Raw genomic sequence first — 56278 nt, forward strand, 5'->3', positions numbered from 1 at the left:
TGGTTCGCCAGACACCCCAGGTTTCACGTGCACTTCACTCCCACCTCGGCATCCTGGCTGAACCAGGTAGAGCGTTGGTTCGCTACCCTCACTGAGAAGTACATCCGTCGCGGCACGCACAGATCAACAAGACAGCTCGAACAAGCAATCCGCCAATACCTCAAACTCAACAACGCTGATCCAAAACCATTCGTCTGGGCCAAGTCTGCCCAAGACATCCTTGCAAGCGTTGAAAGATTTTGTCTGCGAATTTCTAACTCAGGACACTAGCAATGCACAGCGCGATGCCCTGGCCCGCACGATGAAGGACGACGACCTTACGGCCACGGATCTACACAAGCGTTTGGTGGCGGGGCCAGAACAAGTCGATGCCATGCTCTCCCATTTCGATCCCAGCATGCGCGGGCTCCTATCCACCGACAATAATTTGTACTTGGAATACGCCACGCCCAAAGGGAACGCATTGCGCTACGACACGGTGCCAGCGATCCTTAACCTGCTGACCGCTGAATACGCGAAGCGCTGACCCACGGCGGGGCGCGCCAATGGCGGTTTGCCGCAGCCTCTCCTTACCCACCTCGGTGCTGTTACTTGCACCGGGGTGCTTCCTGAGATCCAACGCGGGCATGCGAGACCGTCACCCTGGCGCCCGCTCCCGCAGCTGCCGTACGACAGCACTCGTCGTTGCACGTGCTTCACCGGCCACCAGCCACGCCACTGAGGCGGATCTATGGATGACGGGCCGAACCATGCAACGTAGCGGCCAGCAAGACAGCGGGGAGGGCATCCAGCAGTCCATTTGCCGTGCCTCCTATTCCGCTGCCACAATGCGGCCATGCCTGTTTCATCGACTCCCAGCATTGACCTGACAGCCCTGCGCAAGTCGTATGCGCAAATGGCGGAGGCTTTGCAGCTTTGGCAGGATCAGCCGGAGGGCTCGGTATTCAAGCCGCATTTGCGCTCGGCGGTGATCCAGTCCTTCGAGTACACCTACGAGATCGCACTGCGCATGCTGCGGCGTGTGCTGGTTGAGCGGTCTCTGGCTGCCGATCTGGTTCAGGATTTGTCTTTCAATGACCTTGTGAGGTTGGGGGCGGATGCCGGGCTGTTGCAAGACCCGCAGGCTTGGCGCCGCTGGCGTGCCATGCGCAATGCCACCAGCCACACCTACGATGAGGCCAAGGCGGCGCAAGTGGCGGCTGCCATTGGTGCGTTCAGCCACGATGCCCTGGCGTTGCTGCAAGCGCTGGAGCGGGCTGTCGCACGCGAGCAGGCAGACTCATGAGCACCGGCCCTGTTGCCTCCCTTGCGCTCAGCCCAGCCCAGCGCAGCGAAATCCGCCGCATCGTAGATGCGGCGGTGCCTGGGGCACGGGTCTGGGTGTTTGGATCGCGCGCGGCGGGTAGGGCTCGCCCTTTCTCGGACGTGGATTTGTTGCTGCAGACCCGGCAGCCGCTGGCCTGGGATGAATGGGCGGCACTGGAGGATGCGTTCGAGCAAAGCGATTTGCCCTTCAGGGTGGATGTGGTGGAGCGGCGGGGTTTGCCGCCTGATTTCCTGCAGCGGGTGGAGCGCGAGAAGGTTCTTCTTTGAGCCCGTCAAGCGCCAGTCCGAGGGGGTTTCCTCGTATGATCCGCCCTTTCCTGCGCATGCTGCCCGTAGCTCAACCGGATAGAGCAATTGCCTTCTAAGCAATAGGTCGGGGGTTCGAGTCCCTCCGGGCAGGCCACCCACATTCCGTGGCCCGCATCAGGCCACAAAGCTCCCCGACTTGCCCCCGTGCTTCTCCAGCACCTGCACGCCGGTCATCACCATGCGCTTGTCTGCGGCCTTGCACATGTCGTAGATGGTCAGCAGCGCGATCTGCACGGCGGTGAGGGCTTCCATTTCCACCCCGGTCGGGCCCACGGTTTCTGCGGTGGCTTTGCACTGCACGGCGTTGTCGGCGCGCAGCAGTTCAAATTCCACCGCTACGCGTGTCAAGGCCAACGGGTGGCACAGGGGGATCAGCTCGCTGGTTTTCTTGGCAGCCATGATGCCGGCGATGCGTGCCACCCCGAGCACATCTCCTTTCTTGGCAGTGCCTGATGCAATGAGCTCCAGGGTTGCGGGCAGCATGGTGATGCGCCCGGTCGCTACGGCAATGCGATGGGTGTGCTGCTTGGCGCCCACATCCACCATATGGGCGCGGCCTTCGGCGTCGAAATGGGTGAGGGGGGGAAAAGGCGTGGACATGGCGGGTTACAAGCAGGGCGAAACAATCAGGGAGTGAGGGCATCATACGGCGATGTACCGTAGGGTTGGACTGGGGAGTCTTGTGCGAAACTTCAAGCCAAATTGGGCTCTAGGGCAGATGGGTAAAGCGCTAGCAGCTTCTTTTTTAATAGCATTGGAAGGTCTGCTGGCGCCGAGCGTCCATGCGCAGAGCGCTTTGCCCATGCTGGGCGATGGTGCGGAGATGACGACCAGCGCCGAGCGCAAGCTGGGCGACAGCATCATTCGTGAGCTCTATCGCGATCCGGACTACATCGACGATGCGGTTCTCCATGAATATGTCGATGGACTGTTCCAGTCGCTGCGTGCGGCGGCTAAGGCGCGGGGTGAGCTGTCTCCCGAGCTGGAAGAGCGCTTTGCCTGGGAGGTGCTGTTGGGCAAGGACCGGACGGTGAATGCTTTCGCCCTCCCTGGGGGCTACTTCGGCGTGCACCTGGGGCTGATCGGCGTGGTGAGTACGCGCGACGAGCTCGCGTCGGTGCTGGCGCACGAACTCAGCCATGTCACCCAGCGCCATATTTCACGCCTGATCGCGCAGCAGGGGCGGCAGACGCCGCTGATGCTGGGCACCATGATCCTGGGCGCCCTGGCGGCCAGTCGCAGTCCCGATGCGGCCCAGGCCCTGATGGTGGGCGGGCAGGCGCTGGCCCTGCGCATGCTGCACTATTCACCCGAGCCCCGCGTGATCGAGCGCCTGATCGAAAGCGCCACCCTGCTGGGCCTGGACGACGAAGCCGCGTTCCATTTGCAGCGCTACCGGGTGGCGTACCCCAAAGACCATGCGCGCTGGCAGAAGAAGAACGGGGCGTCGGGCGAGCCGCTCATGCCTGGTCGGGCGCCGGGTGTGGTTGTGGCCCCGTCGTCGTCATAGGCACGTCTTCGTACAGGGCCTCCAGCGGCACTTGAAGGCCCACGCTGGCCCATTCGACGTGGCCGCCAGCCTCGATGGGGTGCAGCACCCAGCGCTTGCTGTCGCCATCGCGGCGAAACAAATCGAGGCTCAGGCGCTCGGGGTCGATCAGGGCGTATTCGCGCAGTGTGGGCAGCTTGCGGTAGGCAGCAAACTTGGCGCCGCGGTCGTAGGCGCTGGTGGCGGGGGACAGCACTTCCACTACCAGCACGGGGGCACTCTTGCTGTGGCTCTGCCCACGGTCGCTGTCGGCGCAGGTGACGAAGACATCGGGGTAAAAAAACGCGTTGTCTTCTTCCACGCGCAGCTTCATGTCAGAGATGAACACGCTGCAGGGGCTGCCGCGCAGGTGGTTGCGCAGGGCCATGTACACATTGCCTGCCACCGTCACATGGGCGTCTGACGCGCCCGCCATCGCAAATACCTCACCGTCGTGGTACTCGTGCTTGGTGCTTTGCTCGGCCTCCCAGGCAAGGTAGGCCTGGGCATCAAAAACCGGCTGTGGTGCGGGTAGGGACATGGCTCGCTCCGGGGTAGGTGGTCATGGTAGCAGTCTGCGCCTGGCAAGGAGCATCGTGCATCAGTCCGCCACATAACTCCCCGACTTGCCCCCGTGCTTTTGCAGCACGCGCACGTCGTGGATGGACATGCCGCGGTCGGCCGCCTTGCACATGTCGTAAATGGTGAGCAGGGCCACCTGCACGGCGGTGAGGGCCTCCATCTCCACGCCCGTGGGGCCCACGGTTTCCACCGTGGCGGTGCAGGCAATGCCGGTGGCGCCGGGGTACTGTGCACTGGCGGGGGCAAAGTCCAGCGCCACGCGGGTCAGTGCCAAGGGGTGGCACAGGGGGATGAGGTCGCTGGTCTTCTTGGCGCCCTGGATGCCGGCGATGCGCGCTACGCCGAGCACGTCGCCCTTCTTGGCGGTGCCCGACTCGACCAGCGCCAGTGTGGCGGGCTGCATCTCGATGCGGCCCGTGGCAATGGCCACGCGGTGCGTGGCCGGTTTGGCGCCGACGTCCACCATGTGGGCCTGGCCTTGGGCGTCGAAGTGGGTGAGGGGAGAGGGGGACGTTGTCATAAGGCGGGTTTACAACCGGGTGCGAAACATTCCAATGGCCGGGGCATCATACGGCCATGTGCAGATGGCCGCGATTGATGGCCGGCCCGTTCGCGCGGGTGGAGGAGTTGTGTGCAAGGTTCTCTACAAAATTGGCTCCCAGCGCCCAGCTGGAAAGCGCTGACAGCTTCTTTTTTTATAGCATTTGGCTCCCTGCAAGCACCGGCTGTGGTGGCACAGCCATCGCTGCCCACATTGGGAGACGGCCTGGAGATGACGACCAGCGCCGAGCGCAAGCTGGGCGACCGCATCATCCGCGAGCTGTACCGCGACCCGGATTACATCGATGACGCGGTGCTGAATGAGTATGTGCAGGGCTTGTTCCAGCCACTGGTGCAGGCCGCCAAGGCGCGGGGGGAATTGTCGCCCGAACTCGAGGAACGCTTTGCCTGGGAGATCTTGCTGGGCCGCGACCGTACGGTGAACGCATTTGCCCTGCCGGGCGGCTACTTTGGCGTGCACCTGGGGTTGATCGGCGTGGTGAGCACGCGCGACGAGCTCGCGTCGGTGCTGGCACACGAACTCAGCCATGTCACCCAGCGCCATATTTCACGCCTGATCGCGCAGCAGGGGCGGCAGACGCCGCTGATGCTGGGTGCGCTGATCCTCGGCGCGCTGGCTGCGAGCCGCAGCCCCGATGCGGCCCAGGCCCTGATGGTGGGTGGGCAGGCGCTGGCCGTGCAGAGCCAGCTGAACTTCTCGCGCGACATGGAGCGCGAGGCCGACCGTGTGGGCTACGGCCTGATGGCGCCCGCCGGTTTTGCGCCGCAGGGCTTCGTGGGCATGTTCGACAAGCTGCAGCAGGCCAACCGCATCAACGACAACGGCAGTTGGCCCTACCTGCGCAGCCACCCCTTGACCACGCAGCGCATCGCGGACATGCACAGCCGCATTCCGCCGGGTGCGGCGCAGCCCGCGCGGGCTACGCTGGAGCACCTGATGATGGCTGCGCGCGCGCGCGTGCTGATGCGCCCCGGTGTCGACGCTTGGCGACAGTGGGTTGCCGAGCCGCAGGACGCCGGCTTTGCCGCACGGCCCGCACCGCAGCGGGTGGCGGCCTGGTATGCGGCCACCCTCAGCGCGGTGCAGTTGGGCGACATGGCGGCTGCGCGCAAGGCGTTGCGTGCGCTGCAGTCCAGCGCAGGTACCGATGCTGCAGCGTTGCGCCAGGCGCGCCTGCTGGGTGCCGAGCTGGAGCTGGCTGCGGGCGATGCGCCCGCGGCGCTGACGTACCTGCAGGGCAGCGTCGTCACGGAAGGCAGCGGTGTGCCCAGCGCGCCCGCGCCCGCACGGCCCGAAATGCTGCTGCGCACCCAGGCCCTGCTGCGCACGGGCGTGGCAGGCGAGATGGCGGGGCCCTTGCAGACCTGGGTAGCCACGCATCCTCGGGACGCGACCGTCTGGCAAGCGCTGGCGCAGGTATGGCAACAGCAGGGGCAGTCCCTGCGCGCCGTGCGCGCCGAGGCCGAGGCACACGCCGCACGCTATGACTACGCGGCCGCGGTGGATCGTTTCAAGGCGGGGCAGGACCTTGCGCGGCGCAGCAGCGCTGCGGGGGACTACATCGAAGCGTCGATCATCGACACGCGGCTGCGTGCCGTGGAGTCACTTCTTAAGGAACAGGCCGCCGAGCGCTGATTCGATCAGCATGCCCAGCAGAGAGTAGATCAGCGAACCGATCAGCGCGGCGGTAAAGCCGTGTACCTGGAAACCGTCGCCCAGCACCGAGGCGGCGGCCCAGAACATGAGCGCGTTGATCACGAAGAGGAACAGCCCGATGGTGACGATGGTCACCGGCAGCGTCAGCACCACGAGGACCGGGCGCAGCACCACGTTGAACAGGCCAATCACAAAGGCTGCGATCAGTGCAGCGCCGAAGCTGCGCACCTCCACGCCGCTGTAGAGGTAGGCCACGCAAAGCAGGGCGGCCGCGCTCAGCAGCCATTTGAGCAGTAGTCGCATGGCGCGCAGCATAGCACCGGGCCGGCGAATGCGCCGCGCCGCATGCGGCATGAGCGCGTGTAAAAAAAGCCGGCCCATCTGCGCTTGCACGCGATGGGCCGGCTGGGCTGAACAGTGGTTTTGCCGAGTCCTGCCGTGCCGATCAGTCGGCGGCCAGCATGAACAGCAGGCCCAGGCTGGCGAGCGAGCCGGGCACCGTCCAGCGCCGTGGCGGTTTGCGCACGATGACCGGCGCGGCGGCGGGCGCTGCGTCGGTCGGGGTGTTCACCTCCTGTTCCAGTTTGGGGCGACGGGCGTCTACCACCCTGCACGCGCCATGCTCGGCCTGCAGCTGCGCCAGCAGCTCGGGCAGCGGCCCCTTGGCCAATACCGTGCTGATGGGCGCACCCTCCGCCCGCAGCCAGGGCTGCAGCTGGGCAAACAGCTTGTCCGCCCATTTGGCGCGCCAGTTCTCGCGTGCGCTATGGCTCACCCATTTGCTGATGCGGTGCGTCATGCGCGGTGCGCAGGCCACCAGCACCCAGTGGATCGTGCCCGCAGTGGCGGGGGTCGCCAGCGGCTCCAGGACTTGCCGCGCGTAGGCTGCGTCGTCCACATACACGATGACCTTGTCCATGGCGGATCTCCTGTCGGGCCTATGGGTGCGTGTGCAGGAAGGCCTGTTTCAGCCGTGCTGTGCAGGGGCCGTCTTGCCGCGCTGCGCGACGATGGCCTTGCCGACCACCAGCACCAGCAGGGCGCCGGCCACGCTGGCGGCGTACTTCAGAGTGTCGGACTGCTCCAGCTTGAACATCCACTGCCACTTGTCGGGGTTGGCCAGCGCGGGGTCAGAGACCAGCATGCCGCCGGCGATCCAGCCCAGCAGCATGCCGCCGGCGGTGATGATGACCGGGAAGCGCTCCATGAGCTTGATGACCAGTTGGCTGCCCCACACGATGATCGGGATGGAGATCAGCAGGCCCAGCACCACCAGCAGCAGCGAGTGGTCGCCCGCGTTCTGCGCGGCGCCGGCAATGGCGATCACGTTGTCCACGCTCATCACCAGGTCGGCCACGATGATGGTCTTGATGGCGGCCAGCAGCTTGTCGCTCTCGGCCACGCTGCCGTGGCCGTCCTCGTCGGGGGCCAGCAGCTTCACGCCGATCCATACCAGCAGGATGGCGCCCACCACTTTCAGGAAGGGCAGGTTCAACAGCGTCATCGCGAAGGCAATCAGGACCACGCGCAGGATGATGGCGCCCGCCGTGCCCCAGATGATGCCCTTGGTGCGCTGCGCGGGCGGCAGCTTGCGGCAGGCCAGGGCGATCACCACGGCGTTGTCACCACCGAGCAGGATGTCGATGATGATGATCTGCCCCAGTGCAACCCAGAACTCGGGTGAAGTCAGAAATTCCATAAAGTCCTCGTTATCAGTAACCGAAAGGAGGCCCGCAGCCACTGTAGGTGGCGGTGGGCGGCTCCGCAAGAGAGACACTGCACGGTGACCAGGGACTCGTCCACCCGCGTGGGTTGCGACGCGCGAAGAGGTAAGGACGGCCTTGATCAGCCCCGCAGGGCCATCAAAGGTCTTGCTCAGCCCGCGTGCGATGCGTGGCGCATGCCGGGCCCGGGCTGCCGGAAGCGGTGCGCTTCGTACTGACGACAGACCGAGAGCCTCCGCACCCCGGGGCCGATGGCCGTCAGGACTTGGAGGTCAGGAGCTACTCCCCTTCGAACCTGCGATTGGAACATGGCACGAGGGCGGCGCGCAAGCGGCAGGCGTTTTTTGCGCAAGGCGGTTTGAAGAAAATGTTGCCAGACGCGCGACGGAATATGTCTGTCATGCTATTTAAAACATAGCGAATGGCCCTGGCGGCCCCGCCGCCATGCGCATGGAACACACCGGGACGGGCGGTATCATCGGCGCGCCCTTACCCGCCATGTCCTGCATCCACATCGCCGATATCGAAGCCGCCATCAATCATTGGCGCGCCCGCGCCCCATCGCCCGATGGCGTGGGACTGGCGCCGGAAATCGAGGCGCTGGCCGAGGTGTATGGCCGCATGGTGTTTGCGCGGGCCGAGGACGTGGCGCCGCAGCAGATGCCCGCCGCGGCGCTGGCGGCGTGGCTGGCCTGGTATGAGACCACACCCGACACACCGTGCATCGCCATCTGCTCCACCAGCCAGGGGGATGAATGGTGCAAGGGCTGCGGGCGCAGCTTTGCCGAGGTGCAGCACTGGCTGGCGATGAGCCCGATGGACAAGCGCGCCGTGTGGCGGCGCATCACCCGCGAGGGCACGGCGCTGCGCTTCACGCGCTATGCCGAACGTGCGGCCGAGCGCCCCGCCGATTGCGCCGGCGGCGCTCCCGGCGCTGGTTGACCGGCTTTACGGCGGGGCGCGCGCCGGCTAAGGTGGCCGCATGCTGCGTTTGACCCAGGCCCCCGATATCGCCATGGCCACGCTGTGGCGCGACCTGCTGTGCGAAGCCGGCATGCCCGCCAGCGTGCAGCGCCAGCATCTGGGCGCGGCGGCGGGCCACCTGCCGCCAGGAGAGTGCCTGCCCGAGATCTGGCTCACGTACCCCGAACATGCAGAACGCGCCCGTGCGCTGTTGCGGGAGTTCCAGCATCTGCCGCAGCGCCAGTGGCGCTGCCACGCGTGCGGCGAGGCGATCGAGGGCGGCTTCGAGCAGTGCTGGAATTGCGGCGCCTTGATGCCGCAGTAGATTGCTATTTATTCAGGAGCTGGTGGCGCTTGTTGGTCGGGCGCTAGAGGTGTTTTTGCTCAAAACGCCACGTTACTTCCAGCGCAGCGGTTCCACATGCACGCTGCCCAGGGTGCTGCTCAGCGTGAGGCCGCCTTCCTGCACCGTCGCCTGCAGCTGCATGCTGCGCTCGGCCAGTGTCGCCAGTTGCTGGGCGGCGTCGGCGGGCAGGCGCCAGACCTGCAGCTTGTCCAGCCGCGTGAGCTTGTTCTCGATGCCCTTCCACCACACCTCGGCTGCGTGGTGAAAACAATAAACGATGACCGCATCGGATTTGCTGCAGGCCTTGGTCAGCGGCTTGTCCTCGGGCTGCCCGACCTCGATCCACAACCGCTTGCGACCCGTGAAGTCGGTCAGCGATACGTCCGGGTCCTCCGGATCGGACAGGCCCGCGCCGAACGCCAGCGTGCCATCGCCCTGGCAGGTGTCCTGCAGTTCGTGGGCCTGCAGCGCCAAGGCGGCCAGCCGCACCATCATGCGCTCGTCGGTTTCGCTGGGGTGGCGCGCCAGGGTGAGTGCATGGTCGGCGTAGTAACCGTGGTCGATGTCCGCGATTTGCAGGTTCGCCTTGAAGATGGTGGACTTGAGGGCCATGGGATGCTTTCAAAATGAGAGCTGCCCGCGCTTGACTGGCAAGCGCGGGCAGGCAAAAAGGCTCAAACCGGCTGGATCAGACGCGGCGCGCCAGCTCGGCCGCCTTGCCGGTGTAGCTGCCCGGCGTCATGGCCAGCAGGCGGTCCTTGTCGGCTTGGGGGATCTCCAGGCCGTTGATCAGCGCGTGCAGCGCCTCGGCCGTCACGGTCTTGCCGCGCGTGACTTCCTTGAGCTTCTCGTACGCGCCCTGCACGCCGTAGCGGCGCATCACGGTCTGGATGGGCTCGGCCAGCACTTCCCAGCTGGTGTTGAGGTCGTCGGCCAGGGCTTCTTCGTTCAGCTCCAGCTTGTTCAGGCCGGTCATCAGCGAGGTATAGGCCAGCGTGGCGTAGCCCAGCGCCACACCGATGTTGCGCAGCACGGTGCTGTCGGTGAGGTCGCGCTGCCAGCGGCTGATGGGCAGCTTTTCGGACAGGTGCCTGAGCAGCGCATTGGCCAGGCCCAGGTTGCCCTCGGCGTTCTCGAAGTCGATGGGATTGACTTTGTGGGGCATGGTGGACGAGCCGATCTCGCCCGCCTTGAGCTTTTGCTTGAAGTAGCCCAGGCTCACGTAGCCCCAGATGTCGCGCGAGAGGTCCACCAGGATGGTGTTGGCGCGGGCGATGGCGTCGAACAGCTCGGCCATGTAGTCGTGCGGCTCGATCTGGATGCTGTAGGGCTGGAAGGTGAGGCCCAGGCCCAGCGGCTCGGGCGTCTCCACGACCTTGCGGCTGAAGGCTTCCCAGTCGAAGTCGGGCCAGGCCGACAGGTGGGCGTTGTAGTTGCCCACGGCGCCGTTCATCTTGCCCAGGATCTTCACCGCCGCGATGCGCTCGCAGGCCGCCTGCAGGCGCACGACCACGTTGGCCAGCTCCTTGCCCACCGTGGTGGGGCTGGCGGTCTGGCCGTGGGTGCGGCTGAGCATGGGCACGTCGGCAAACTGGTGGGCCATCTCGCGCAGCTTGAGCACGATGCGGTCCAGGCCCGGCAGGATGACCTGGTCGCGGCCCGAGCGGATCTGCAGCGCATGGCTGGTGTTGTTGATGTCCTCGCTGGTGCAGGCGAAGTGCACGAACTCGGCAGCCTTCTCCAGTTCGGGGCGGGCCTCGAACTTGGACTTGATCCAGTATTCCACGGCCTTCACGTCGTGGTTGGTGGTCTTCTCGATGTCCTTGATGGCGCTCGCGTCGGCCTCGGAGAAGTTCTTCACCAGGCCCAGCAGGTAGGCGCGCGCGCCGGTGGACAGCGGCTTGAACTCCGCAAATCCCGCGTCCGACAGCGCGATGAACCAGGCCACCTCCACCTGCACGCGGCGGTGCATGTAGCCGTGCTCGCTCATGATGGGACGCAGGGCGGAGAGTTTGGCGGCGTAGCGGCCGTCTAGGGGCGACAGGGCGGTGATGGTGGACAGGCTCATGGGCCGTCATTGTAGGTGGGCGCCTGGAATGCTGAAGGGCCGCGGCCGGCCGGCGCGCCCGCCCCTAGAATCGCGCTCACCCGACCAACCCCATCCCCCCTAGGCGCTGCACACCACCATGAAACTGATCGGATCGAATACGAGCCCCTACGTGCGCAAGGTGCGCGTGGTGCTGGCCGAGAAAAAGCTGGATTACCAGTTCGTCGAGGAGAACGTGTGGGCCGACGACACGGCCATCAGCGCGTCCAACCCGCTGGGCAAGGTGCCCTGCCTGATCATGGAGGGCGGTGAGGCGGTGTTCGATTCGCGCGTGATCGTGGAATACCTGGACACGCTGTCCCCCGTGGGCAAGCTCATTCCCGCCCTGGGGCGCGAGCGCGCCGAGGTCAAGACCTGGGAGGCGCTGGCCGACGGCCTGCTGGACGCCGCCATCCTCGCGCGCCTGGAGGCCACCTGGGCCGGCCGTCAGGACGGCGAGCGCAGCCAGGCGTGGATCGACCGGCAGCTCGCCAAGGCGCGCGCCAGCCTGCAGTCCATGAGCAAGGGGCTGGGCGACAAGCCTTATTGCAGCGGCATCCACCTTACGCTGTCGGACATTGCCGTCGGCAGCGCGCTCGGGTGGCTGGAGTTCCGCTTTCCCGACATCGCCTGGCGCACGGACCACCCCAACCTGGCCCGCCTGATGGACAAGCTGATGCAGCGCCAGAGTTTCATCGACACCCAGCCGCGCTGAACCGCCGACCCACTGGACCTAAAGAAAAAGCGCGCCTTCCGTGAGGAAGTGCGCGCTTTTTGCTGCGGAATAAAAAAAGTTGCGAAGCGCCCCGAAACGAATGAAGAGAGGGAGGGAGGAGAAGCGCCCCAGGGTTGCAGCCAGGCAGGGCCTGGAAGGCTTCGCAACGTTAAAAACGGTTATCGGATCACGCCGCGATGGACTCGCGGCCACGGTTAGCTCCTAGAGTGGGGGTGATGGTAAAAAGTTCCAGATCTCACCCATAAAAAAATTAAAAAATTTTCACCAAGCCTCAACGCGACGCCGCCAGTTGCTGCTCGATGGCCTGGATCAGCGCTTTGCTGTGGGGTTCCACCGAACTTCCGTAGCTTCCCACCACCTTGCCCGAACGGCTGACCAGGTACTTGTGGAAGTTCCAGCGTGGCGTCTGCCCCGCGGACGCTGCGGCGAGCTGGCGGTACAGCGGCAGGGCTTCGCCGCCCTTCACGTGGCTCTTGGCAAACATCGGGAAGCGCACGCCAAACGTGTTTTCGCAGAACTGGGCGATCTCGGTGTTACTGCCGGTTTCTTGTGCAAAGTCGTTCGACGGAAAGCCCAGCACCACCAGCCCTTGGTCTCGGTAGCGCGCGTACAGCTCTTCCAGGCCCTGGTATTGGCCGGTGAAGCCGCAGTAGCTGGCCGTGTTGACCACCAGCAGCACCTTGCCGGCGTATTGGCACAAGGCCTGCGGCGCCTCGTCCTGCAGGCGCGGCACGGTGTGCTGCAGCAGAGCGGGGCAGGCCTGGGCATCTGCGGCCGGAGGCGCCGCAACATCCGCCGCCTGGGCGGCGGGGCCCAGCAGCGTGGCGCATAGGAGCAGCGGCAAGGTCAGGCGTGGCATGGTGCAGGGATGGCGGAGATGGCAAAAGCCCGTACACGCTATCATTGCACCATGTTCGCAGGCGGCGAAAAAGCTTTTGGCTATCGACCATGCTGAAAGCATGGGTTTCACCTTGTTGCGATCTGACCGCCCTCGGTGCCGCGTAATTGCTATTAAAAATATAGCTTCTAGCGCTTGCTGTCAAAGCGCTGGAGCCCTAAAACATGCTAGGGCCTGTTCACACTATTTTTGCCAGTGCGAATGGCGTGAAAACCGCGCCAATCTAGGCGCGTGACGACGCCAAGGCCGGGGCCTTGGCTAGGAGGGCAACGACGAATGGCGCGGTTTTCACTCCGTTCCCTCCGGGTTGCGATCAAAAAGGGCCATTCGCGGCGTTGCCAAGCCTCGCTGGGGTAGCACCCCAGCTTCGTTTGGCGCCTTGCGCCTGGCCCTTTTTGATCGCAACGCATCTGGCAAAAATAGTGTGAACAGGCCCTAGACCCTAGCTGGGTGCCCGCGCCTCGCCTGCCTGCGCCTCGCGCGCATGGGGACGACGCAGTACCCGGTGGCGCAGCCATTGCTCGAAGTCGTCCACATAGGTGAACACCGCCGGCACCACCAGCAGGCTGAGCACCGTGGAGGTGATGAGGCCGCCGATCACGGCCACGGCCATGGGGGAGCGGAAGCTCATGTCCGCGCCGCCCAGCGCCAGGGCAATGGGCATCATGCCGGCGCCCATGGCCAGCGTGGTCATGATGATGGGGCGCGCGCGCTTGTGGCAGGCGTCCAGCAGCGCGTCCATGCGGCTCATGCCGTGGCGCCGCGCCACGATGGCGTATTCCACGAGCAGGATGGAGTTCTTCGTGGCGATGCCCATGAGCATGATGAGCCCGATGAGCGACGGCATGGAGAAGCTCTTGCCGGCCAGCAGCAGCGCGACGAACGCCCCGCCCAGCGACAGCGGCAGCGCCGCGAGGATGGTGACCGGCTGCAGGAAGTCCTTGAACAGCAGCACCAGCACGATATAGATGCACACCACGCCGGTGAGCATGGCCAGGCCGAAGCTGGCGAACAGCTCGCCCATCATCTCGGCGTCGCCCACGTCGATCAGGCGCACGCTGGCGGGCAGGCCCCGTACGGCGGGCAGCTGGCGCACGGCCTCGGTGACCTCGCCCAGGCCGCGCTCGCCCAACTCGATCTCGAAGTTCACGTTGCGCGAGCGGTCGTAGCGGCTGATGACCGCGGGGCCGCCGGCCAGCGACAGCTCGGCCACCTCGCCCAGGCGCACCGGGCCGTGCGCGCCGGGCAGCGTGAGGCGCTCCAGCACCGACAGGTCTTCGCGCGCAGCATCCTCCAGGCGCACGACGATGGGCACCTGCCGCTGCGCCAGGTTGAGCTTGGGCAGGTACTGGTCGTAGTCGCCCACGGTGGCCACGCGCAGCGTCTCTGCGATGGCGCTGCTGGTGACCCCCAGGTCGGCGGCGCGGGCGAAGTCGGGGCGCACGGCGATCTCCGGGCGCACCAGGCTGGCCGTGGAGCTCACGCCGCCGATGCCCGCGATGGTGCGGATGTCCCGCTCCACCGCGCGGGCGGCGGCCGCGAGCGCCTGCGGGTCTTCGCTGGCCAGCGCCAGGATGTACTTGTCGTTGGAGCCGCCCAGGCCCACCTTCACGCGCACGCCGGGCAGCTCTTGCATGGCGGCGCGCAGGCGCTGCTCGATCTCCTGCTTGCGCGGGCGCTCGCCCCGCGGCGTCATGCGCAGCGTGAGCGTGGCCTTGCGCGGGTCGCCCGCGCCCGCGCCGGCGAACGGGTCGGCCCCGGCCGAGCCCCCGCCGATCGTGGTGTAGATGCTCTCCACATGGCCCACGCCCATGGCGCGCTCGGTGGCCAGGGCCACCACGGCGCGCGTGTCGGCCAGCTTCGCGCCGGGCGGCAGCTCCAGCGTGACCTGGGTCTGGGCGTTGTCGTCCGCCGGGATGAAACCCGAGGGCAGCAGCGGGATCAGCGCCAGGGAACCGACGAAGAACAGCAGCGCGCCCAGCAGCGTGAGGACGCGGTGCTTCAGGCACCAGTGCGAGGCACGCATGTACGCGGCCAGCCAGCGCGGCTCCTTCTCGTGGCCCACCATGGGCTTCATGATGTAGGCGGCCATCATCGGCGTGAGCAGGCGCGCCACGACCAGCGAGGCGAACACCGCCAGCGCCGCCGTCCAGCCGAACTGTTTGAAGAACCTCCCGGCGATGCCGCTCATGAACGCGGTGGGCAGGAACACGGCGATCAGCGTGAAGGTGGTGGCGATCACGGCCAGGCCGATCTCGTCGGCTGCCTCCATGGCCGCCTGGTACGGCGTCTTGCCCATGCGCAGGTGGCGCACGATGTTCTCCACCTCCACGATGGCATCGTCCACCAGGATGCCCACCACCAGCGACAGCGCCAGCAGCGTGATGATGTTGATGGAAAAGCCCAGCAGGTGCATGCCGATGAAGGCCGGTATCACCGACAGCGGCAGCGCCACGGCGGACACGATGGTGGCGCGCCAGTCGCGCAGGAACAGCCACACCACCACCACCGCGAGGATGGCGCCCTCGTACAGCAGCTTCATCGAGCTGTCGTACTCGTCCTGCGCGATGTCCACGAAATCCACCGTGCGCGTGAGCTGCAGGTGCGGGTGCTCGGCCATCAACTGGTCCAGCGCGCGCTGCACGCCCGCGCCCACCTCCACCTCGCTGGCGCCGCGGCTGCGCGAGACCTCGAAGCCGATGACCGGTTTGTCGCCCAGCAGCGCGGCGGTGCGCGGCTCGGCCACGGTGTCGGTCACGGTGGCCACCTGGTCCAGGCGGACATGGCGACCGCCGGACAGCGCGATCTCCAGCGCCGCGATCTCCTGCGCCGTCTGCACCGTGGCCAGCGTGCGCAGCGGCTGCTCGGCCCCGCCCAGCTCGGCGCGGCCGCCAGCGCTTTCCACCTGCACCTGGCGCAGCTGGCGCGAGACTTCGGCCGCGGTGGCGCCCAGCGCCTGCAGCTTGAGCGGGTCCAGCGCCACGCGCACCTCGCGCGCCACGCCGCCCACGCGGTTGACCGCGCCCACGCCGGGCACGGCCAGCAGCCGGCGCGTGAGGGTGTCGTCCACGAACCAGGACAGCGCCTCGTCGTCCAGCTGGTTCGAGGCGATGGCGAACGCCAGAATGGGCTGGCTGGACAGTTCCAGCTTGGTGATGATGGGGTCGCGCAGGTCCGCGGGCAGATCGGAGCGCACGCGCGAGACGGCCGAGCGCACGTCGTCCACCGCCTCCTGCACGGGTTTTTCGAGCTGGAACTCGGCCGCGATGGTGGCTGTGCCGTCGGTCAGCGTGGAGGTGATGTGCTTGAGCCCCTGGGTGGTGGCGATGGCGTTCTCGATCTTGCGCGCCACGTCGCTCTCCAGCTGCCCCGGCGCCGCGCCGGGCAGGGAGGCCGTGACCATGACCACGGGCAGGTCCATGTCGGGAAAGTTCTGCACCTTCATGGACCGGAAGGCCAGCAGTCCGGCCAGCGTGAGCAGCACGAACAGCATGGCCGCCGGGATGGGGTTGCGGATCGACCAGGCGGAGAGGTTCATGGTCGCTCCTTATTTGCTAGCTGCTTGCGCTTGAGGGGCTGGCGCTACAGCCTCTTTTGGTGCTGAATCTGCGGCAGGAGCAGCCTGCACGCGCACCAGGTCGCCGTCGTTCAGGAAGGCGCCGCCGCGCGCCACGATGCGCGCCTGGGGCGCCAGGCCCGAGGTGATGGCCACGCGCTCGCCGCTGCGCGCACCGGTCTGCACGCGGTGCATGGCCACGCGCGAGTCCGTGCCTACCTCGAACACGTGCGAGAAGCCGTCGCGCACCACCACGGCCGACAGGGGCACCAGCAGCGCGTCGCGCTCGCCCAGCAGGAACTCGCCGCGCGCGAACATGCCCGCCCTTATCTCGGGGTGCGCCGGCAGGTCCACGTACACCAGCGCATTGCGCGTCTGCGGGTCCACCGTCGGGGCCAGCATGCGCACCGTGCCTTCCACCTGCGCGCCGCTGGCGGCCGTCACCACCGCCTTGGCACCGGGACGGATGCGGGGCAGCTCGCTGGACGTGACCTCCGCGCGCCACTCCAGCCGGCCCTTGCGCACCATGCGAAACAGCTCGGTGCCCGCACCCACCACCGCGCCCACGGTGGCCGTGCGCGCGGAGATCACGCCACTGTCGGGCGCCAATACCTGGGTGTGTTTCAGGCGCAGCTGCTGGGCGTTGAGCGCCGCCTGTGCCGCCGCCACGCGGGCCTGCGCGGTCTGCGCGCCGGTGGCGTATTGCTGGATCTGCTGCTGGCTCAGCGCACCCGAGGCGCTCAGGGTGTTGGCGCGGTCGGCGTTGGCCTGCGCCTCGGCCTGGGCGGCGCGGGCCTCCAGCAGGCTGGCGCGGGCCTGGGCCACGTCGGCCTCGATGGTCTGGGCGCGAAGGTGGCCAGCACCTGGCCGGCGCGCACCGTGTCGCCCACGTTCACGCGCACGTCGGTCAGCCGCAGGCCGCTCACCTCGGCGCCAATGCTGGCCTCCTGCCACGCGGCCACGTTGCCGTTGGCCGGCAGCCGCTGGGTCACGTTGCCGCGCTGCGGCTGGGTGGTGGCCACGGTGAGGGCGGGACGCGGCCCCTCGGCCTGTGCGGAGTCCTCGGCATGGGTGGGGCCGCTGCCCAGCAGGACGGCGGTGGTCGCGGCAAGCCCCAGCAAAGCCAGGGCGATCAGGGTGCGGGTCGGTGTCAGGCGCGGCATGGCGGTCGAAAAGGAATTAGTGCGAAGAAGAAGGGGGGGTGGTGGCCGCCTGCGTGGAGGTCTGGGCCGCCGGCGCGTCGGCCTCGGGCGTCCAGCCGCCGCCGGCCGCGCGGTACAGCGCCACCCAGGCGGCCATGCGCTCTTGCTCCAGCGCGACCACGGCGGTGTCCGAGGCGAGGGCGGTGCGGCGGGCATCCTCCAGCTCCACCAGGCTCGCCAGGCCAGCGCGCCAGCGTTCCTGCGTGGCGGTGAAGGAGCGGCGGTAGTCCTCGGCGGCGCGCCGGGTGTCGGTGCTGCGGCGCGCGGTGCTGTCCTGCCGCGCCAGGGCCTGCTCCACCTCGCTCACGGCCTGGCGCACCTGCGCGCGGTAGGCCTGCGCGGCGCTGTCGTAGCGCGCACGGGCGGCATCCACCTGCGCGGCGCGGCGACCGCCGTCGAACAGCGGCAGCGTGACGGCCAGCGGGCCGATGGACCAGCTGTTGCTGGTGGCTTGCACCCCCGCGGCGCGCACCAACCCGCGGCCAATGGTGCCGCTGAGCGTGAGGCGCGGGTAGCGCTGCGCCTGGGCGTCGCCCACCTCGGCACTGGCGGCCGCCACCTCGCGCTCGGCGGCGTAGACGTCGGGCCGCTGCGCCAGCGTCTGCGCGGGCAGGCCGTCGATGCTGAACAACTGCTCGGGCGGGTGCAGCGGCGGCGCGGCAGCCAGCTGCGAGCGCAGCAGGGGCTCGTCGCGCCCGGTGAGGGCGACCAGTGTCTTGACGATCACCTCGCACTGCAGGCGCTGCTGCTCGGCGCGCACCGCGCTGTCGGCCTGGCTGGCCGTGGCCAGCGCGGCAGTGGCGGGGGCGGTGAAGCCGGCGCGTTCGCTCTCGCGCGTGAGGCGGGCCGTTTCGCCGCGCGAGCGCGCATCCGCCTGCGCCACTTGCAACTGGCGCGCGCAGTGGTGCCAATTGCTGTACTGCAGAGCCGTCTCGGCCGCCACGGAAACGCGGGCCTCGTGCCACTGCGCCTGCGCACCGGCCAGGCGCTCGCGCGCGGCGTCCGCCACGGCGGCGTTGCGGCCGAACAGGTCGATCTCCCAGCCGGCCTGCAGCCCCGCCTGCGCGGTGGTGGCCACGCCGCGCACCTGCTCGTTGAAGCCGCGGCTGGCGCTGGCCTGCGCGTCCAGGCTGGGCAACAGCGCCGCGCGTGCGGCCGTCTGCTGCGCGCGGGCCTGTGCCAGACGGGCGCCGGCCTCGGCCACCGTGGGACTGAGGGCCTGTGCGTCCACGATCAGCGCGCCCAGCAGCGGGTCGCTGTGGCGCTGCCACCAGTCGGCCAGATCGGCCACGCTGCCTTGGTGGGGCAGCGGTGCGTGCCAGGCGGCGGGTGCGGGTGCCTGCACGGCCGCGGGCGGGCGTTGCACGGCGCAGGCGGCCAGTGCCAGGGGCAGGGTGGAAAGCGCAAGGCGCTGGAGGACGGGGCGCTTCATGGTGCGGTAGACCTGCGGGCGGTGCGCCGGCGGGGGGTGGAAGAGGTCGAAGGGGAGGGCGAGGCCGGGGCCGAAGGGGCGGCAGGCTGAGAGCGCGTGCGCCGGCGCCGCTCGGTGGCCACCATGGCCATGGCGTAGTCGGCCAGGCGTTCCGCCCACTGGTCCACGGCCGCCGGGGATGCGAGCAGCTGTGGCTGCATGGCGCACACCACTTCCTGATGGCTCCACAGCTGAAAGGCCAGTCCGGTGACGGTGAGCGTGAGGCGGTGCAGGTCGTCGTCGGCCTGCGGCAGCCCCAGGTGCCGGCACAGCAGCGCGGCCATGGCCTCGTTGGGTGCGCGCACGTCTTTTTCCAGCTCGATCTGCCACTGCGCCGTGGGCTCCAGCATTTCACGGATGTGCAGCCGCACCACCTGGCGTGCCATCTCGCCGTCGTGCAGCGGCCCCAGCGCGCCCTGGTAGAAGCAGTGCAGCGCGGCGCGCAGGGACAGGCCGGGGCGCATGAAGTCGGGCACCAGCGATTGCAGCGAGCCGAAGGGCGCGGAAAACAGCGCCGCGTACAGCGCGGCCTTGTCGCCGAAGTAGTAGCTCACCGAGGCCACGTTGACCTGGGCCTCGGCGGCGATCGCGCGGATCGAGGTCTTGGCGTAGCCCTGTTCGGAAAACAGTTTGAGCGCCGCCATCAGCAGCCGGGTGCGCGCCGGCGGCGGGCTGTCGCCGGGGGCGCCGGGGCGGGGGGGCGAGAGGGGGCGGGCCTCGTCATCGCGGCGCATTAGACCGCGATGAATCAAACGTTTGTTTGATTTTTACGGGGCGCTACATCTGCGCACGAATGGAAATTCCATGTATCAAAAGTGCCCCTTGCGCTTTATGGGTAAGCGCTAATAGCTATGAAAAATATAGCTAAATGCCGTAGCCGACTCAGCCGAACACGGCGCGCCACAGCGCGCGCACGGCGCCTTGCTCGGCGGCCAACGTCTCGGGCGGCACGCGGGTGGGCTCTTCGTTGAGCCGCGCGCGGTGCTGCACGTGGCGCAGCGTGCGGTAGGCGTCGGCGGCGGCGCGGCCCACGCCCGCAGGCAACAGGCCAGCGGCCTCGGCGCGCTGCAGCAGCGCGATGTTGCCCACGTTGCCCTGCAGCTCGGGGTGCGCCGCGGAGTGCGCCAGCACCAGGTACTGCACGGCGAACTCGGCATCCACCATGCCGCCGGGGCTGTGCTTCACGTCGAACTGGTCCGCAGGCGCCGGGTGGGCGCTGCGCACGCGCTCGCGCATGGCGACGATCTCGCTGCGCAGCGCGGCGGCATCCCGCGGCGCGGTGATCACGGCCTGGCGCACGGCGTCGAAGCGCGCGTGCAGGCCTTCGCTGCCCATCACGAAACGCGCGCGCGTCATGGCCTGGTGCTCCCAGGTCCAGGCGGTGTTGCTGCCGCGCTGCTGCTGGTAGTCGGCATAGGCCTGGAAGCTGGTCACCAGCAGGCCCGAATTGCCGTTGGGCCGCAGGGCGGTGTCGATCTCGAACAGGTCGCCCTCGCCGGTCTTCACGGTGAGCCAGTTGATGAGCTTGCGCGCGAAGGCGGCGTAGACCTCGGGGGCACGCTCGTCGTCGTCGTCGAACACGAAGACGATGTCCAGGTCGCTGCCGTAGCCCAGTTCCTTGCCCCCCAGCTTGCCGTAGCCAATGATGGCGAACTGCGGCTGCTCACGGTGGCGGTTGCGCAGCCGGCCCCAGCACCACTCGGCCGTGACGCGCAGCACGCTGTCGGCCAGCGCGGACAGGTCGTCCGCCACCTGCTCCACGGTGATGCGCCGCTCCACGTCGCGCGCCAGCGTGCGGAAGGTCTCGGCATGGTGGGCGCGGCGCAGCAGGTCGAGCAGGTTCTCGTCGTCGTCCTCTCCCGTGGACTGCAGCGCGGCCAGGCGCAGTCCCAGTTCGCGTTCGAAGTCGGCGGGCACGAAGCGCTCGGACAGCAGGGCGTCGCCCGCCAGCTCGTCGATCACCCCGGGGTGCTGCATCATGTAGCGCGCGGGCCACCTGGCGGCGCCCAGCAGGTGCAGCAGATGCTCGTGCACCGAGGGGCGCTCCAGCAGCAGCGCCAGGTAGCTCTCGCGGCGCAGCAGTGGCTCCAGCCAGCCCACCAGGCGCACGGCGGCGTCCTCGTTGACCTGGCCCTCGGCCAGCCAGCGCCCGGTGCGTTGCACGATGCGAAACAGCCGCGCGCGCGCCTCATCGCGCAGGCCCTGCACGCGCGGATGGGTGCGCCACTCGGCCACGCGCTCGCGCACCTTGGCGGGCAGTTGCTCCAGCAGCGCCTCCAGGTCGGGGGCGGGCGACGCAGCCGCTGCGGCGCGCGGGCCGCCGCATCCGCCATTGCTGCATTGCTTGTGGCCCGTGCCGCCGAGCAGGATGTCGAACTCCTGGGCCACCAGTTCGCGGTGCGTGTCCAGCGCGCGCAGGAAGTCGCAGCAGTTCAGGCCCAGGGTGCGTGCGATCCAGGCCAGATCATCGTCGCGCGTGGGCAGCACATGGGTCTGCTGGTCGTCCAGGTACTGGATGCGGTGCTCCACGCGGCGCAGGAAGGTATAGGCGGCCGCCAGCTGCTCGGCCGTCTCCTGCGGCATGAGGCCGGCACGGGCCAGGCGTTCCAGGGCCTCCAGCGTGGGACGGCAGCGCAGTTCGGGGAACTGGCCGCCGCGCACCACCTGCAGCAGTTGCACGGTGAACTCGATCTCGCGGATGCCGCCGCGCGAGAGCTTCACGTCATTGGCGCGCTCGGGGTGGCCGGCGCTGCGCTTGGCGGCATGGTCGCGGATCTGGCGGTGCAGCGAACGCAGTGCATCGAACACGCTGTAGTCCAGGTAGCGGCGGAAGACGAAGGGCAGCACCACGCCGCGCAGCGCCTGCACGTTCGGCATGCCCAGGCAGTCCAGCGGCGCCACCACGCGGCTCTTGAGCCAGGCAAAGCGTTCCCATTCGCGGCCATGCACCAGCAGGTATTCCTCCAGCGACGCCAGCGACACGGCCGGTGGCCCCGAGTTGCCGTGCGGGCGCAGGGCCAGGTCCACGCGGAACACGAATCCGTGCTCGGTGGTGTCGCCCACCAGGCTGTAGATGGCCTTGACCGCGCGGGCGAAGTATTCATGGTTGGAGAGCTTGCCGCGCCCGTCGGGCTGGCCGGCGGTTTCGCCCTCGTGTTCGTAGACGTAGATCAGGTCGATGTCGCTGGAGACGTTCAGCTCGCGCGCGCCGAGCTTGCCCATGCCCACGATCCACAGCTGCACGGGCTGGCCCTGGGGCCCCAGCGGCGCGCCGTGGCGGGTGTCCAGCTCGGCGCGGGCGTGCCGGCAGGCGCGGTCCAGTGCCAACTCGGCCAGCCGGGTCACGGCCAGGGTGATGTCGGACAGCGGCGCGGCCTGGTCGCAATCCAGTGTGATCAGCCGCTCCATCACCAGTTGGCGCAGGATGCGCAGCGCCGCGCCCAGGTCGTGGCCGCGCGCCAGCAGGGCGTCGCAGGCCTGGGCCATGGTCTCGCGGGTGGGCGCGCCCGGGGGCAGCAGCGCCAGCTCGGCCTGGTAACGGCGGTGCAGGCGCTGGTGGAAGCGCGAATATTCCGACGGCGGGCTGCCGGCGGTCACGGGATCAGTCGAAGGCATCTGCATGGCAAGGGCTGCTCGGTGCGCTCGCGGGCCACGCCGGGGCGCGGCCGTACATAACGACACCGTGGGGTGCTGAACCCTCAGGGGATGTGCGGGTCATAATTCCTGCCATCGTTTCGCCCGCCATGACAGAGTCTCCGCCCCATCCCTCCCGCCTTCTCAAACTCGTGGCGGGGTGTGCGCGATGGGGATTGGTCGCCTTGGTGACCTTCTGGTTGCTGCTGGCGGCCGCCTGGGGGGGGCTGCATGGCTGGATTGTGCCGCGTATCGGCGACTTCCGTCCGCAGCTGGAACAGCAGGCCCAACGGGCACTGGGGGTACCTGTGCGCATCCATTCCATCAGCGCGCGCAGCGAAGGGCTGATCCCCTCGGTGGAGCTGAAGGACGTGGCCCTGCTGGACGCCCAGGGGCGCGAGGCGCTGCGCCTGCCGCGCGTGGTGGTGGCGCTGTCGCCGCGCTCGCTGCTGCGCTTTGGGTTCGAGCAGATCTATATCGAAGGCCCCGAGCTGGACATGCGCCGTGAGCGCGACGGGCGCATCGTCATCGCGGGCCTGGCCTTCCGCGACAGCGCCGAGGGCGACAGTGCGGCGGCCGACTGGCTGTTCTCCCAGGCCGAGGTGGCGATTCGCGGCGGCACGCTGCGCTGGACCGACGAGCTGCGTGGCGCCGAGCCGCTGGCGCTCACCGAGGTGAGTGTGGTGCTGCGCAACAGCGCGCGCCGCCACCAGGTGCGCCTGGACGCCACGCCACCCGCCGATTGGGGCGCACCCTTCACCTTGCGCGGCCAGTTCCGCCAGCCGTTGCTGTCCACGCACAGCGGCGACTGGCAGCGCTGGAGCGGCGAGCTGTTCGCCCACTTCCCGCGCGTGGACGTGTCGCGCCTGCACCGGCACGCCGATCTGGAGGGGCTGCAGGTCGCGCAGGGCCGGGGCGCCGTGCGCGCGTGGGTGGATGTGCAGCGCGGCCAGATCGGCGGCGGCACGGTGGACATGGCACTCGACGAGGTCAACGCTACCCTGGGCAAGAACCTGCGCCCACTGGCGCTGCGCACGGTGACGGGGCGGGTGGGCGGTCGCTGGCTGGACCACGGCTTTGAGCTGTCCACCCAGAATCTGCAGTTCGTGGCCGACGATGGCTTGCGCTGGCCCGGCGGCAATCTGGCGCTGCGCCACAGCGGACAGGGCCAGGCAGGCCGAGAGCGTGGCGAACTGCAGGCAGACCGGCTGGACCTGGCCGCCCTGGCGCAGATCGCGAGCCGGCTGCCCCTGGGCGACACCGTGCACGGCGCGGTGCGCGACTATGCGCCGCGCGGTCTGGTGGAGCAGTTGCGGGCCGAATGGCAAGGGCCGCTGGCGCAGCCGCAGAAGTACCAGGTTCGCGGCAAGGTCGCAGGGTTGGCGCTGGCGGCGGACGACGCCGTGCCTACCGTCGCCGGCCTCAGTGGTGCGCAGGTGTCTTTCGATCTCACCCAGGCGGGGGGGCAGGCCGAGTTGGCCATGGCCGACGGGACTCTGCGCCTGCCCGGCGTGTTTGAAGAGCCCGTAGTGCCCGTGCAGCGGCTGGAAGCGGGGGTGCGCTGGCAGATCGAGGGCGAGCGCATCGCGGTCCAGACCAGCCAGCTGCGCTTTGCCAATGCGGACGCCCAGGGCGAGGCGCGGCTGAGCTGGCACACGGGCGACCCTGCGGCGTCGCCTGCGCGCGCGCGCTTTCCGGGGGTGCTGGACCTTTCGGGCACGCTGTCGCGGGCCGATGGCACGCGCGTGCATCGCTACCTGCCGCTCACCGTGCCAGCGGAGTCGCGGCACTATGTGCGCGACGCCATCCTTGCGGGGACCGCCAGCCAGGTGCAGTTCCGCGTGAAGGGCGACCTGCACGACTTTCCCTATGGCCATGTTCCGCGCGAGGGCGAATTCCACATCGCAGCGCGTGTCAAGGACGTGACGTACGGCTATGTGCCACCGGCGCTGTTGCACGCGGGCGACCGGCCCTGGCCGGCTCTCACGGCACTGTCGGGGGAGCTGGTGTTTGACCGCGCGGGCATGGAAGTGCGCAACGCCACGGGGCGCTTTGCCGGGTATCCCGCGCTGCGGGTGCAGAAAGTGAACGCGAAGATCGCGGACCTGCAGCACACCGAAGTGGTGGTCGGGGCCGACGTGCGCGGCCCGCTGCCCGACATGCTGGCGCTGGTGAGCGCCTCGCCCATCTCCCGGCTTACGCAGGGGGCGCTGGACCGGGCCGCCGCCACCGGCGTGGCCGAACTGCAGCTGGGCCTGACGCTGCCCATCAGCCACATCGACCAGTCCACCGTGCGCGGCAGCGTCACCCTGGCGGGCAACGACGTGCACTTTGTGCCCGAGGCGCCCCTGGTGAACGCGGCCCGGGGCGTGGTGCAGTTCAGCCAGAGCGGTTTCACGCTGGTTGGCGTGCAGGGGCGCGCCCTGGGGGGCGAGGTACGGCTGGAAGGCGGCATGAATGCGGCGCCGGCGGGGGCTGGAGAGTCCTCGGTGCGCGTGCGTGCGCGCGGCACAGCCACCGCCCAGGGTCTGCGCGAGGCACAGCAGCTGGGCCTGGTGTCGCGGCTGGTGCGCGGCGCCAGTGGCAGCGCCGCCTACACGGTGGCCGTGGGGGTGCGGCGGGGAGTGGCCGAACTGCAGGTGGCCAGCGACCTCGTCGGTCTTTCGCTGACGGCGCCCGCGCCACTGGGCAAGGCAGCGCAGGCCCCGTTGCCCGTGCGCTTCGAGAACCGCTTGACGCCCGAGGCCGCAGCCTCGGATACCGCGCCCTTGCAGGACGAATTGACGCTGGAGTTGGGCGACGTGGGCAGGCTCAACTACCTGCGCGCACTGGACGGGCCGCAGGCGCGCGTGCTGCGCGGCGCGCTCGCCATCGGCGTGCCGCCGGCGCAGATGCCCGCGCCTCCCGCCCAGGGTGTCGCGGCACACGCCGTGTTGGGTGCGCTGGACGTGGATGCGTGGACGGCGCTGTTGCAGGAGCCCTCGGCACCGTCGGCACAGGCACAGGCACAGGCACAGGCAGTAGTGCCGGCACCCGCGCCCTCCGGAGAGGCGCTGACCACTGATTACCTGCCCACCAGCCTGGCCGTGCGTACCGCCACTCTCACGTTGCATGGGCGCACGCTGCACGACGTGGTGGTGGGCGCGTCGCGGCAGGGCGCCGTGTGGCGTGCCAACGTGGATGCCGATGAGCTGGACGGGTACCTGGAGTACCGCCCTGCCGGCGCGTCCGCGCCGCGTGCCGATGCGGCCCAGGGTCTGCTGCACGCCCGGCTGGCGCGGCTGGCCATTCCGCAGATGGCCGAGACGCAGGTCAACGCGCTGCTCGATGCGCGCGAACCGGGCACGCTGCCGGCGCTGGACATCGTGGTGGAGGATTTCGAGTTGCGCGGACGGCGCCTGGGGCGCATCGAGATCGAGGCGCGCAACCGCGGCACGGAGGGCGGCCAGCGCGAGTGGCGCCTGTCCAAGTTCAATCTGACCGCCCCCGAGGCCGTGCTGACCTCGCAGGGCCACTGGGCGCTGGTGGGCAGCGGGGCGCAGGCGCAACGGCGCACGGTGATGGACTTCGAGCTGGACATCCGCGATTGCGGCGCCTTGCTGGCACGCTTTGGCATGGACGGCGTGGTGCGCCACGGCAAGGGACGCATCGGGGGCCAGGTGGGTTGGCTGGGCTCGCCGTTGTCACCCGACTACCGCACCATGAGCGGCCAGATGAACGTGAACGTGGAGGCAGGCCAGTTCCTCCAGGCCGACCCGGGACTGGCCAAGCTGCTGAGCGTGTTGAGCCTGCAATCCCTGCCGCGGCGCTTCGCGCTGGACTTCCGCGACGTGTTCAGCGAAGGCTTCGCATTCGACTTCGTGCGTGGCGACATGCGCATCGAGAACGGTGTGGCCACCACCAACAATCTGCAGATGAAGGGCGTGAATGCCGCCGTGCTCATGGAAGGCAGCGCCGACATCGAACGCGAGACGCAGGACCTGCACGTGGTGGTCGTGCCCGAAATCAACGCCATGACGGCTTCCCTCGTGGCCACGGCGATCAACCCCGTCATTGGCCTGGGCAGTTTCCTCGCGCAGGTTTTCCTGCGCGGCCCGCTGATCCAGGCCGCCACGCAGGAATTCCGCATCGACGGCACCTGGTCAGAACCGCGTGTGGAGCGCATCCAGCGCCGCAAAAGCGCTGCGCCGGAAGGCGCAGCGAGCCCTGCCGTTCCACCGGCATCAGGAGACAAACCATGAAAGTCGCAGCCTTGCAAATGGTCTCGGGCGTCGCGCTGCAGACCAACCTGGCGCAGGCGCGCCATCTGCTGGAGCAGGCCGCGCAGGCGGGCGCGGAGCTGGCGGTGCTGCCCGAGTATTTCTGCGCCATGGGCCTGGCCGATGCGGACAAGCTGGCGCTGCGCGAAACCATGGGCGACGGCGTGGTCCAGCGGTTTCTGGCGCAAGCGGCGCGCGAGCTGGGCCTGTGGGTGGTGGGCGGCACGCTGCCGCTGGTGTGCGACAGCGAAGAGCGCGTGCACAACACCACGCTGGTGTTCTCGCCCGCGGGCGACTGCGTGGCGCGTTACGACAAGATCCACCTGTTCCGCTTCGACAACGGCACTGAATGCTTCGATGAGGCGCGCGTGATCCAGGCCGGGCGCGAGAGCGTGCGCTTTGCCCTGCCGGCGCGGGATGGCAACGTGTGGCGCGTGGGGTTGTCGGTGTGCTACGACCTGCGCTTCCCCGAGCTGTACCGCCAGCACGCGCGCGCGGGTGCCGACCTGCTGCTGGTGCCCAGCGCCTTCACCTACACCACCGGCCGGGCCCACTGGGAGGTGCTGCTGCGTGCGCGCGCCGTGGAGAACCTGGCCTATGTGCTGGCGCCGGCGCAGGGCGGAACGCACGAGAACGGCCGGCGCACCTGGGGCCACAGCATGCTGGTGGACCCCTGGGGCAGCGTGCTGGCCCAGCAGCCCGAGGGCGCGGGCGTGGTCCTGGGTACGCTGGATGCGGCGCATCTGCGCCAGGTGCGCCGCCAGCTGCCGGCGCTTGAGCATTGCGTGCTCTGATGGGCGGCACCGTGGAGCGCGGCGGACCGGCGGGCGGACGGGACAGGGGTGCTGCGGGCCCGCAGCAGGGCCCGCAGTCGCTGCTGCCCCCTTCGGCGCCAGAAGACGGGCTCCAGGACAAGGTACCCCGCCGGTGGCGCCGCTGGGTGGGTGCGTGGCGGCGCTGGTCCCTGTGGACGCTGCTGGTGGCTCTGGTGGCGGGCATGCTGGTCACCCAGGTATGGCTGGCTGGCCGCTACGAGGCCAGCCAGGTGCAAAGCCGCCTGGAACGTGACACTGCCGACGCCGTGGCCGACATCCGCAACGCCTTCGCGCACAACCTGCAGAACCTGCAGGCGCTGCAGGCGGGCGACCCCGACCTGGCCGCGTGGGAGGCGCGCGCTGCCGAGCTGCTGAGCACGCGCCGCGAGCTGGTGCGCATCGAATGGCGGGACACGCAGCTGCTGCTGCGCGCACATGCGGAGTCGCCCTATCGCCCCCTGCCGTGGGACGCCACCACGCGCAGCGGCACGCATTCGGAGACCATGCTGGCCTGTACCAACGCCCGGCGCATCACCGGCCCGTCGTACTCCAGCAGCTATTTCCAGCCCCTGCCCGACGGCATGGGCGCCGAGATGATGGAGGTCTGCCTGCCGTTGATCCAGGACGGACGCGTGCGCGGCTTCCTGGTGGCGACCTACGCGCTGCAGACCGTGCTGCAGGACTTGGTGGCGCCCAGCCTGCAGCGCACCCAGGAGGTGTCGTTCACCGAGGCCGACGGCACGCGGCTGGCGCTGGTGGGCGCGCTGCGCCGCGGCTCGCGCATGTTCACGGCGCAGCAGCTGTTCGACCTGCCGGGCAACACCCTGGTGCTGCGCATGGACGGCTGGCACGCCGCGCCCAGCGTGTTTCCCAACGTCCTCACGGCCCTGGTCACGGCCATGTCGATCGCGCTGGTGTCGGTGCTGGTGGTGCTGGTGCGCGACAACCGGCGCCGCCTGCGCGCCGAGCGCGACCTGGGCGACGCGCTGGCTTTTCGCAAGGCGATGGAGGACTCGCTGGTCACGGGGCTGCGTGCGCGCGACCTCAACGGCCGCATCACCTATGTGAACCCGGCGTTCTGCGACATGGTGGGCTTTCCCGCATCCGAGCTGGTGGGCCAGACGTCGCCGCTGCCCTACTGGCCGCCCGAGCACGCGCAGGAATATGCGGAGCGGCAGGTGGTGCGCATGTCGGGCCGGCTCGACCCGCCGCGCGAAGGGTACGAATCCACCTTCATGCGCAGGGACGGAACGCGCTTTCCCGTCATGATCTACGAAGCGCCGTTGATCAACGCACAGGGCCTGCACACGGGGTGGATGGGCTCGTTTCTCGACGTGAGCGAGCAGCGGCGCGTGGAGGAGCTGTCGCGCACCTCGCAGGAGCGCCTGCAGGCCACGGCACGCCTGGCCACGGTGGGGGAGATGGCATCGCTGCTGAGCCATGAACTGAACCAGCCGCTGGCGGCCATCTCCAGCTATGCCAACGGCTCGCTCAACCTGCTGGAGCCGGCGCCGGGCGCCGAGTTGCCGTCGCCCCAGGACCTGCAGGACGTGCGCGTGGGCGTGCAGCGCATTGCAGCGCAGGCCGAGCGCGCGGGTCGCGTGATCAAGAGCGTGCACGACTTCGTGCGGCGCCGCGACCAGACCAGCGAGCCGGTCACCGCGCAGGACCTGTTCGACGCGGTGCTGCCCATCATCCGGCTGCAGGCGCGCAAGCTGGGCGTGCGCGTGGTGCTGTCGATCGAGGACGGCCTGCCGCCCGCGCTGTGCGACCGCACCATGGTCGAGCAGGTGCTGTTGAACCTCACGCGCAACGCCATGCAGTCCATGGACGACCCGCAGATCCATCCGCGCATCCTCGATCTGCGGGTGCGGCGCGCGGCCTCCAATGCGTCCAACAGCTGGCTGGAGTTCTCGGTGGCCGACATGGGCATGGGCATTCCCGAGGACGTGGCCGAGCGCCTGTTCACGCCGTTCTACACCACGCGCGTCGAGGGCATGGGCCTGGGGCTGAGCCTGTGCCGCACCGTGGTGGAGCAGCATGGGGGCTTTCTGGACCATGCGGCGCGTGAGCCGCGTGGTACGGTATTCACTTTCACCCTGCCCGCATTTCAGAAAGCCGACCCCTGATGGAACCCGCCTCCAACGCCACTGTGTACATCGTGGACGACGACGCCGAGGTGCGCGAGGCGCTGGCTTGGCTGCTGCGCTCGCGCCGTGTGCTCAGCGAGGCGTTCGCCAGCGCCGAAGCGTTCGAGACCATGCTGGCCGAGCGCACCGCCAGCGGCCTCATGCAGCGCCAGCCCTGCTGCCTGCTGCTGGACGTGCGCATGCCGGGCGGCATGAGCGGCCTGGCGCTGTTCGACAAGATGGTGGAGCGCGGCGACACCGCGGGCATGCCGGTGATCTTCCTCACGGGCCACGCCGACGTGCCCACCGCCGTGGCCACGGTCAAGCGCGGCGCGTTCGACTTCTGCGAGAAGCCGTTTTCCGACAATCAGCTCGTGGACCGCATTCAAGCAGCGCTGGAGCTGTCGGCCCGGCACATCGAGGCCTGCCGCGCGCGCCACGAACTGCAGGACCGGCTGGCCGACCTGACCGACCGCGAGCGCGATGTGATGCGGTTGGTGGTCGAAGGCCTGCCCAACAAGCTCATCGCCGATCAGCTCGACATCAGCGTGCGCACGGTGGAGGTGCACCGCGCGCGCGTGTTCGACAAGATGCAGGTCAAGTCGGCGGTGGAGCTTGCCAACCTGCTGCGCGCCGCGCCACCGGCGTAAAAAAAGACGCGGGCCCTTGCGGGCGCGCGTCGTCTTCGTCTTCACATCGTCGGCGGGCAGGATTGCCGCGCCGACGGCCCGCCGCAGATCAGCCGCGGCCCTGGCGCTCACCCACATAAATCTCCACGCGGCGGTTGCGGGCGCGCCCGTCGGAGGTGTCGTTGGAGGCCACAGGTTCACGCGAGCCACGGCCTTCCACGTGGATGCGGTTGCCGTTCACGCCACGCGCCGTGAGGTAGTTGCGCGTGCTCTCGGCGCGGTCCAGCGACAGCGGGTTGTTGATCGCATCGCTGCCGGTGGAGTCGGTGTGGCCGACGATGCGCACCTCGGTGTTCGGATTGTTGCGCAGGCCCTCGGCAAAGCGGTCCAGAATGGGGCGGAAGTTGGGCTGGATGTCCGAACGGTTGGTGGCGAACGAGATATCGCTCGGGATGTCCAGCTTGAGCTGGTTGTCCGGCGTCTGCGTCACCGTCACACCGGTGCCCTGGGTGGCAGCCTGCATGTCCTGCTTTTGGCGCTCCATGTGCTGGGACCAGATGTAGGTGCCCAGGGCGCCCACGCCCGCGCCGATCACGGCGCCCTGCGCCGCATGACCGCCCGTCATGGCGCCGATGGCTGCGCCGCCCAGCGCACCCACGCCGGCGCCGGTGGCGGTGCGGCGCTGGGTGTCGGTCATGTTGGCACAGCCTGTGGCCAGCATGACCACCGCGAGACTGCCGATGAGGAGAGGTTTGCGCATGAGAGAACTCCTTTGTTGTTGCTCGGTCGGCTCGCAGCCCTCCAGCGGGCGGCTGGGCCAGTGCGAGCAGCGTAGCAATCCAGCGGAGCCTCGTCTGTAGGACGCGGCGCAACGCGCGTGCGCGGCCTGGGGCCGATCGGCCTGCGTTCGATGGGCCGCGCAGATGCCAGGCCACAACCCGAGAACGACCTCAGCCGTTGCGCGGGGCGTCGTCCCGTGAGGGGGGCTCGCTGGGGGCCGCTGGCGGCTCGCCGCCCTTGCGGCCGCTGAACATGGTCCACCAGACAATGCCCACGAGGAGCACCAGTGCAAGCAATGCTTCAAGCAAAATCAGCCCCATGAATCTTCGTCTCCTGCGCCTGGTGGTATCGGCGCTGATTGTAGGAACGCTGGCCGCGTGCTCCACCCGTCCTCCGGCGCCCGTGACGCCCAGCGTGCCGTCCGTGCAGCCACCCGCCGCGCCCACTGTACCGGTGCCTGTGCCGGGCACGCTCACGCAGTCCAAGAGCCGCTGGGTGCCCGTGGGCTGGGGCGAGTTGCCGGGGTTTGAGGGCGATGCGCTGCACGAGGCCTGGAACGCCTGGCTGCGCAGCTGCGAGCGCCCCGCGCCGGCGTTCGCGCCGCTGTGCGGCGATGTGCGCCGCCTGAGCATCGCGTCGCCCGAGGAGCAGCGCGGCTGGATGATGCAGCGCCTGCAGCCCTACCGCGTCGAGTCGCTGGACGGAGCGGCCGACGGCCTGCTCACGGGCTACTTTGAGCCCTATCTGGACGCCGCGCGCCAACCGGGCAACGGCTTCAGCGTGCCTTTGTATGCACCCCCGGCCGATCTGGCGGCGCGCAAGCCCTGGTACACGCGCCAGCAGATCGACACCCTGCCGCAGGCCCAGGCGGCGCTGGCCGGCCGCGCGATCGCCTGGGTGCGCGACCCGGTGGAAGCCATGGTGCTGCACATCCAGGGCTCGGGCCGGCTGCGCGTGCAGGAGGCGGACGGCAGCGTGCGCCTGGTGCGCCTGGCCTTCGCGGGCACCAACGACCAGCCGTACAAGAGCGTGGGCAAGTGGCTGCTGGACCAGGGCCTGGTGCGCGACGCCACCTGGCCCGGCATCACCGCCTGGGTGCGGGCCAATCCGCAGCGCGTGAACGAGATGCTGTGGTCCAACCCGCGCTACGTGTTCTTTCGCGAGGAGCCGCTGGACGCGCTGGACGCCGCCTTCGGGCCCAAGGGCGCGCAGGGCGTGCCGCTCACGCCGGGGCGCTCGATCGCCGTGGACCGCCAGAGCATCCCCTACGGCACGCCGGTGTGGCTGGCCTCCAGCGGCCCCACGGCGCAGTTGTCGCGCCTGGTGCTGGCGCAGGACACGGGCAGCGCCATCCTGGGCGCGGTGCGCGCGGATTACTTCACCGGCTGGGGCCCCGAGGCGGGCGAGATTGCCGGGCGCCTGAAGCAGGGCCTGCGCCTATGGGCGTTGTGGCCGCGGTAGCGCTATTGATTTGGAAGCTGTTCGCGCTTGATTTGTGCTGCTTTCAATACAAATTAATGCTGAAATGCCCGTAAAACAAGCGTTACAAGCTATCAATATGGTAGTGATTCATTCGCCCTCGACCACGTAGCGCGACACCACGGGCGGCGAGTCGCCCACGTGGAAGGCAAAGCGCCGGTCGCGCAGCGCCACGTCGGAGGCGGTGACGCGGTCAAAGCGCCGCAGGTGCTCTGTCCAGGATTCGTCCACCACGCGCTCCACGTAGCGGCGCGGGTCGGCGATGTCATGCTGCAGCTCCCAGCTCAAGGCGCCCTGGCGCAGGCGCGCGCGGCGGCTTTCCTGCATCACGGCGCGAAATTCCGCCGCCCGCGCGGGGTTGATGAAGTATTCGATGCTGACCACCAGCCGCAGGCCGGCGGCGGGCGGGCTGTCGGCCCGCGGTGCCTGGAAGGCGCGCGAGGCGCTCAGGTCCTCCTCGCCATGGCGGTTGCTCACCAGGCGCTGTACCAGCGCCATCACCAGCACCCCGGTGAGTGCCGCCAATGCCAGGCTCATGTGCACGCTGGAGAGTGCGGCGACCTGCCCCCACAGCGCCGCGCCCACGGCCGTGGCGCCCATGATGGACATCTGGTAGATGGACATGCCGCGCGCGCGCACCCAGTTGGGCAGCGCCAGCTGTGCGGCCACCGTGAGCGAATTGGCGGTGGTGATCCACGCCGCCCCGCCCACCAGCATGGCCGGCACCGCCACGTACACGTTGGGCGCAATGGCGACCACGGCCGTGGCCAGCGCCTGCAGCAGCGTGCCGCGCGCCACCAGCTGGTCCAGCGACATCATCTGGCGCAGGCGCGGCAGGAACATGGCAGCGCTCACGGCGCCCGCGCCCATGGAGGCCAGCAGCAGCGTGAAGGTGCCCGCGCCGCCGCCCTGCAGGTCGCGCGCCACCAACGGCAGCAGCGCCAGCAGCGCCGTGGCATGCAGGAAGAAGATCGAGATGCGCCACAGCACGGCGCGCATCGGGGGCGACTCGCGCACGAACTGCAGACCCACGCGCATGGCACTGGTCAGGCGCTCGCGCCCCAGCGGGTTGGGCATGGGCTGGCGCCGCCAGCGCATGATGGTGAAACCCGCCACCAGCGACAGCACGGCATTCAGCACGAACACCCAGGCGCTGCCCGCGCTGGCGATGATGGCGCCGGCCACCAGCGGGCCAATGATGCGCGAGGCGTTCATGGCCACGCCATTGAGCGCCAGCGCCGCGGGCAACTGTTGGCGGTTCACCAGCTCCGGCACGATGGCCGCAAACACCGGCCAGCGCATCGCCAGCCCGATGCCGTTGGCGAAGGTCAGCGCCAGCAGCAGGTAGGGGTTGAGCCCGCCCCAGAGGATGGCCACGCACAGCACCACCGCCACGGCCGCCACCCAGAACTGCGTGACCATGAAATAGCGCCGCCGGTCCAGGATGTCGGCCAGCGCGCCGCTGGGCAGGCCCAGCAGGAACACGGGCAGCGTCGAGGCCGTCTGCACCAGCGCCACCAGGGCAGGCGAATCGGTCAGCGTGGTCATCAGCCAGGCGGTGGCCACGTCGTTCATCCACATGCAGGTGTTGGCCGCCAGCCAGGTGAGCCACAGCATGCGGAACACCGGCACCGACAGCGGCGCGAAGGGCGACTGCGGCGCACGCTGCGCCGCGCTGTGCTGCAACTCGGCTGTGGCGGCGGCCTCGGCGGTGTGGGCGGCGGCGGAGGCCGCGTCGGGGCCTGGAGGTGTGGGTGGTGAACTCAGCGGTCCGCTGTCTTGGAGGGGCTGGGGCGGCATGTGTGGCCATTGTGACGGGAATGCGGCGCGCTTGCTGCGCCGGGGCCGCAATCCCGGCGGGTGCGAAACGGTGTTCAGCCTCTGTTGGAATTGCCGTTGCCGTTGCCCCCGGCATTCCCATTGCCGTTGCCCCCGGCATTCCCGTTGCCGTTGCCGTTGCCTCCGGCATTCCCGTTGCCGTTGCCGTTGCCTCCGGCATTCCCGTTCCCGTTGCCGTTGGTGTTTGCGGGAGGAGGCAACGCGGATGGAGGGTCAACTACAGCCCTTTGCCGCACGCGTATCCGCTGCGCGACCAGCACGCCGTTGGCAGACATCCGGCCCGCCACTTCCAGCGTTGCGCCGTTGCGGATGTCATCAGCCCGCCCCCCGGTTATTTGCGCGCCCGAGGCATCGATATCCGTGCCTTGCAGCGCAAAGGATTGTGCAGAGGCGAAGTTCGTCACCACACCTTCCAGCACGACGGGCGCGTCTGCCTGGCGTGAGAGGCTGTGCGCTGGCCGCAGCACGCGGGCCACGAGCACGTTGCCGGACGGTGCCTGGGCTGCATGCACATACAGCGGCATGCCGTTGTCCAGCATGCCCGCCTCCAGACCGTTCAAAAAGGCAGCCTGCGCATACTGGATCTGCATCGTGCCCAACTGGAACCGGCGGGCCACCGTATCGAGGGCCTGCACGCTGCCCCACAGCACGGGCTGTACCGAGGGGAGCGTGGCGGTGGTCAGCTGCAGCCGGGTCGCGCGCATCAGCCCACTGCTGGTGGGCAACGCATGTACCTGCACGATCTGGCCGACTTGCAAGGCGGCCAAGCCGGACAGCCCGTCGAGCACGGTCTCGTCATCGACATATACCCGCGCACCCATTACCTCGATGCGCCCCAGCGCCGCGTCCACGGCATCCACCGCCCCCCGTAGCTCCGGTATCGACAGTACGTGCGCGGCCGTACCCGTGCTGAATCCGGTATCGAGGGTGCCGTTCACTTGCACGGTCATGCCAGGTTTCAGGCTGCTCTGGTCGCTCTTCAGGCCTTGCTGACCATTGGCGTCTTCCTGCGAGACGCCTTCCACTTCCACCTGGGCGTGGCTGATATCGAAGCGCACGCCGTTCACAACCATGTACGACCCGCTGGGTGATTCGCCGAGACTGTCGACGCTGCCAATGGCCACGGAAGACATGGCGATGCCGGTGCCGCCCGAGCCCACGCCGTCGCCGCCTCCACAGGCTGCGAGCACCAGCCCCAGCGTGGTCATCAGCGCGTATATCCCAGTCCTCATGTTTTTTTCCTGCGCCTTGCAGAGCCTGCACGGGTGGTCGGCTTCACGTCCGGCGGCTCGTCCTCATGGTAGACATACACCCCTACGCGCATGCGTGCAGTTCCCATGCCTGCCGCAGAGGCATGGGCTTGGGTCATTTCCCGTACCAGGCGGTAATGCACGGAATCCCAATGTTCCCGTGCCAACTGGTGGATGCGTTCGCACTCCGACACGGTCAAGCCCGAGGCATAGACGGAGCGTTCCAGCATCCGGGGCTGCTGCCCCAAGGTATTGCTGACGGCGGCCAGCAGATGGTCCCGCACATTGTCCCCGGTGAAGGCCAGCATGTCCCGCAGGCTGGTGGCCGGGATGAAGCCGTCGCCCACCAGTTCCACCTCGCCTTCGCCGTCGCCCGTCAGCCCCCTGACCAGATTCAGGCGCTGAAGCTCCTCCAGCAGGGTTCTGTGGTGCACATCGCCGCGGGTGGCGAGACGCGCCACCAGTTCAAAGGAGGGGCCATGGCCGGTGTCCACAATAGGAAGGCGGCGCCGGCTGGGCTCCTCGGCGGCCAGCTGCAACCAGGCCGTGAAAGCCTTGGCGGCCGACGCCCCTTCGGTGGCAGGCAAAGGATCGCGTACTTGGCGCACTCTGGCGGTCACGTCCTTGCGATTGAGACCGGTGGTGACCGAGATCTGGCTCAGGTTGGGGTCGGGAATGCCTTGGCTGCGCCAGAGGTGGCGCGCCTCCTCCAGCAGCAGGTCCCTCAGGATTTCTTCGAGTTGGGCGTGCTTCAGTCCCATCGCCAACGCCAGCCTGACCGCGGGGCGAAGGATTCGTACCAGCGCGGACTGCGTCCATTTCAGGCGGTCTTGCATGGGAAGGTGAAAGGGCGAGAGGCCCGTCGCTCAAGTGTGACTGCTCATGCAGCCAGCGGTGCGTAAAAAAATGCGAGTGTGCCATCTGCCTGACACCACGAGAAGGACCGCCAGGCGCGATGGCCGTTGGCGTCATGTTCCCTGAACGCGCTGGAGTCTGACCTCGCTGGAACAACGCCGCCCCGATGCGCGGCCGGCTTCAGCGGGTTGCTGGGATCGTGGCGCCCGGGCACCGGTTGCAATGAAAATGCGGTCAAACCCTTATGGGGAAATAGGCGCCAGCTACTGAATTAGGAGTGACCCTACGCTGCGGCGCCACGCGCCACGCGCCACGGGCCGCACCGGGCCCAGGTGCGCCAACGGCAGCGCGCCGCCTGCCTTGACCTCGCCCAGCGAGAAGCTGGTGTGCATGTCCTTCACGTTGGGCAGGTTCAGCAGCACGGTGCGTGCGAACTGCGAGAAGCTGTCCAGGTCGCGCGCCACCACCTGCAGCTCGAAGGTGCCGGTGCCGCTGATGTAGTGGCATGAGACCACCTCGGGGATCTGGGCGATGGCCTGCTCCATGGCCAGCGTCAGGTCGCCGGTGTTGCGCTCGGCGTCCAGGCGCACGAACGCCAGTACGCCCAGGCCGATCTTGTGGCGGTCGATTTCCGCGTGATAGCCGCGGATGTAGCCCGCTTCCTCCAGGGCGCGTACGCGCCGCCAGCACGGTGCAGCGGACAGGCCTACGCGTTGCGCCAGCTCGGCGTTGGTCAGGCGCGCCTCGGCCTGCAGCTCGCGCAGGATGGCGATGTCGTATTTGTCCAAGGTTTCCATTTTTGGATTGTTTTAAGAAAGAAGCTTTCGCGCATCAGGGTAAACGCGGCAAATAAAGCAAACACATATCGGTGTCTCGCGCATACACTGCGCAGATCGGGTGGCGCCCACACGGCACCGTCCCGCACGCCGCGCCCAACAGAGGCGGCGGATCACAGAACCCACGGAGACAAGACATGAATGCCCCGCTGCCCGAACACGTCCGCCGCGCGCTGGAGACGGTCACCCTTGAGGACAAATACACGCTGGGCCACGGCCGCGCTTTCATGAGTGGGGTGCAGGCCCTCGTGCGCCTGCCCATGCTGCAGCGCCAGCGCGATGCAGCCGTGGGCCTGAATACCGCGGGCTTCGTGAGCGGCTACCGTGGCTCGCCCCTGGGCGGTTACGACCAGGCCCTGTGGGGCGCCCGCAAGCACCTGGCGGAGCACCACGTGGTCTTCCAGCCCGGCGTGAACGAGGAGCTGGCCGCCACCGCCGTCTGGGGCACGCAGCAACTGGACATCTACCCCCAGTCCAAGAAGTACGACGGCGTGTTTGGCATCTGGTACGGCAAGGGCCCGGGCGTGGACCGTTGCTCCGACGTGTTCAAGCATGCCAACATGGCCGGCACGGCGCGGCATGGCGGCGTGATCGCCGTGGCGGGCGACGACCACATCAGCAAGAGCAGCACGGCGGCACACCAGAGCGACCACATCTTCAAGGCCTGCGGCCTGCCGGTGTTCTTCCCCAGCAGCGTGCAGGACATTCTGGACATGGGGCTGCACGCCTTTGCCCTGAGCCGCTTCTCGGGCCTGTGGTCCGGACTCAAGACCATCCAGGAGGTGGTGGAGTCGTCCAGCAGCATCTCCGTGGACCCCGACCGCGTGAAGATCGTCATGCCCGAGGACTTCACCATGCCGCCCGGCGGCCTGCACATCCGCTGGCCCGATGCGCCGCTGGAGCAGGAGGCGCGCCTCATGGACTACAAGTGGTACGCGGCACTGGCGTACATCCGCGCCAACAAGCTCAACTACAACGTGATCCAGGGCCCGCAGGACCGCTTCGGCATCATCGCCAGCGGCAAGGCGTACAACGACACGCGCCAGGCACTGGTGGACCTGGGCCTGGACGACGACACCTGCCGTCAGCTGGGCATCCGCGTGCACAAGGTCAACGTGGTGTGGCCGCTCGAAGCCACCATCACGCGCGACTTCGCCCAAGGGCTGCAGGAGATCCTGGTGGTGGAGGAAAAACGCCAGGTCATCGAATACCAGATCAAGGAAGAGCTCTACAACTGGCGCGCCGACGTGCGTCCCAACGTGCTGGGCAAGTTCGACGAGATCGAGGGTGACAACTCCGGCGGCGAATGGAGCATGCCCAATCCCAGCCAGAACTGGCTGCTGCGGCCCAAGGCCGACCTGACGCCGGCCATCATCGCCAAGGCGATCGCCAAACGCCTGAAGAAGCTGGGCGTGCCCGAGGACATCGTGGCGCGCATGGACGCGCGCATCTCCGTGGTGGAGGCGCGCGAGCGCGGCCTGCTGGAGGTGAAGACCGACACCGGCGAGCGCATGCCGTGGTTCTGCAGCGGCTGCCCGCACAACACCAGCACCCGCGTGCCCGAGGGCTCGCGCGCCGTGGCCGGCATTGGTTGCCACTACATGGCCAACTGGATGCCCGACCGCGCCACGAGCACCTTCACGCAGATGGGCGGGGAGGGCGTGACCTGGGTGGGCCAGGCGCCGTTCACCAAGGACAAGCACGTGTTCGCCAACCTGGGCGACGGCACCTACTTCCACAGCGGCCTGCTGGCGATCCGCCAGAGCATCGCCTCGGGCGCCAACATCACCTACAAGATCCTCTACAACGACGCCGTGGCCATGACCGGCGGCCAGCAGGTGGGCGAGCGCCCCGAAGGGCACTCGGTGGCGCAGATCGCCCACAGCCTGCGCGCCGAGGGCGTGGTCCGGCTGGTGGTGGTGACGGACGAGCCCGAGAAGTACCACGGCCGCACGCACCCGGCCAACGCCGCGCGCGTCGGCCACCCCGAGCTGCTCAACGACCTGCCGCCGGGCATTGAGGTCTTCCACCGCGACGAGCTGGACCGCATCCAGCATGAGTTCCGCGAGATCGCAGGCTGCACGGCCATCATCTATGACCAGACCTGCGCGACCGAGAAGCGCCGCCGCAGGAAGCGCGGCCTGCTGGCCACACCCGCCAAGACCGTGGTCATCAACGAGCTGGTGTGCGAGGGCTGCGGCGATTGCTCGGTGCAGTCCAACTGCCTGTCGGTGGAGCCGGTGGAGACCGAGTTCGGCCGCAAGCGCCGCATCAACCAGAGCACCTGCAACAAGGACTATTCCTGCGTGAAGGGCTTCTGCCCGAGCTTCGTCACCGTCGAGGGCGGCCAGCTCAAGAAGCCCAAGAAAGAGAAGAAGGGCGACCTGTCCACGATGGCGCCCATCCCCGAGCCGGTGCTGCCGGCGGCCGAAGCCGCGTGGGGCATCGTCGTGGCTGGTGTGGGCGGCACGGGCGTGATCACCATCGGGTCCCTGCTGGGCATGGCCGCGCACCTGGAGGGCAAGGGCGTCATCACGCAGGACGCGGCGGGCCTGGCGCAAAAGGGTGGCTCCACCTGGAGCCATGTGCAGATCGCCAACCGCCCCGAGGCCATCCACACCACCAAGGTGGACACGGCCAAGGCGGACCTGGTGATCGGCTGCGACCCCATCGTTGCCGCGAACAAGGCCACGCTGGCCGCCATGCAGCCGGGGCGCACATTCGTGGCCCTCAACAGCCACGGCACGCCGGCCGCGGCCTTTGTGCACAACCCCAATTGGCAGTTCCCGGCTGACGGCTGCGAGGCCGCCATCGCACAGGCCGTGGGCGCCGAGTTGCTGGGTGTGTTCGACGCCGAGCAGGTGGCCAGCCAGTTGCTGGGTGACAGCATCTACACCAACCCGCTGATGCTGGGCTATGCGTGGCAAAAGGGCCGCGTGCCGCTGTCCCACGCCGCGCTCATGCGCGCCATGGAGCTCAATGGCGTACAGGTGGAGAACAACAAGGCCGCCTTCGAATGGGGACGCCGCTGCGCGCACAACCTGGCCGAGGTGCAGGCGCTGTTCCAGGCCGCGCAGGTGATCCAGTTCGTGAAGAAGCCCGGCTTGGCCGAGATGGTCGCCAAGCGTGTGGACTTCCTCACGGGCTACCAGAACGCCGCCTATGCGGCCGAGTACCAGGCCTTCGTGGACAAGGTGCGCGCGGCCGAGGATTCACTGGGCCAGGGCACGCGCCTCACTGAGGCGGTGGCGCGCTACCTGTTCAAGCTGATGGCCTACAAGGACGAGTACGAAGTGGCGCGGCTGCACACCGACAAGGCGTTCACCGACAAGATCGCCGCGATGTACGAAGGCGACTACAAGCTGGTGCACCACCTGGCGCCCCCGCTGCTGGCCAAGCACAACGACAAGGGTGAGTTGGTCAAGCAAAGCTACGGGCCCTGGGTGCGCAAGGCCTTCGGCGTGCTGGCTCGCATGAAGGGACTGCGCGGTACGGCGCTCGATGTCTTCGGTCGGACCGAGGAGCGCAAGACCGAGCGCGCGCTGATCCGCGAATACCGCGCCTGCATCGAGGAACTGCTGAAGGGCCTGACGGCCGAGCGTCTGGCGCTGGCGGTGGAGATCGCGCGTATCCCTGAGGACATCCGCGGCTACGGCCATGTGAAGGAGCGCCACCTGCAGGCCGCGCGCAAGAAGTGGTTCGCGCTCATGGACCGCTGGCGCGCCCCACACGCGGGTGCGCCCCGCCAAGTGGCCTGAGACGGTGGGCGGGCCTGTCATGCCCGCCTATTCCTTCCCCGCCTATTCCTTCCCCGCCTATTCCTTCTGACCCCGCCCGTCGCCGCCTGCCCCTGCCCCAGGGCAGCGCGGTCGTTCACGCGTTCTGAGGAATGGGCATGCCGGCCGCACTGGACGGGCCTTCTTGCCCGGCCGGCGGGTCGGCCAGCTGCACGCGGCTGACCGGCACCGCCAGCCGCATGCCCAGCGCCTGCAGCCGGCCCAGCAACGCCAGGTTGATGCGCTGCTGCAGGTCCATGTAGAGGTTGTAGTCCGGGTTTTTGACGATGTAGACCACTTCGTAATCGAGCGAGCTGGCGCCAAATCCCTTGAAATGCGCGCGGTCGAAGCGCAGTTGCGGTTCGGCCTCGATGATGTCGCGCACCGCTTGTGCCAGGGCCTGCGCCTGCTCGGGCGAGGTGTCCTGCGCCACGCCAAAGCCAAACACGATGCGGCGCTCGCGCATGTGGCGATAGTTGTTGATGGTCTGCTTGAGCAACTCGGTGTTGCTCATCACCACCTGTTCCCCGCTCAGGGCGCGGATGCGCGTGGTCTTCACGCCCACCTGCTGCACGGTGCCTGCGATGGCGCCCACGACGATGAAGTCGCCCACCTCGAAGGGCTTGTCCACCGCGATCGCCATGGAGGCGAATAGATCGCCCAGCACGCTTTGCACCGCCAGCGCCACCGCAATGCCGCCCACGCCCAGGCTGGCCACGAAGGCGGTGATGTTCACCCCCAGGTTCGAGAGGATGGCCAGCAGCACCGTGGCCCACACCAGCGTGCGCAGCCCCCAGGACATGAGCGTGGCCGAGGCGCTGATCTGCCCCGTGCCCGCGGCGCCATGGTGGCGCCGGTAGCGCTCGACCCCCAGACTGATGGCGCGCGTGCCCCACAGCCCCAGCTGCACCGCCACGGCCAGGAACCAGAGCTGGCTCACACGGTCATGCCAACGCCCGGGCAGGTCCAGCATGCCGGTGCCCACCAGCAGTGCCGCCAGCAGGATGAGCAGACGGCTGGTTCCGGCGAGCACCTGCGCCAGCAGGCTTGCCGCGCCGGCATCGCCGCCGCCGGATTTGCGGTCGGCATGCGCGACGGCCCAGCGCAGCAGCAGCGTGAGCGCCAGGTAGATGCCCATGGCCGTGGCCGCCGCCGCCAATACCTCGGCAGCGGACATGCCCCAGAACCACTCTGTCTCCAGCCAGGCGGATACCGATGCGAAATCCATGGAAAGCGTTTCCTTTCTTGACACGGGGGGTGGGAGGGAAGGGGCCGCGGCGCGGCGCCGGCCGCTGCGGGCGGCACACAGGCATGCTACGAAGCCCTGCCAGGCGCCGGCGTAGGCCCAGGCCGACGATGGGCGCGTCGCATCCGATGCATTAACCGCCCCTGGTCCGGGGCTTTATGCTATATATGTGATAGCTGTTGGCGCTCATTGGACGGGCGTTGCAAGGTGTTTTGATACTGAATCTCGGAGGGCGCCCGCAGCCCGCCGGCCGCCGGTGCGCGCAGCCCTGGCCGGCAGCCCCCCGCATACAATGGCCGGCTCACCGCCCGCAGGCCCTGGCGCCTCCCGGCGGAGCCCCTTTGCACCTATTACTACCAGTGGAGTCCTTCCCGTGTTGATTTCTTCTGCCTTTGCACAGACCGCCCCCGCCGCAGCCGCCGAGGCCGGCCTGATGGGATCGCTCACCAGCATGCTGCCGCTGGTGCTGATGTTCGTGGTGCTGTACTTCATCATGATCCGTCCCCAGATGAAGCGCCAGAAAGAGCACCGCGCCATGATCGACGCGCTGGCCAAGGGCGACGAAGTGGCCACGGCCGGCGGCTTGCTGGGCAAGGTGGCGGGCCTGAGCGAAGGCTACCTGCAACTGGAGATTGCGCCTGGCGTGCAGGTGCAGGTGCAGCGCAGCGCCGTGGCCCAGGTGCTGCCCAAGGGCACGGTCAAGTAAACCGTCCCAGCTGTAGGCCCACGGGCCTTGTTATGAGGGCAGTGCTGCGCCGCATCCCGCGGCCGCTGCCCCGCATGGATTGAAGAGCGCGATCATGAACCGTTATCCGGTCTGGAAGTACGCGATCCTGGTGATCGTGTTGCTCATTGGGGCCCTGTATACCCTGCCCAACTTCTTTGGCGAGGCGCCCGCGGTGCAGGTGTCGTCGGCCAAGGCCACGCTGAAGGTCGACGCCGCGGTCCAGCAGCGCGTCGAGGACGCGCTGAAAGCCGCCAACGTGGCCTCGGACTCCATCGTGTTCGACGGCAACTCGGTGCGCGCGCGCTTTGACACGCCGGACAACCAGCTCAAGGCCAAGGACGCGATCGAGAAGGCCCTGATCCCCGACCCGAGCGATCCTTCCTACATCGTGGCGCTGAACCTCGTGTCGCGCTCGCCCGACTGGCTCACCGCGCTGCATGCACGGCCCATGTACCTCGGCCTGGACCTGCGCGGCGGCGTGCACTTCATGCTGCAGGTGGACATGCAGGCGGCGATCACGAAGAAGATCGAGTCGTACGCAGGCGACCTGCGCAGCGCGCTGCGCGAGAAGAACATCCGGCACGGCGGCATCGGCCGCGAAGGGCAGGCCGTGGACATCCGCGTGCGCGACGAGGCCACGCTCACGGCGGCACGCAACCTGATCGCCGACCAGTTCCCGGACCTGGCGGTCGTGAGCAGCGCCGACGGCGACGGTATGCGCCTGCGCGCCACCATCAAGCCCGAGGCCCTGCGCAAGGTGCAAGAGCAGGCCTTGAAGCAGAACATGGTCACGCTGCACAACCGTATCAACGAACTGGGCGTGGCCGAGCCCGTGATCCAGCAGCAGGGCCTGGACCGCATCGTGGTGCAGCTGCCCGGCGTGCAGGACACGGCCAAGGCCAAGGACATCCTGGGCCGCACCGCCACGCTGGAAGTGCGCATGGTGGACGAGGGCACCGAGGCGCGCGCCGCCGAAATGGGTACGGGCCCCGTGCCGTTCGGTGCCGAGAAATACCTGGACCGCAACGGCCAGGCCGTGATCGTGAAGAAGCAGGTCGTGCTGACCGGCGAGAACCTCACCGACGCGCAGCCAGGATTCGACGGCCAGACCCAGGAGCCCACCGTGAACCTCACGCTGGACGCCAAGGGCTCGCGCATCTTCAAGGACATCACGCGCGAGAACGTGGGCAAGCGCATGGCCATCGTGCTGTTCGAAAAGGGTAAGGGCGAGGTGGTGACCGCGCCCGTGATCCGCAGCGAGATTGGCGGTGGTCGCGTGCAGATCTCCGGCCGCATGACCACGGCCGAGGCCAACGACACCGCACTGCTGCTGCGCGCCGGCTCGCTGGCCGCGCCCATGGAGATCATCGAGGAATACACCATCGGCCCGAGCCTGGGTGCCGACAACATCGAACGGGGTATCCAGTCGGTGGTCTGGGGCATGGTGGCCATCGCGGCCTTCATGTGCGTGTACTACAGGCTGTTCGGCGTGTTCTCCACGATCGCGCTGGGCGTGAACGTGCTGCTGCTGATCGCCATCCTGTCGATGCTGCAGGCCACGCTGACCCTGCCCGGCATCGCCGCCATGGCCCTGGCGCTGGGCGTGGCCATCGACTCCAACGTGCTGATCAACGAGCGCATCCGCGAGGAACTGCGCGCTGGCGTGGCCCCGCAGGCGGCGATCGCCACGGGCTACGAGCGCGCCTGGGCCACCATCCTGGACTCCAACGTCACCACGCTGATTGCGGGCCTGGCGCTGCTGGCCTTCGGCACGGGGCCGGTGCGCGGCTTTGCCGTGGTGCACTGCATCGGCATCCTGACCAGCATGTTCTCGGCGGTGTTCTTCTCGCGTGGCCTGGTCAACCTCTGGTATGGCCGCAAGAAGAAGCTCAAGAGCGTGTCCATCGGCCAGGTGTGGAAGCCCGAGGGCGATGAGCACCGCTCGGTGGCTGCCCGCGGCAACAGCAACTAAGAAAGGGGAAAACCATGGAGTTTTTCCGCATCAAAAAAGACATCCCGTTCATGAAGTACGCGTTGGTGCTCAACGCGGTGTCTTTCATCACTTTCGCGCTGGCGGTGTTCTTCCTGGTCACGCGGGGCCTGCACCTGTCGGTGGAGTTCACGGGTGGCACCGTCATGGAGGTGGCCTACACGCAGACGGCCGACATCGGCAAGGTGCGCGACACCGTCGCGGGCCTGGGCTATGCCGACGTGGTGGTGCAGAACTTCGGCACCTCGCGCGACGTGATGATCCGCCTGCCCGTGCAAAAGGGCGTCACCTCGGCCCAGCAAAGCGAGCAGGTGCTGAGCGCGCTGAAGGCGCAGGACCCCGAGGTCACGCTGCGGCGCACCGAGTTCGTGGGCCCGCAGGTGGGCGAAGAACTGGTGCACGGCGGCCTGATGGCGCTGGGCATGGTGGTGCTGGGCATTGTGATCTACCTGGCCTTCCGCTTCGAGTGGAAGTTCGGCGTGGCAGCGGTGATCGCCAACCTGCACGACGTGGTCATCATTCTGGGCTTCTTTGCGTTCTTCCAATGGGAGTTCTCGCTGTCGGTGCTGGCCGGCGTGCTGGCCGTGCTGGGCTATTCGGTGAACGAGTCGGTGGTGATCTTCGACCGTATCCGCGAGGCCTTCCGCAAGTTCCGCAAGCTCAACACGCATGAGGTGATCGACCACGCCATCACCTCCACCATGAGCCGCACCATCATCACCCATGCCTCCACCGAGGCCATGGTGCTGTCCATGTTCTTCTTCGGGGGCCCCAGCCTGCACTACTTCGCACTGGCGCTGACCATCGGCATCCTGTTCGGCATCTACTCGTCGGTGTTCGTTGCCGCGGCCATCGCCATGTGGCTGGGCGTCAAGCGCGAAGACCTGGTCAAGGCGCCGACCCGCAAGGAAGGCGACCCGGCCGACCCGAACTCCGGCGCCGTGGTCTGACGATGCGCGTGCGCAGCCGCCTTGTCCGCGTGCCGATGCAAAGGCCGGGGCGCGACAGCGGCTGGGGCTAATATCGGAGCCCTATGGATTTTTCGCCCACTTCCACTGCCCACCGACGGCTGGCCCACCTGGCCCGCCAGCGTTTCGTGGAGGGGCTGTGCGCCGGCTTGCCGGCGCTGGACAAAACAGTCCATGACTTCCTGACCGAGTTGATGGGGCAGACCGCCACGCAGCGCGACATGCAGTTGCGGCGCGATGCCTGGATGGGCCATCAGGCCCACCGCAAGACCTGGGTGGAACATCTGGGCCGGGCTTGGCGGGAAAGCCTGGCGCCCCCGCCCGTCACGGGGCGCGGCACCCTCAACGCGTCCAAGGCGTTCGATGGGCTTGAACTGCTGGGCGACGACGTGCTGGAGAACAAGATCATCGCCTCGCGGATGGCGCTGACCCTCACCGAGCATGTGGCCGCTCCTTTCGATTCCGCGCGGCAGCGCACACAGCATCTGGAAGGCCGTGAGCTGGCCGGCACCGATATCCTGCGCCCCGAAACCCTGTGCCTGCATCTGGTCGAGCAGTGGTTGGAGGTGGGCCTGCAGCGCGACCATTTGCAGATGGTGATCGACCCGCTGCAGCGCGAACTGGCGGCGCTGGCGCTGGCGCAGTACCAGGCCCTTGTGAAGCTGTACGACGAACAGGGCGTCGTGGCGCAGGACGACCTGCGCGCCCGCGTGCGCCGCGCGGCCGCCGGCCCCAACACCGGCAGCCCCGCCGAGCCGCCGCCCGCGTCCGGTCCCGTGGGGCTGGCCTCGCAGGCATTGCAGCAGTCGCGCGCCGCGCTGGGGCGGCCCACGGAATTTGCCCCCACGCGACATGCGGCGTCGGCCTTCATGCCTCCGCCCCCCGGCATGCGCGGGCAGCCGGCGATGGCCGGCATGGGCAGCCCGCTGGTGCGCGCGCGCCAGCGCGCCCAGGGCGTGATGGTGCAGCTGCGGCGCTTGCTCACGCAGCCCACCACGGGCTACGACATGGTCAAGGCACCCCCCGCGTCCGCGGCGCTGGCCCATGCGCTGGCGGCGCACCGCGTCTCGGCCGACAGCTACTACAGCGACGTGGCCACGCTGGTCGAGGACTACAGCCCACAGGCCGTGGTCCGCGTGGCGAGCGCCGTGCGCGAGCGGTCCGTGGAGTTCAAGAAGAAGGCCAGCACCGCCAGCGAGAAGGCCATCATCGAGGTGGTGGCGCTGATGTTCCAGAGCATCCTGAGTGAAGACCGCATCCCGCCCTCGGTGCGCGTGTGGTTTGCACGCCTGCAGGTGCCGGTGCTGCGCGTGGCGCTGGCCGAGCCCGAGTTCTTCAGCAACCTCACGCACCCCGCGCGCCAGCTCATCGACCGCATGGGCGCCTGCGTGCTGGGCTTTGACGCCAGCTCCATCAACGGCAGCGCGCTGGAGGCCGAGATCCGCCGCATCGTGCAGGTGATCGAGCAGTACCCCGAGACCGGCCAGCGCGTGTTCCAGCTGGTGCATGACGAGTTCGAGAAATTCCTCGCCAAATTCCTCACCGAGAAGCAGGGCACCTCGCGCATCGTCAGCGTGGCCCAGCAGGTGGAGCAGCGCGAGACGCTGGCGATCCAGTACACCATCGAGCTGCGCGCGCTGCTCAAGGACATGCCGGTGCGCGACGAGATCCGCGAGTTCTTGTTCAAGACATGGGCCGAGGTGCTGGCGATGTCGGCCGTGCGCGACGGGGCCCAGCATGCCAGTACCGCGGCCTTCAAGCGCGCCGCGGCCGACCTGGTGTGGGCGGCGGGCGCCAAGCCCAACCGCGCCGACCGTGCGCTGGTCATCCAGAACCTGCCGGCGCTGCTGCAGAGCCTGCGCCAGGGGCTGGCGCTGATCGGCGTGGCGGGGCCCGAGCAGGACGCACAGATCAAGGGAATCACCGACACGCTGGCCGACGCTTTCCTCTCCAAGACGGCCTCGATCCCGCAGGCGCACATCGATGCCATGGCCAAACGCCTGGCGAACCTGGAGGACTACATCGGCGACGAGGCGCTGGGCGACATGCCGCTGAGTGCGGACAACATCGAGTTGCTGCTGGGCATCGACGCCTCGTCCATCCACGTCATCGCCGACAATGGCGCGCCTGTGCAGGACGACATGGTGGCCTGGGCGCAGCAGCTGCCGCTGGGCACCTGGTTCACGCTGGACCACAACGGCGCGTCCACGCAGGTGCAATACGCCTGGCACAGCCAGCGCAAGCAGCTGCACCTGTTTGCCACGCGCGATGGCGGCAGCTACCTCATCCAGCTGCGCCGGCTGGGGGCCTACCTGCAGGCGGGTCTGCTGGTAGCGCAGGAGGAGGAGAGCCTCACGCTGCGCGCCACGCGCGATGCGCTCACCAAGCTGGACGCCAACCCGGAGCGCCTGCTGGGTTGAGCGGTCGCGCCGCGGCCCAACGCGCACAACGGGGGCCGGCTGCGCACAGCCGCGCCGCGGGCCTCAAGCCTCTGGCATGTCCGCGGCGGCGCTGAAGCCATCGCGCGTATTGCGCGGCCTGGCATTGCACGACGGCGCGGCGTTGCGGGGTGCGACCGGTGGCGGACTGCGCGTCGACAGCTGCTATGGATGAAATAGCTTTGACGCTGGACAGAAGCGCGCCAAGCCCCGTTCTATTCCCATTCATCACCACCCCGCACCACGCGGCGCACCACGTCGGCGGCGAAGCCACGCGTGGCCAGAAAGCGCATCTGGCGCGCACGCTCCTGCGGCGTGTCGGCGGGCTGGTCGCCAAAGCGCTGGCGCCACACGGCCCGGGCGCGCTGCAGTTCGGTGCCCGCCAGCTGGGCGGCGGTGCTGCGCACCAAATCCTCGTCCAGCCCCTTGCGCCGCAGCTCCTGCAGCACGCGCTGGGTGCCGAAGCGCTCCGCGCGGCGGTGCACCACGGACTCGGCCACGCGCTCTGCATTGATGAAGTCGCGCGCCTGCAGCTCGTCCAGCAGCGCCGGCAGATCGTCGCCCTCCTGCACGTGGCGCGCCAGCTTGGCCTGCAGTTCGCTGCGCGAATGCTCGCGCTGGGCAAGCAGGCGCAGCGCACGGCCCTTGAGGGAGAGGGCGGTGAATCCCATGAATGCTATTGAAAAAAGAGCTTCCAGCGCTTGATGGTCAAGCGCTGGAGGCAGATTTCGTTCAAAAACCCCGGTGCGTGGTTACGCCTCGATCTCGCCCGTCTTGTCGGCCTTCTTGCCGCGCGCAGGCTTGTCTTCGGGCAGATCGGCCGCCGGGCTCGCGTGGCCCGTGGGCAGCAGTGCGATGCCCAGGCTTTCGCGCACCTTGTTCTCGATCTCCACGGCCAGGCCAGGGTTCTCGCGCAGGAACTCGCGGGCGTTGTCGCGGCCCTGGCCGATCTTTTCGCCGTTGTAGGCATACCAGGCGCCACTCTTTTCCAGGATGCGCGCGTTCACGCCCATGTCGATGATCTCGCCCTCGCGCGAGATGCCCTCGCCGAACAGGATGTCGAATTCGGCCGTCTTGAACGGGGGCGAGACCTTGTTCTTCACCACCTTCACCTTGGTCTCGTTGCCGATCGCCTCGTCGCCCTTCTTGATGGTGCCGGTGCGGCGGATGTCCAGGCGTACCGAGGCGTAGAACTTCAGCGCATTGCCGCCGGTGGTGGTCTCGGGGCTGCCGAACATCACGCCGATCTTCATGCGGATCTGGTTGATGAAGATGACCATGCAGTTGGTCTTCTTGATGGTGGCGGTGAGCTTGCGCAGTGCCTGGCTCATCAGGCGTGCCTGCAGGCCGGGCAGGGCGTCGCCCATCTCGCCCTCGATTTCGGCCTTGGGCGTGAGGGCGGCGACCGAGTCCACCACGATCAGGTCCACGGCACCCGAGCGCACCAGGCTGTCCACGATTTCCAGCGCCTGCTCGCCCGTGTCCGGCTGGCTGATGAGCAGGTCGGTGAGCTGAACGCCGAGCTTGCTGGCGTACTGCACATCCAGCGCATGCTCGGCATCCACGAAAGCGCACTGGCCGCCTTGCTTCTGCATCTCGGCGATGACCTGCAGCGTGAGCGTGGTCTTGCCCGAGCTTTCCGGTCCGTAGATCTCGATCACGCGGCCGCGCGGCAGGCCGCCCACGCCCAGGGCGATGTCCAGGCCCAGCGAGCCGGTGGAGACCACCTGGATGTCCTCAATGGCCTCGCCCTCGCCCAGGCGCATGATGGTGCCCTTGCCAAACTGCTTTTCGATCTGCGCGAGGGCGGCTTGCAGGGCCTTGGCCTTTTCGCTGTTGACGGCGGTTGCGTTGCCTTTGACGGTGGCGTCCATGGAATGCTCCTTCGGGTCGGGGTCGCGGTGAAATCGTGTGCCTGCCTGGAAACTGTTTCCAATGACAGGCTGGATGCTTGAACAGTAGTTTATGGGCGGTTGATGCGTTATCCAATCAATTTTTGGTCAGTTTGGCTGACAATATGCGGATGACCGCTCCCCCCAGCCTCGACGACCGCTGGCGCCAGACCCACCTGGGCCGCCTGCTGGGCCATGCCATGCGGCGCTTCGATGCGCGCGTGCTGCAGCTCATGGCGCGCGACGTGCAGGTGCCGCTGGCGCTGTCCAACCTCGCGGCGCGCGACCAGGTGAGCGCCGCGCACATCCACATCACGCGGCATCTGTCGCTGCAGGGGGACCGCCTCACCGACCTGGCCGAGCGCGCGGGCATGGCCAAGCAGTCCATGGCCGCGCTGGTGGAGCAGTGCGCGGCCTGGGGCCTGGTCACGCGCGAGCCCGATCCGCGCGATGCGCGTGCGCGCCTGGTGCGCTTCACGCCCACGGGACTGGCGTGGCTGCAGGCGTTTCGCGCGGCGGTGGCGCAGGCCGAGGGCGAGTTCCGCGCCGAGGTGGGGCAGGACGTGGCCACGGTGGTCGCGCTGGGCCTGGAGGCCTATGCCGGCGGCGAGGGCACGGCGGCCTAAAATTCAGGCAGAGCGCAGGCCGGCGCACGACAACCAGGAGAGACACCCCATGCGCATCCTCATTGCCGAAGACGACCAGGTGCTTGCCGACGGGCTGCTGCGCACGCTGCGCGGCTCGGGCGCCGTGGTGGACCATGTGGCCAGCGGCACCGAGGTCGATACCGCGCTCCTGACCAACAACGAGTTCGACCTGCTGATCCTCGACCTGGGCCTGCCCAAGATGCACGGCCTGGAGGTGCTCAAGCGCCTGCGCGGGCGCGGCTCGGCGCTGCCGGTGCTGATCCTCACGGCGGCCGACAGCGTGGACGAGCGCGTGAAGGGCCTGGACCTGGGCGCCGACGACTACATGGCCAAGCCGTTCGCGCTGTCGGAGCTGGAGGCGCGCGTGCGTGCGCTCACGCGCCGCGGCATGGGCGGCACCAGCAGCGCCATCCGCCACGGGCCCCTGGTGTACGACCAGGCGGGCCGCGTGGCCACCATCGACGGCAAGATGGTGGAGCTGTCCGCGCGCGAGCTGGGCCTGCTGGAGGTGCTGCTGCAGCGCGCCGGCCGCCTGGTGAGCAAGGAGCAGCTGGTGGAGCGCCTGTGCGAGTGGGGCGAGGAGGTGAGCAACAACGCCATCGAGGTCTACATCCACCGCCTGCGCAAGAAGATCGAGCGCGGGCCGATCCGCATCGCCACCGTGCGCGGCCTGGGCTACTGCCTGGAAAAGATCCCCGGCTGACGGGATCCGTGGATGCTCTGTTATTGATAGCTGCTTGCGCTTGATGCATAAGCGCTCGCGGCCAAAAACACCCACCACCTTGAAAATCTTCCAGCGCGAGCAGCGCTCCCTCTTCGGCGAAATCCTGGACTGGATGCTCACGCCGCTGCTGCTGCTGTGGCCGGTGAGCCTGGCGCTGACCTGGCTGGTGGCCCAGGGCCTGGCCAACAAGCCCTTCGACCGCGCGCTGGAGTACAACGCCCATGCGTTGGCGCAGCTCGTCACGGTGCACGACGGCAAGGTGCTGTTCAACCTGCCCCAGCCCGCCAGCGAGATCCTGCGCGCCGACGAGTCCGACATCGTCTATTACCAGGTGCTCTCGCCCACGGGCGACTACCTCTCGGGCGAGCGCGACCTGCCGCGCCCGCCGCCCGAGGAGCAGGCGTTCTCCGGCGAGGTGCGGCTGCGCGACGCCGAGCTGCGCGGCATCGACATCCGCGTGGCCTACATCTGGGTGCGCGTGCCGCTGCCCGATGCGCCCGCCGCGCTGGTGCAGGTGGCCGAGACACGCGCCAAGCGCAGCGTGCTGGCCACCGAGATCATCAAGGGCGTGATGCTGCCGCAGTTCGTCATCCTGCCGCTGGCGGTGCTGCTGGTCTGGCTGGCGCTGGCGCGCGGCATCAAGCCGCTGCACCAGCTGGAGGAGCGCATCCGCGCGCGCAAGCCCGACGACCTCTCGCCGCTGGACCACAAGGCCGTGCCGATGGAAGTGGCGCCGCTGGTGGATTCGGTGAACGACCTGCTGCGGCGCCTGTCGGAATCCATGGCCACGCAAAAGCGCTTCCTGGCCGACGCCGCGCACCAGCTCAAGACCCCCCTGGCCGGGCTGCGCATGCAGGCCGACCTGGCGCAGCGCGAGGGCACCAGCACCGAGGAGCTCAAGCAGTCGCTCAAGCAGATCGGGCGTTCGTCCATCCGCGCCACGCACACCGTCAACCAGTTGCTGGCGCTGGCGCGGGCCGAGGGCGGCAGCGCCGTGGTGCAGCGCCAGCCGCTGGACCTGGCGCGGCTGGTGATCGAGGTGGTGCGCGACAGCGTGCCGCGCGCCATGGACAAGCACATCGACCTGGGCTACGACGGCGTCGAGCCCGGCACCAATGGCGTGTGGATGGACGGCAACCCCACGCTGCTGAAGGAACTGGTGCGCAACCTGGTGGACAACGCCATCAACTACACCCCGTCCAGCGCGCAGCAGCCCGGCGTGATCACCGCGCGCGTGCTGCCCGACCCGTTCAGCCATGTGCTGCTGCTGCAGGTGGAGGACTCGGGCCCCGGCGTGCCCGAGGCTGAGCGCGAACTGGTCTTCCAGCCCTTCTACCGCGCTCTGGGGACGGACGCCGACGGCTCCGGCCTGGGCCTGCCCATCGTGCGCGAGATCGCGCGCCAGCACGGCGCAGAGGTGGAGCTGGAGGACGTGCGCCCCGGCGCGGCCATGCCCGGCGCGCGCTTCAGCGTGCGTTTCGCGGCACGCGAATCGGGGCCATAGCGCTGCCGCTGTCCGATGCTATCGATTAAATAGCTGCTCGCGCTTGATGGGCAAGCGCTGGAGGTCATTTTGATGTGGATTCAAGCAGCCGGTGCGGCCGTGCCCGCCGCGGGGTCCGCCAGCGCCAGCAGCCAGTCGCGAAAGCGCACCAGCGTGGCCAGCTGCGCACGCGACTCGGGGTAGCACAGCCAGTAGCCCAGGTCGCTCGTGTAGCCGCCGCCGGGCAGCGGCTCGGTGACGGTGCCGGCGGCAATCTCGTCCTGCACCAGGCAGCGCGGCACCAGGGCCAGGCCCATGCCCACCGACACCGCGCGGATGATGGTCTGGAACTGGTCGAACTGCGGGCCGGCCAGCGGGTCCAGGCCGTTCACGCCGTGCGCCTCGGCCCAGTGCTGCCAGGCGCCGGGCACGCTCACGTGGCGCAGCAGCGTGTGGCGTGCCACGTCCTGCGGGCTGTGCAGGGGCGGCGCGCCGGCCAGCCCGGCGCGCGGGCCGATCAGGGCCACGTCGTTGCCCGTCAGGTAGTGCGCGCGTGCGCCCGGCCAATGCCCGTCGCCGAACAGGATGGAGCAGTCCAGCTCGGGGTCGGCAAAGTCGTAGCCGTGCACGTAGGGCACGAAGTGCAGCGTGATCTGCGGGTGCTGCGCACGCAGCTGCGGCAGGCGCGGAATCAGCCACTTGGCGGCCAGCGTGGGCAGCACCGACAGGTGCAGCGCGCCGCCCTCGTCGCCGCTGGTGATCAGCTCCAGCGTGGCCGCCTCCAGGCGGGCGAGCAGGGCGCTCACGGCCTTTTCGTAGCGCTCACCGGCGGGCGTGAGCGACAGGCGCTTGCGGCTGCGCTCGAACAGCGCAACGCCCACCCAGCGCTCCAGCTCCTGCACCTGCTTGCTCACCGCGCTCTGGGTGAGGTGCAGTGCCTCGGCCGCGCGCGAGATGCCCCCGAAGCGGGCCACGGTACAGAACGCCCGCAGCAGATGCAGCGGCGGGTGAAGGCGGCGCAGGATCATGGGATTTGCCGATCAAAACATTCCACAATGGAATGATAACAGGCACAGCTATTGCTTTTCCGTCCGCACCCCTTCGTTTATCTTTCGTGCACCATCAAAGGATTGAGTCCATGCAACGTCGCAAACTGATTGCCGCGCTGGCGGTTACCTCTGTAGTTTCTGGAATGACCTTCGCCCAGGACAACAGCCGTCCCCTGCGCATCGTCGTGCCCTTCCCGCCGGGCGGCGCCACCGACATTGCCGGCCGCTCGCTGCAGGAACCCCTGCAGCGCCTGCTGGGCCAGCCGGTGGTGATCGAGAACAAGGCCGGCGCGGGCGGCTCCATCGGCATGGCCGAGGTGGCGCGCGCCACCGACGGGCTGACCTTCGGCGTGGCCACGCTGTCCACCCACGGCGTGAACCCGGCCGTGCTGGGCAAGCTGCCCTACGACCCCATCAAGGACTTCGTCGGCGTGACCGAGATCGTCAAGGCGCCCGGCATCATCGTGGTCAACCCCAAGGTGCTGCCCGTCAAGGACTTCGCCGACCTCGTGAAGCACCTGAAGGCCCATCCCGGCAAGGTGGAATACGCGACGCCGGGCAACGGCACCATCGGCCACATGTGGGGCGAGCTGTTCAAGAGCGCCACGGGCACCAGCATGGTGCACATCCCCTACCGCGGTGCGGGTCCGGCCACCAACGACGTGCTGGGCGGCCAGGTGCCGGTGTACTTCGACCAAGTGGCCTCGTCGCTGCCGCACGTGAAGGCCGGCAAGCTCAAGGCCCTGGCCGTGTCCTGGCACGAACGCCTGGCCGTGCTGCCCGACGTGCCCACCTATGCCGAGCTGGGGTACAAGCAGGCCAACGATGCGTCGTGGTTCGGCCTGGTGGCGCCTAAATCCACCCCCGCGGCCCAGGTGCAGCGCGTGCAGCAGGCCGTGGCCCAGGCCCTCAAGGAGCCGGCGGTGCGCGATCGCCTGGCGGCCCAGGGGCTGTATGCGTCGGGCACCACGCCCGCCGAGTTCTCCGCGCAGATCGCGCGTGAAATTGACAAGATGAAACAGGTGGCAGCCTATGCCAAGATCAAACTGGATTGATTTCCACGGAGTGTGCCTATGCAAGCAGTGCTGAAACTGATCCACAGCCAGTACCTGCAGGCCGAGCCCGGCGCAGCCGGCGCCCCTGCGGCGCCGCCCGCTGCGTCACCCGCGCGCATGGTCTCCCGCATCGCGGGGCGCACGCCCCTGGTGCTGGATTCGCCGCACAGCGGCACCGTCTACCCCGCCGACTTCCGCGCTGCGCTGGACCTGCCCGTGCTGCGCCGTGCGGAGGACACCCACGTCGAAAAGCTCTACGCCTTCGCGCCCGGGCTGGGCGTGGGCTGGGTGGAGGCGCACTTCCCGCGCATCTACCTGGACGCCAACCGCGACACCACCGAACTGGACGCCACCCTGCTGGACGCGCCCTGGCCCGACCCGGTCACCGCCGACCCCGTGGTACTGCAGAAGGTGCGCCTGGGCAAGGGGCTGATCTGGAAGTTCACCGACGAGGGCGAGCCCATCTACGACCGCCCGCTGGGCGTGGACGAGGTGCGTGCACGCATCGATCGCTGCTGGCGGCCCTACCACGCGGCGGTGGCGGCCGAGATCGACGCCGCCCACGCGCGCCATGGCTACAGCATCCACCTCAACTGCCACTCCATGCCCGCCGTGGCCGCCAGCCACGCCACGCTCTACCCGGGCCTGCACCATGCCGACTTCGTGGTGGGCGACCGCGACGGGGCCACCGCCAGCCCGGCGCTGTCGCAGCAGATCTGCGCATTCCTGCGCGAACGCGGCTACAGCGTGGACTACAACCATCCCTACAAGGGTGTGGAACTGGTGCGCCGCTACGGCAACCCGGCGCAGCATCGCCACAGCATCCAGGTGGAG

General features: G+C 68.5%; 46 protein-coding genes, 1 tRNA gene and 2 pseudogenes (1 of these 49 cut by a window edge). 25 read left to right on the plus strand and 24 right to left on the minus strand.

Annotated elements, in window-relative coordinates; translation table 11 throughout:
- The 5 genes and pseudogenes from BV908_RS13025 to BV908_RS13045 form a co-directional block, all read left to right on the plus strand.
- Positions 1-270, plus strand: a pseudogene (locus BV908_RS13025) (IS630 family transposase); the annotation flags it as partial.
- Positions 221-526, plus strand: coding sequence for a hypothetical protein (locus BV908_RS13030; RefSeq protein ID WP_172751390.1), 306 nt, complete (start codon positions 221-223; stop codon positions 524-526). The pseudogene BV908_RS13025 and the gene BV908_RS13030, both read left to right, overlap by 50 nt.
- Before the next feature lie 309 nt (positions 527-835).
- A complete protein-coding gene (locus BV908_RS13035; RefSeq protein WP_011807119.1) occupies positions 836-1285 on the plus strand; it encodes an HI0074 family nucleotidyltransferase substrate-binding subunit in 450 nt (149 codons plus the stop codon).
- Positions 1282-1593 carry a nucleotidyltransferase domain-containing protein gene (locus BV908_RS13040; protein ID WP_011807118.1) on the plus strand — a complete coding sequence of 104 codons (312 nt, stop codon included), beginning with the start codon at positions 1282-1284 and terminating at the stop codon, positions 1591-1593. Before BV908_RS13035 ends, BV908_RS13040 begins: the two co-directional genes overlap by 4 nt.
- A 59-nt stretch (positions 1594-1652) precedes the next feature.
- Positions 1653-1729, plus strand: a tRNA-Arg gene (locus BV908_RS13045).
- 20 nt (positions 1730-1749) lie between these two features.
- On the opposite strand, the gene moaC (BV908_RS13050) is transcribed toward BV908_RS13045, so the two are convergent.
- Positions 1750-2235 carry a cyclic pyranopterin monophosphate synthase MoaC gene (gene moaC / locus BV908_RS13050; RefSeq protein WP_047349400.1) on the minus strand — a complete coding sequence of 162 codons (486 nt, stop codon included), beginning with the start codon at positions 2233-2235 and terminating at the stop codon, positions 1750-1752.
- A gap of 118 nt (positions 2236-2353) precedes the next feature.
- On the opposite strand from moaC (BV908_RS13050), the gene BV908_RS13055 reads away from it, so the two are divergent.
- Positions 2354-3145, plus strand: coding sequence for a Wzy polymerase domain-containing protein (locus tag BV908_RS13055; RefSeq protein ID WP_103738373.1), 792 nt, complete (start codon positions 2354-2356; stop codon positions 3143-3145).
- Here the strand turns inward: BV908_RS13055 and BV908_RS13060 are convergent.
- A complete protein-coding gene (locus BV908_RS13060) occupies positions 3096-3704 on the minus strand; it encodes a Uma2 family endonuclease (RefSeq protein WP_103738374.1) in 609 nt (202 codons plus the stop codon). The genes BV908_RS13055 and BV908_RS13060 overlap by 50 nt on opposite strands.
- Before the next feature lie 60 nt (positions 3705-3764).
- A complete protein-coding gene (gene moaC / locus BV908_RS13065) occupies positions 3765-4265 on the minus strand; it encodes a cyclic pyranopterin monophosphate synthase MoaC (RefSeq protein ID WP_103738375.1) in 501 nt (166 codons plus the stop codon).
- A gap of 111 nt (positions 4266-4376) precedes the next feature.
- Between moaC (BV908_RS13065) and BV908_RS13070 the strand changes: the two genes are divergently transcribed.
- Positions 4377-5942, plus strand: a complete 1566-nt coding sequence (locus BV908_RS13070) for a M48 family metalloprotease (protein WP_103738376.1) — start codon at positions 4377-4379, stop codon at positions 5940-5942.
- On the opposite strand, the gene BV908_RS13075 is transcribed toward BV908_RS13070, so the two are convergent.
- The 3 genes from BV908_RS13075 to BV908_RS13085 form a co-directional block, all read right to left on the minus strand.
- Positions 5910-6266, minus strand: a complete 357-nt coding sequence (locus BV908_RS13075; RefSeq protein ID WP_041836445.1) for a phage holin family protein — start codon at positions 6264-6266, stop codon at positions 5910-5912. The genes BV908_RS13070 and BV908_RS13075 overlap by 33 nt on opposite strands.
- Positions 6267-6408: 142 nt before the next feature.
- Positions 6409-6882, minus strand: coding sequence for a hypothetical protein (locus tag BV908_RS13080; protein WP_103738377.1), 474 nt, complete (start codon positions 6880-6882; stop codon positions 6409-6411).
- 48 nt (positions 6883-6930) lie between these two features.
- Positions 6931-7662: a TerC family protein gene (locus BV908_RS13085; RefSeq protein ID WP_011807113.1), complete on the minus strand. Its 732-nt coding sequence runs from the start codon at positions 7660-7662 to the stop codon at positions 6931-6933.
- Positions 7663-8185: 523 nt separating this feature from the next.
- On the opposite strand from BV908_RS13085, the gene BV908_RS13090 reads away from it, so the two are divergent.
- Positions 8186-8629 (plus strand): DUF3717 domain-containing protein, encoded by a 444-nt coding sequence (locus tag BV908_RS13090; RefSeq protein WP_103738417.1) that lies wholly within the window; start codon positions 8186-8188, stop codon positions 8627-8629.
- A gap of 40 nt (positions 8630-8669) precedes the next feature.
- Complete coding sequence (locus BV908_RS13095; protein ID WP_011807111.1) at positions 8670-8975, plus strand: DUF2007 domain-containing protein; 306 nt, start codon at positions 8670-8672, stop codon at positions 8973-8975.
- Positions 8976-9047: 72 nt separating this feature from the next.
- On the opposite strand, the gene BV908_RS13100 is transcribed toward BV908_RS13095, so the two are convergent.
- Complete coding sequence (locus tag BV908_RS13100; protein WP_011807110.1) at positions 9048-9608, minus strand: YaeQ family protein; 561 nt, start codon at positions 9606-9608, stop codon at positions 9048-9050.
- Between the two features lie 76 nt (positions 9609-9684).
- A complete protein-coding gene (purB, locus tag BV908_RS13105) occupies positions 9685-11064 on the minus strand; it encodes an adenylosuccinate lyase (protein WP_088888083.1) in 1380 nt (459 codons plus the stop codon).
- Positions 11065-11182: 118 nt separating this feature from the next.
- Here purB and BV908_RS13110 point away from each other — a divergent pair, with 118 nt between their 5' ends.
- The gene (locus tag BV908_RS13110; protein ID WP_011807108.1) at positions 11183-11797 is read left to right on the plus strand and encodes a glutathione S-transferase N-terminal domain-containing protein; all 615 of its coding nucleotides are present in this window, start codon (positions 11183-11185) and stop codon (positions 11795-11797) included.
- 292 nt (positions 11798-12089) lie between these two features.
- Here the strand turns inward: BV908_RS13110 and BV908_RS13115 are convergent, their stop codons facing one another.
- The 6 genes and pseudogenes from BV908_RS13115 to glnE all read right to left on the minus strand — a co-directional run bounded on the left by BV908_RS13115 (position 12090) and on the right by glnE (position 22566).
- Positions 12090-12677, minus strand: coding sequence for a glutathione peroxidase (locus BV908_RS13115; RefSeq protein ID WP_103738378.1), 588 nt, complete (start codon positions 12675-12677; stop codon positions 12090-12092).
- 481 nt (positions 12678-13158) lie between these two features.
- Complete coding sequence (locus BV908_RS13125) at positions 13159-16254, minus strand: efflux RND transporter permease subunit (protein ID WP_015914591.1); 3096 nt, start codon at positions 16252-16254, stop codon at positions 13159-13161.
- Positions 16255-16263: 9 nt separating this feature from the next.
- Positions 16264-17435 (minus strand): annotated as a pseudogene (locus tag BV908_RS13130) (efflux RND transporter periplasmic adaptor subunit).
- Positions 17436-17451: 16 nt separating this feature from the next.
- Positions 17452-18906 (minus strand): efflux transporter outer membrane subunit, encoded by a 1455-nt coding sequence (locus tag BV908_RS13135; RefSeq protein ID WP_103738380.1) that lies wholly within the window; start codon positions 18904-18906, stop codon positions 17452-17454.
- The gene (locus BV908_RS13140) at positions 18903-19679 is read right to left on the minus strand and encodes a CerR family C-terminal domain-containing protein (RefSeq protein WP_011807103.1); all 777 of its coding nucleotides are present in this window, start codon (positions 19677-19679) and stop codon (positions 18903-18905) included. Before BV908_RS13140 ends, BV908_RS13135 begins: the two co-directional genes overlap by 4 nt.
- Before the next feature lie 148 nt (positions 19680-19827).
- Entirely contained in the window at positions 19828-22566 is a 2739-nt protein-coding gene (gene glnE, locus BV908_RS13145) for a bifunctional [glutamate--ammonia ligase]-adenylyl-L-tyrosine phosphorylase/[glutamate--ammonia-ligase] adenylyltransferase (RefSeq protein WP_103738381.1), read from the minus strand.
- A 122-nt stretch (positions 22567-22688) separates the two neighbouring features.
- On the opposite strand from glnE, the gene BV908_RS13150 reads away from it, so the two are divergent.
- The 4 genes from BV908_RS13150 to BV908_RS13165 are packed head-to-tail and all read left to right on the plus strand — an operon-like array spanning position 22689 to position 30431.
- Complete coding sequence (locus BV908_RS13150) at positions 22689-26819, plus strand: YhdP family protein (protein WP_103738382.1); 4131 nt, start codon at positions 22689-22691, stop codon at positions 26817-26819.
- Entirely contained in the window at positions 26816-27631 is an 816-nt protein-coding gene (locus tag BV908_RS13155; protein WP_103738383.1) for a carbon-nitrogen hydrolase family protein, read from the plus strand. The genes BV908_RS13150 and BV908_RS13155 overlap by 4 nt, the downstream gene beginning before the upstream one ends.
- Positions 27631-29781, plus strand: a complete 2151-nt coding sequence (locus BV908_RS13160) for an ATP-binding protein (protein WP_103738384.1) — start codon at positions 27631-27633, stop codon at positions 29779-29781. Before BV908_RS13155 ends, BV908_RS13160 begins: the two co-directional genes overlap by 1 nt.
- Positions 29781-30431, plus strand: a complete 651-nt coding sequence (locus BV908_RS13165) for a response regulator (protein WP_011807098.1) — start codon at positions 29781-29783, stop codon at positions 30429-30431. The genes BV908_RS13160 and BV908_RS13165 overlap by 1 nt, the downstream gene beginning before the upstream one ends.
- Before the next feature lie 88 nt (positions 30432-30519).
- On the opposite strand, the gene BV908_RS13170 is transcribed toward BV908_RS13165, so the two are convergent.
- Complete coding sequence (locus BV908_RS13170; protein WP_011807097.1) at positions 30520-31170, minus strand: OmpA family protein; 651 nt, start codon at positions 31168-31170, stop codon at positions 30520-30522.
- 190 nt (positions 31171-31360) lie between these two features.
- Complete coding sequence (locus BV908_RS22460) at positions 31361-31510, minus strand: hypothetical protein (protein ID WP_172751391.1); 150 nt, start codon at positions 31508-31510, stop codon at positions 31361-31363.
- Between BV908_RS22460 and BV908_RS13175 the strand changes: the two genes are divergently transcribed.
- Entirely contained in the window at positions 31443-32651 is a 1209-nt protein-coding gene (locus tag BV908_RS13175; RefSeq protein ID WP_162844526.1) for an MltA domain-containing protein, read from the plus strand. The genes BV908_RS22460 and BV908_RS13175 overlap by 68 nt on opposite strands.
- Positions 32652-32759: 108 nt before the next feature.
- On the opposite strand, the gene BV908_RS13180 is transcribed toward BV908_RS13175, so the two are convergent.
- The 4 genes from BV908_RS13180 to BV908_RS13195 form a co-directional block, all read right to left on the minus strand.
- Positions 32760-34469, minus strand: a complete 1710-nt coding sequence (locus tag BV908_RS13180) for an MFS transporter (protein ID WP_103738386.1) — start codon at positions 34467-34469, stop codon at positions 32760-32762.
- A gap of 74 nt (positions 34470-34543) precedes the next feature.
- Positions 34544-35716: a DUF5666 domain-containing protein gene (locus BV908_RS13185; RefSeq protein WP_246867508.1), complete on the minus strand. Its 1173-nt coding sequence runs from the start codon at positions 35714-35716 to the stop codon at positions 34544-34546.
- Positions 35717-35736: 20 nt separating this feature from the next.
- On the minus strand, positions 35737-36594 hold the full coding sequence (locus tag BV908_RS13190) for a DUF6502 family protein (RefSeq protein ID WP_103738388.1): 858 nt from the start codon (positions 36592-36594) through the stop codon (positions 35737-35739).
- Between the two features lie 282 nt (positions 36595-36876).
- The gene (locus BV908_RS13195) at positions 36877-37410 is read right to left on the minus strand and encodes an Lrp/AsnC family transcriptional regulator (protein ID WP_103738389.1); all 534 of its coding nucleotides are present in this window, start codon (positions 37408-37410) and stop codon (positions 36877-36879) included.
- Positions 37411-37586: 176 nt separating this feature from the next.
- On the opposite strand from BV908_RS13195, the gene BV908_RS13200 reads away from it, so the two are divergent.
- Entirely contained in the window at positions 37587-41207 is a 3621-nt protein-coding gene (locus tag BV908_RS13200) for an indolepyruvate ferredoxin oxidoreductase family protein (protein WP_103738390.1), read from the plus strand.
- 115 nt (positions 41208-41322) lie between these two features.
- On the opposite strand, the gene BV908_RS13205 is transcribed toward BV908_RS13200, so the two are convergent.
- Positions 41323-42453 (minus strand): mechanosensitive ion channel family protein, encoded by a 1131-nt coding sequence (locus BV908_RS13205; protein ID WP_103738391.1) that lies wholly within the window; start codon positions 42451-42453, stop codon positions 41323-41325.
- 391 nt (positions 42454-42844) lie between these two features.
- On the opposite strand from BV908_RS13205, the gene yajC reads away from it, so the two are divergent.
- From yajC to BV908_RS13225, 4 genes are all read left to right on the plus strand, one after another.
- Positions 42845-43177 carry a preprotein translocase subunit YajC gene (yajC, locus tag BV908_RS13210; protein WP_015914577.1) on the plus strand — a complete coding sequence of 111 codons (333 nt, stop codon included), beginning with the start codon at positions 42845-42847 and terminating at the stop codon, positions 43175-43177.
- Positions 43178-43271: 94 nt separating this feature from the next.
- On the plus strand, positions 43272-45170 hold the full coding sequence (gene secD / locus BV908_RS13215; RefSeq protein WP_011807088.1) for a protein translocase subunit SecD: 1899 nt from the start codon (positions 43272-43274) through the stop codon (positions 45168-45170).
- A 14-nt stretch (positions 45171-45184) separates the two neighbouring features.
- Positions 45185-46138, plus strand: coding sequence for a protein translocase subunit SecF (gene secF / locus BV908_RS13220; protein WP_103738392.1), 954 nt, complete (start codon positions 45185-45187; stop codon positions 46136-46138).
- A gap of 83 nt (positions 46139-46221) precedes the next feature.
- The gene (locus tag BV908_RS13225) at positions 46222-48576 is read left to right on the plus strand and encodes a DUF1631 family protein (protein WP_103738393.1); all 2355 of its coding nucleotides are present in this window, start codon (positions 46222-46224) and stop codon (positions 48574-48576) included.
- 233 nt (positions 48577-48809) lie between these two features.
- Here BV908_RS13225 and recX read toward each other — a convergent pair whose 3' ends face one another.
- On the minus strand, positions 48810-49265 hold the full coding sequence (recX, locus tag BV908_RS13230) for a recombination regulator RecX (RefSeq protein ID WP_011807085.1): 456 nt from the start codon (positions 49263-49265) through the stop codon (positions 48810-48812).
- 81 nt (positions 49266-49346) lie between these two features.
- Complete coding sequence (gene recA / locus BV908_RS13235; protein WP_011807084.1) at positions 49347-50468, minus strand: recombinase RecA; 1122 nt, start codon at positions 50466-50468, stop codon at positions 49347-49349.
- Positions 50469-50617: 149 nt separating this feature from the next.
- Here recA and BV908_RS13240 point away from each other — a divergent pair, with 149 nt between their 5' ends.
- The 3 genes from BV908_RS13240 (at position 50618) to BV908_RS13250 (ending at position 53361) form a co-directional block, all read left to right on the plus strand.
- Positions 50618-51112, plus strand: a complete 495-nt coding sequence (locus BV908_RS13240) for a MarR family winged helix-turn-helix transcriptional regulator (protein ID WP_088888100.1) — start codon at positions 50618-50620, stop codon at positions 51110-51112.
- A 49-nt stretch (positions 51113-51161) separates the two neighbouring features.
- Positions 51162-51836 carry a response regulator transcription factor gene (locus tag BV908_RS13245; RefSeq protein WP_011807082.1) on the plus strand — a complete coding sequence of 225 codons (675 nt, stop codon included), beginning with the start codon at positions 51162-51164 and terminating at the stop codon, positions 51834-51836.
- A 79-nt stretch (positions 51837-51915) separates the two neighbouring features.
- Complete coding sequence (locus tag BV908_RS13250) at positions 51916-53361, plus strand: sensor histidine kinase (protein WP_088888101.1); 1446 nt, start codon at positions 51916-51918, stop codon at positions 53359-53361.
- An 80-nt stretch (positions 53362-53441) separates the two neighbouring features.
- On the opposite strand, the gene BV908_RS13255 is transcribed toward BV908_RS13250, so the two are convergent.
- Positions 53442-54368 carry a LysR substrate-binding domain-containing protein gene (locus BV908_RS13255; protein ID WP_047351239.1) on the minus strand — a complete coding sequence of 309 codons (927 nt, stop codon included), beginning with the start codon at positions 54366-54368 and terminating at the stop codon, positions 53442-53444.
- A 110-nt stretch (positions 54369-54478) separates the two neighbouring features.
- On the opposite strand from BV908_RS13255, the gene BV908_RS13260 reads away from it, so the two are divergent.
- Both BV908_RS13260 and BV908_RS13265 read left to right on the plus strand, forming a co-directional pair.
- Positions 54479-55444: a tripartite tricarboxylate transporter substrate binding protein BugE gene (locus tag BV908_RS13260; protein ID WP_011807079.1), complete on the plus strand. Its 966-nt coding sequence runs from the start codon at positions 54479-54481 to the stop codon at positions 55442-55444.
- 18 nt (positions 55445-55462) lie between these two features.
- Positions 55463-56278 carry the 5' portion of an N-formylglutamate amidohydrolase gene (locus BV908_RS13265; protein ID WP_103738394.1) on the plus strand. Its footprint extends 123 nt past the window's final position, so only the first 816 of its 939 coding nucleotides appear in the window; its start codon is at positions 55463-55465; its stop codon lies beyond the right edge, outside the window.

It is taken from the genome of Diaphorobacter sp. LR2014-1, from assembly GCF_002916785.1.
GTDB classification, from domain to species: Bacteria; Pseudomonadota; Gammaproteobacteria; order Burkholderiales; family Burkholderiaceae_C; genus Diaphorobacter; species Diaphorobacter nitroreducens.

Bases quoted from the DNA above. Each gene is read 5' to 3' on its own strand.
- BV908_RS13035 (WP_011807119.1), top strand. From the start codon at position 836: ATGCCTGTTTCATCGACTCCCAGCATTGACCTGACAGCCCTGCGCAAG.
- BV908_RS13040 (WP_011807118.1), top strand. From the start codon at position 1,282: ATGAGCACCGGCCCTGTTGCCTCCCTTGCGCTCAGCCCAGCCCAGCGC.
- moaC (WP_047349400.1), bottom strand. From the start codon at position 2,235: ATGTCCACGCCTTTTCCCCCCCTCACCCATTTCGACGCCGAAGGCCGC.
- BV908_RS13055 (WP_103738373.1), top strand. From the start codon at position 2,354: ATGGGTAAAGCGCTAGCAGCTTCTTTTTTAATAGCATTGGAAGGTCTG.
- BV908_RS13060 (WP_103738374.1), bottom strand. From the start codon at position 3,704: ATGTCCCTACCCGCACCACAGCCGGTTTTTGATGCCCAGGCCTACCTT.
- moaC (WP_103738375.1), bottom strand. From the start codon at position 4,265: ATGACAACGTCCCCCTCTCCCCTCACCCACTTCGACGCCCAAGGCCAG.
- BV908_RS13075 (WP_041836445.1), bottom strand. From the start codon at position 6,266: ATGCGACTACTGCTCAAATGGCTGCTGAGCGCGGCCGCCCTGCTTTGC.
- BV908_RS13080 (WP_103738377.1), bottom strand. From the start codon at position 6,882: ATGGACAAGGTCATCGTGTATGTGGACGACGCAGCCTACGCGCGGCAA.
- BV908_RS13085 (WP_011807113.1), bottom strand. From the start codon at position 7,662: ATGGAATTTCTGACTTCACCCGAGTTCTGGGTTGCACTGGGGCAGATC.
- BV908_RS13090 (WP_103738417.1), top strand. From the start codon at position 8,186: ATGTCCTGCATCCACATCGCCGATATCGAAGCCGCCATCAATCATTGG.
- BV908_RS13095 (WP_011807111.1), top strand. From the start codon at position 8,670: ATGCTGCGTTTGACCCAGGCCCCCGATATCGCCATGGCCACGCTGTGG.
- BV908_RS13100 (WP_011807110.1), bottom strand. From the start codon at position 9,608: ATGGCCCTCAAGTCCACCATCTTCAAGGCGAACCTGCAAATCGCGGAC.
- purB (WP_088888083.1), bottom strand. From the start codon at position 11,064: ATGAGCCTGTCCACCATCACCGCCCTGTCGCCCCTAGACGGCCGCTAC.
- BV908_RS13110 (WP_011807108.1), top strand. From the start codon at position 11,183: ATGAAACTGATCGGATCGAATACGAGCCCCTACGTGCGCAAGGTGCGC.
- BV908_RS13115 (WP_103738378.1), bottom strand. From the start codon at position 12,677: ATGCCACGCCTGACCTTGCCGCTGCTCCTATGCGCCACGCTGCTGGGC.
- BV908_RS13125 (WP_015914591.1), bottom strand. From the start codon at position 16,254: ATGAACCTCTCCGCCTGGTCGATCCGCAACCCCATCCCGGCGGCCATG.
- BV908_RS13135 (WP_103738380.1), bottom strand. From the start codon at position 18,906: ATGAAGCGCCCCGTCCTCCAGCGCCTTGCGCTTTCCACCCTGCCCCTG.
- BV908_RS13140 (WP_011807103.1), bottom strand. From the start codon at position 19,679: ATGCGCCGCGATGACGAGGCCCGCCCCCTCTCGCCCCCCCGCCCCGGC.
- glnE (WP_103738381.1), bottom strand. From the start codon at position 22,566: ATGCAGATGCCTTCGACTGATCCCGTGACCGCCGGCAGCCCGCCGTCG.
- BV908_RS13150 (WP_103738382.1), top strand. From the start codon at position 22,689: ATGACAGAGTCTCCGCCCCATCCCTCCCGCCTTCTCAAACTCGTGGCG.
- BV908_RS13155 (WP_103738383.1), top strand. From the start codon at position 26,816: ATGAAAGTCGCAGCCTTGCAAATGGTCTCGGGCGTCGCGCTGCAGACC.
- BV908_RS13160 (WP_103738384.1), top strand. From the start codon at position 27,631: ATGGGCGGCACCGTGGAGCGCGGCGGACCGGCGGGCGGACGGGACAGG.
- BV908_RS13165 (WP_011807098.1), top strand. From the start codon at position 29,781: ATGGAACCCGCCTCCAACGCCACTGTGTACATCGTGGACGACGACGCC.
- BV908_RS13170 (WP_011807097.1), bottom strand. From the start codon at position 31,170: ATGCGCAAACCTCTCCTCATCGGCAGTCTCGCGGTGGTCATGCTGGCC.
- BV908_RS13175 (WP_162844526.1), top strand. From the start codon at position 31,443: ATGGTCCACCAGACAATGCCCACGAGGAGCACCAGTGCAAGCAATGCT.
- BV908_RS22460 (WP_172751391.1), bottom strand. From the start codon at position 31,510: ATGGGGCTGATTTTGCTTGAAGCATTGCTTGCACTGGTGCTCCTCGTG.
- BV908_RS13180 (WP_103738386.1), bottom strand. From the start codon at position 34,469: ATGCCGCCCCAGCCCCTCCAAGACAGCGGACCGCTGAGTTCACCACCC.
- BV908_RS13185 (WP_246867508.1), bottom strand. From the start codon at position 35,716: ATGACCACGCTGGGGCTGGTGCTCGCAGCCTGTGGAGGCGGCGACGGC.
- BV908_RS13190 (WP_103738388.1), bottom strand. From the start codon at position 36,594: ATGCAAGACCGCCTGAAATGGACGCAGTCCGCGCTGGTACGAATCCTT.
- BV908_RS13195 (WP_103738389.1), bottom strand. From the start codon at position 37,410: ATGGAAACCTTGGACAAATACGACATCGCCATCCTGCGCGAGCTGCAG.
- BV908_RS13200 (WP_103738390.1), top strand. From the start codon at position 37,587: ATGAATGCCCCGCTGCCCGAACACGTCCGCCGCGCGCTGGAGACGGTC.
- BV908_RS13205 (WP_103738391.1), bottom strand. From the start codon at position 42,453: ATGGATTTCGCATCGGTATCCGCCTGGCTGGAGACAGAGTGGTTCTGG.
- secD (WP_011807088.1), top strand. From the start codon at position 43,272: ATGAACCGTTATCCGGTCTGGAAGTACGCGATCCTGGTGATCGTGTTG.
- secF (WP_103738392.1), top strand. From the start codon at position 45,185: ATGGAGTTTTTCCGCATCAAAAAAGACATCCCGTTCATGAAGTACGCG.
- BV908_RS13225 (WP_103738393.1), top strand. From the start codon at position 46,222: ATGGATTTTTCGCCCACTTCCACTGCCCACCGACGGCTGGCCCACCTG.
- recX (WP_011807085.1), bottom strand. From the start codon at position 49,265: ATGGGATTCACCGCCCTCTCCCTCAAGGGCCGTGCGCTGCGCCTGCTT.
- recA (WP_011807084.1), bottom strand. From the start codon at position 50,468: ATGGACGCCACCGTCAAAGGCAACGCAACCGCCGTCAACAGCGAAAAG.
- BV908_RS13240 (WP_088888100.1), top strand. From the start codon at position 50,618: ATGACCGCTCCCCCCAGCCTCGACGACCGCTGGCGCCAGACCCACCTG.
- BV908_RS13245 (WP_011807082.1), top strand. From the start codon at position 51,162: ATGCGCATCCTCATTGCCGAAGACGACCAGGTGCTTGCCGACGGGCTG.
- BV908_RS13255 (WP_047351239.1), bottom strand. From the start codon at position 54,368: ATGATCCTGCGCCGCCTTCACCCGCCGCTGCATCTGCTGCGGGCGTTC.
- BV908_RS13260 (WP_011807079.1), top strand. From the start codon at position 54,479: ATGCAACGTCGCAAACTGATTGCCGCGCTGGCGGTTACCTCTGTAGTT.